This is a genomic window from Rhodopirellula sp. SH410, assembly GCF_055811895.1.
Window position 1 is genome coordinate 1 of the sequence record NZ_CM147949.1, and the last position, 57,671, is coordinate 57,671.

Here is a 57,671-nt window from a genome sequence, read left to right on the forward strand (position 1 = left end):
GTGGTGACACCTTCTCCGCCCGCTGTTTCCTCATTCCCATTGGAGCGTCCCACGCTGCGCCGGCGGCGGCGTGAAGCCCCAGTGGTGCGGCCGGTCACGCCGCTATTTTACTACGGCCGTGAGAATCGACTGGCAGGATACGTCTGCGACCAGTCGGTGTCCCCACTGTTGGAAATCGCTCGACCGCTGCTTTTGGTCGGCCCGCCGGGGGTGGGGAAAACAGCGTTAGCGTTGCACCTGGCTCAGCGGATTGGCATCGATTCGATTTGGGATCAGATGGCCGATCCCGATCCTCATGCCGACGTTCCCGTTTCCAGCCGCGCTGCGGCCATGGCGGGCGTCACCAGCAAGGTTCTGTCTTCGCGGGTGCTCTATCAGCCAGCCGTTGACTTTGCCCGTGAATTTGCTTCGTCCATTGATTCCAAAGACATGCCACGGATGCGCAAGAAGCTGGATGAAGCCTGTGTGTGGGTGATCGATGACCTGCATCTGATCGCGGACAAGGCGCCTGCTCAAGAGGAACTCGCGGCCCGGCTGGAGGCCCGTGACGCTGCTGGGCGGATCACGATCGTGACCTGTCGCCGTCTGCCTTCGGAAATTCGTGGGCTGCGTCCACCCCTGGTCAGCCGCACGTTGCCGGGGCTGACGGTGGAATTACGTCCGCCTGCAGGGGACGCCCGCAAGGCGATTTTGCGGGAACTGATGCTTGCCCACATGCCCGATGCCGAGCCGGACACGTGGGCACTGCTTGACGGCGGATTGCCGAGCGATGTGAGCGTGCGAGAACTCGAATCGGGAGTGAAACAGGTGGCGATGTGGTGCCGCATGCACACCTCGCCGGTTTGTGCTGAGGCGATTGAGTCAGCGGGCGGACGGGCCAGCGGGCAAGAATCCATTTCGATCAAGTCGATCACGTCGGCCGTGGCGCGGCAATTGGGTGTTAAGTCATCGGAGATGCGCAGTGGATCGCGTCGGCAGAACATCGTTCGCGCCAGATCCTTGGCGATGTGGTTGTCACGCCAATTGACCGACTCGAGCCTCTCCCACATTGGTGATGCATTCGGCGGTCGAGATCATTCGACGGTCTTGCATGCCATTCGTAAAATGGAGTCGTCGTTTGATGACGATGCTGATCTTCGCCGCGCCGCTGACCGCATCGTCGAGCGATTCGCGTAAGAATTGTTTCCGGCCGCCGGCTGCGAACCTAAAACGGTGCGTCCTTCTTTTCGATCGGCTGCAAAGATTGATTGAGTCGGTCGTACTTGCGACGTGCCATCTCCTGGTACCACGCTTCATCGGATGCGTCGGCACCCCCACGTGCCTGTGTTTCGTCTTGGCGGGCAGCCGTCTTCCGGGTGAGTGCCGAGAGAGATTGGGAGAGCAAGGTGAACTGATCGAGAATTTCACTCAGGTTCATGCCCGAACGGTCACTCGATCCCCTGATGAGCTTTTCGACGAGTTCCATCGACAGGACGCCTGCGGAGCGATAGTGGATTTGGGTGACGACGGGTTCGGCAGGATACATTCCCATCAGAATCATTTTATCAAAACGAATGTCTGCGGATATCGTGGGCAGCGGCGAGTTGAGCTCCGACGCCTGCAGATCGAGTCGATTCAAGGTGCGACGATCATCGCTGGTGATGAACACTTCCATTGGAATGTCCGGAACGCTGGATCGCCCACGTTGATCGATCGCTGTGTCGGTGGCCTGTTCGGGCAGATGGAAAAGCAACAATTCGGTGGCTTGCCGGTCGCTCGATCCCACCCCGGAGACGAGCTGATCGCTTTTCTCGAACGTGAACGCCATCACGAGAGTGCGACCAGGCTCTGATGGGGTGGTTGAGTCATCGGCGGCTAAATTCTTTGCCGGCGCCGAGGTCTTGCCCCCCGGCGAACTGAAGACGCCCAGGGATCGAAAACGTGCGACGGCGGATTCGATCATGGGTTCGGGCTGAATCGCCGTTCCCGGTCGCTCCAGCTCAAAGAAAGCGGCCTGGCAATCGGTACCAAAGTAATACTGCCCGGATGCGTCGCAATAAACGACGGGCTGGATCGATAGGCGATGGATCGCAAAGTAGTTATCAACCTGACCGCGGGTGACCGCAGGTAGTTTGCTGCGTCCGGCTCCCGCCATCTCCAATCCAACGGTAATCGATGGCACGCGGCCGATGGTCGAGGCCTGGCCCTGGGCAGGGCTCGTCAGGTTGGGCAGCACGGCGGCACCGGACGTCAACATCCGGCACGAGGCCGCTTTGGAGAGCGCGTATAACCGGTTGATTTGTGAATCCAGAAGCGGCAGCGTTTGAATTTGGGTGATTTCATCGCGTCCGGGCGTCGCTGCAATTTTGCCGACTCGCAGCGAGACCTCGACCGGACGGTCGGCGTCGAGGTCTCGCTCGGCTTGGTGGGAATCCGTCGCCGCGGAATCCGTCGCCGCGGATTCGCTGGCGAGCTCTCCGAGTTGCAGGGCAGTCCGTTGGGGCGACTCCCGCGGGGCGTCAGCGATGGTCGCCGAACCCGTTGGCTGAAACACCGACTCGTTAGCCAGTATGGCGATGAGTGCGCCCGTGATGACGACACATCCGATCTTCAAGAAAAGTTGGTTGATCATCGCAGCGGTTAATCGATAAGGAATTGAGGAAGAGTATTGCTGGCTCGGGACAATGGTCCCAAGCTACGAATCCTGCAAATCGCAGTTGCCCCTTCGGTTTCAGCCATCAAGCGACGACTGAAGAGCCGATTCATCAATCGGCATATCGATGCGGCAACCGTGACCATCAAATTTGACATTCGATCATACGTTGGCATTGGCTGCTCGACCATGATCGAATTTCCCCTACTGGTTTTATCCGATACAAAAAAACACCGTGGCGAGAACGCCACGGTGTTTCGAAAGTATCGGCTGTCAGGCCTGTTCGACTTAGTTGTCGACCGCTGTGAAGAGGAGCGCGTCGCCGCCGAAGTAGTTCAGGAACCCGTTGAAGAACGCTGCTCCTGGTTTCTGGTGCAGCATCACAACGTCGTCAGGCATGATGCGAATGCGTTGCTTGTTATCATTGATTGCGCGATCAAGATCGACCCGTATGTTGATCTGGCGTCCGTCGGGAAGCGTTCGCAGGATCATCACCTGAGTGGCTTCGCGAATGTATCCAGGCCGCCCACCGATCAGTGCCTTGCCGCCCAGTCCCAGGGGACCACCGGGCGATCCGGTCGCCAACGCGATGGCTTCGAGGACATCGACATCTTTGTCACGCGGCAACGGAATTCTTGCTCCTGGCAACAGGCCACCGGTGATGAAGTATTCGTCGCGACGAGGGATATAGATGGTGTCCCCTTCGTTCAGAATCACATCTTCGGGTTGGTAGGGAATGCCGTCGCAGGGGCAACCCACCAAGGGGATACGGATCACGCCTGGATTGCAGTCGCCGCCTTCACCGCCGCTGACAATACCCTGCAGCGATGCGCCGCTGAGGAACTGTGTGTTGATTCCCGCGCCGCTCCGGATGACGTACAGTTCCCTCGCTGCATCGGTACCGGGCAATCCACCGGTGGCCCCGAGAGCGTGCAACACGTCGTTTTCATAAATTGGCAGGTCGATGACTTCGCCACTGCCGCGGTGCACCTGGTCGACGACGCCTGGTGGCGTCAGGGCGACAGCCTGTGCAGGTGTATCTTGTCGGAGCACAACAATGCGGCGGACGCGTGGGATCAACAGATCCACCGTGACCCGTTCTTTGCCCTCCTGCAGCACGTTTTCGTCCAAGTACGCCTGTTTGATCTTGGCAACCGCTTGCGGCATGGTCAGGCCAGTAATATCGATGTCGCCGATCAGCGGCATGTCGATCGTCCCATTGCCCTCCACGCGAGCGGGCAGGCCCGTCAGAGGACCGACCACCGTACCACGAGGTGGATAGTAACGCTGGTTGATGGACTGTGTACGTTGTTGAACCGGGGTTTCTTCCTCATTCGCCGGGAACACCCCATACACGTACACCGACAGTGTGTCGCCAGCACCGATGATGTGTTGCTGCGGCTTGGTCTGCCCCAGTGAAGAAAAGGGCACCGGCGCCAACGCTTCTCGGGAGCATCCGAATAGATTCGGATCGAGCCGGTTGGCTGGAATCGAATTGCGGGCGGATGAGACTGAGTGAATGTGACAACCGGTGCTGGACAGCGTCGTGATCGTGACCAACGCCGTGGCAGCGATCGACGCTGTGATGTTCTGGAGTAGATTCGTGCGAATCATTGCTGAATCCCTTCGCAATACAGAATTGAATAAATGGGATGTGAGATGAATGGGGACTCGCGAATCATTCGACGAGTTTGATGACAGGTTTGGCTTCGGTATCACTCATCTGAAAGTGCTGATACGGAGCTTCTTCAATCACGATGGGTTCAGCGCCGTCGCTGGTGGAACGCTTCGATTGAGCGTCTTGAATCGGTTCGATCATGCGGATGAATCCAACTGGCTGGGCCTCGGTGGGGCGAGCCGTGGGCCGATTCCACTGTGTCGTGGCCCGATACCCTGGAATCGAGACCAGCGGCGTTTCTTCCGCTGCGGCCGCCGGTTGGGCGGCGACCTCACCAGGAGCAGACTGGGCGGATGCCAACCCGATCTGAGCAGACTGGGTGGGTGCCGGTGGAATCATCGGGAGCGTCGGGAGATCCGTGAACGTTTCAACTGCCGGTGCCGGCAACGGAATCGATTGCGTGGTAGTCTCGAACGGGGCATTCTCGACGTCATCATTGATCTCGGGAATCGTCAGCTCGATAGGAGTGTCCTGTTCCCACTGCGTATCCGAGTTCGAGCTCGAGTTCGAGCTCTCCACTTCGATGTACTCGGGCGGGGCAGCCATCGTCGCCGGTAGAGCGGGTGCGGCCTCGATCATTTCGGTCGAGGCGGTCATGCCCACGAAAGCCTCGCGGCAAGGAGCACATTGGCCGTCGCTGCAGGGTTTGTCACAGCGTGGGAACGGGCACTCATCCGTTTCGTAAATTCTCAAGTAGTGAGTGTCGGGAAACTGCGATGCCCGCGCCGCACCCGCCTGCCAGCCGCTGTAATAGTCATGACGTTTTTGGTCACGATATTTGAGAATTTCCTTCGGCTCGTAGTATCGTGCCGGAGCGACCGAAGGTGGGCAATCGCTCCCCCCCGTTGCGACTTCGTAGAAGCCGTCGATCCAGCCCTTTTTGTAGTCACGCGGATATTCTGAACATTGTGGCTTGCCGCAATGTGCGTACTCCTTGAAAGCACGCACCCTCTGCGATTTTTCGTAGTAGCAGTCGGTGAATGACGCGCAGCCCCCCAGCGTCATCAACGCTAGCAAGCCCAACGACACTCGGTGGATTTCGATCTTCATATCCGCAACTCGTCAGAGCATGAGTGAAATGGGTATTCACCTACTGTTTTCGGTTGCTCCGGTAATGCGAGTGTTGCTATTCGTAGGAATTAGGACATGTTCGAGCCGTTACGAGCAGGTCAGGCTGCCTATCTTCTCTATTTTTAACTTGCTGTGGGCAGGGCGGGTTCTTGCGATCATCCGCAGGTCGCAATGCGAGCGAGTTGCCTTAGAATCTCTGCAAGCGGAATAATCGGAGGTCTTTTGTTGCCAAGTCGTCATCAACGATACGATTTGCCTTGGACCGCTAGGCCGGTGATTATGATGAACGGTCTCATCTCTCCTCGCCCGTCCATCTTCCGCAAGAGTTAATTTCATGCTGATGAGCAACCTTGGTCGGGCTCACGCTCGACGCTCACACCGGGAGTTCGCTGCGTGAGCGGGAAATTAGCCCCAGACGATCGATCTCGTCGTCGCGAAACGATGCTCCTGACGGGAGCCACCGGGATGGTGGGTTCGTACGTGATGGCTCAGTGGCTGCGCGGTGGGCGACCGCTCGCTGTTATTGCTCGGGGCAAGGGGGCGCAGAGCGCGGCCGAACGCGTTGAGCATCTCCTCAGCCGGTTCGAGGCGGCCTGGGACCTGACGCTGCCTCGCCCGCGGGTGTTTCAAGGCGATTTGAACCAGCCCGGCCTGGGGCTGTTGTCGGTTAATGCCCAGTGGATTGCTGCAAACTGTGACCAGATTTTGCATAGCGCCGCCAGTTTGAGCTTTGCACCGGCAAGTGAATCGGCCGATAACGAGCCGTATCGGACCAATGTCGACGGCACCGGCCATGTTTTAGAGTTCTGCCGTCGGTCCAATCTCTCGACGTTTCACCATATTTCGACCGCATACGTGTGTGGCCAGCGGAGCGACACGGTGTTGGAAGCCGAGGGTGACGTCGGACAAACGTTTGCCAATGACTACGAACGCAGCAAGAGCATGGCCGAAGCCATGCTCGCTGGGGCATTGCACTCGGGCATGCTCGGCTCGCTGACGATCTATCGCCCTTCAATCGTGATTGACCGTACCGGTCTATCGCCGATTTCGGGTGACCGCACGATCTACGGTGCCTTCTCGATGTACCAAATGTTGGCGTCGCGGTTCGGCCTGCCTGATCATGGTGAGTGGTTTCGCAATCTCGGTTTCGACGGTGATGAGCAAAAAAATATTGTCGATGTCGATTGGATCGCCAACGCGATCCTGACGATCGTTGCCGACTCGCGGCATCACAACCAAACCTATCACCTGACGTCTTGTTCGGGCACGACCGTTCGCGACTTGGACGCCGCGTTTCATAGCGCGACCCGGGCTTGGCTGAGTCGCCCCACCCGCGTGAAACGCACCCAGCCGACTCGTCCTGCCAATCTGAGCGTTGACGATCGGGCCGAACTCGATCGGATGGCAGCGCCATTCGTAAACACCTTCCTCCCGTATTTTCGCGATGACCCTCAGTTCGACCGAGAACAGATTGATCGCGTGATTGCGGAAACAGACCTGCCGCCGACACCGGAGATTCGTACCGCTGAGCTGCTGGAAATGGTGCAGCATTGGTCTGCCTTCACGCCGAAAACAACCACGCCAGGAGAGCCTGTCGCTCCCACGAGTCGTTCGGACGCGAGCCCCGGTTTTGAGGTTGTTAAGGAACGAGCGGAAAAAAAGTGGCCGAGCGCTCCGCGTTCGGATTGTTCGACCGCGGAGCGTTCGACCACAATTTCAGACAGTGAGGTTCCGCTCGTTTCTAAAGCCGGGCGAACGCCTGCTGGCGAATCTCCCGCGAGCGATCCCAACGAGATCGTGATCTGCGGTTATGAAGTTCGATTGCCTGGCGGCGTGGACAACGCCCACGATTTCGCGGATCTGTTATGGGCGGGCCGTTCGGGAATCGCGTCCATGCCCGAGGATCGGTTGGATCGCTCGTTGTATTTCGATACTGAGCGGAATGTGCCCGGCAAAACCTACACGCAGCTCGGTGGTTGCGTCTCACCCACTCCGCTGAACACTGCGCGGGAGCAACGAATCAACTCGCTCGGCGATTTCGATCTGACGCATCGACAATTCGCCCAGGTCGCAATGGCCGCGTTTGAATCGACGTTTGGTGCCGAACGAATTGACAACGTGGAAGGATTGAATCCGCGACGGGCGGGGGTTCTCGTCGGGCATAGTGGAGGAACCCAGGCCGGTGGTCCACTCGCGATGAGCACTCTGGCGTCGGCGGCGTCCGAGTTGATCGAGCAAACGAATTTGCTGCATGAAGTGGATGATGCGAACGTCGATCGGCTAAAGGCGGAGCTGACCACCGCGATTCGTCAGGGCCGACCGAGTTGGCAAGGCGATGGTTCGCCCAGTTTCAACGCGTACAGCGCCGCGTCCCTGACGGCGGACCTGATCGGATTTCATGGCCGCCGGGAGGTTATCGATGCCGCCTGTTCTTCGTCGCTCCTGGCGCTGCAGCATGCGGTCTCGGCCATGGCGGCTGATCATTTGGACGTTGCCGTGGTGGGCGGTGCCACTTTCAATAATGTTGATAATCTCGCCCTGTTCTCGCAGTCGGGTGCCTGCAGTGATGACGGGTGCTACCCGTTTGATCGTCGCGCCAGCGGTCTGATCAGCAGTGAGGGATACGTTGCCGTCGTGCTGGTGCGGCGCTGCGTGGCCGAACGATTGGGGCTGCCGATCCATGCCGCCGTCGTCGGGGTCGGGGTCGCATCGGACGGCAAAGGCAAAGGCTTGTGGGCACCGCGCAGCGAAGGCCAACAACTCGCCATCGGTCGTGTCTCCAACGACCCGGCATCCCGTCTGGACGTCGATTACTTGGAGTGTCACGCGACCAGCACCCAGGTGGGTGACGCCACCGAACTGGAAACACTGACGGCCGTCTTGCGAGGCGAATCCGGTACGCAGTCTGATCGCTCGCCACTTGGCAAGCCGCAACTCCCCATCGGTAGCGTCAAGAGTAACCTCGGACACCTGCTCGAAGCGGCCGGTTTGGTCGGGATGGTGAAGTGCTTGATTGCCATGCGACGAGGTGAGCTGCCACCGTCTATCCATTTCGAACAGCCCAACGAGTTCTACGATTGGACCGATTCGCCTGTCCGCGTCGTCAATGCGATCGAGCCCTGGCCTGAACGTCCTCCTGCTCACCGGAACTCTGCTGAGGGGAAAACGTCCGGCGACCGAGTGGCCGGGGTCAACGCCTTCGGCATCGGCGGCTTGAATGCGCATCTCGTGATCAAGCAGTCAGACCGATCCGGCCAACTTGCAGGCCCCGACAGCACACCCAAACAGGCCCCCGAACCCATCGCGATTGTCGGCCGCGGGCTCGTCCTGCCGGGCGCCAGTAATCTCGCTGAGTTTGCGGATTTTCTGCAATCCAGTAAGACTTGCATTTCCGATCCGCCGCCCGGAAGGTGGCCGCAACGGTCCCGCAATCGTGGCTGGATCGGTGTCGAACACGCGGCGTCCGGTGGCGCGGACTTCGACGGGCGCATTCCGCACTGCCGGGGTGGCTACATTCACGATTTCGAGTTTGACGCGCAAGGGTACCGGATCCCACCGAAAACGGTCCGGTACGCCAATCCCGCTCAATTGATGTTGATTCAAGCGGCCGCTCAAGCAATCGATGAATTTGATGGCGGAAAGTGGTCGATCGACCGCACCCGCGTCGGGGTCGTCGTGGGGACGATCTTTGGCGGTGAGTTCAGTAACGCGCTGCAGATCGGCTTGCGGCTGCCGGAAATCCGCCAGCATCTCCTGCGAATCGCTCGTCGCGAAGGCATTTCGTCCCAGGCATCTGAAACGATCGTCGAGCAATTTTGCGCGGCCGTGATGCAACGTTATCCTGCATTGTTGGACGAAACGGGAGGCTTCACCGCCAGCACGCTGGCCTCGCGGCTCTCACGCACGTTCGATCTGATGGGTGGTGCCTGTGCGGTCGACGCCGATGAGGCATCCGGCGGGCTGGCCATTTTGACCGCCATGGAGCAACTTCGCAGCGGGCAAGTCGACACCGTTCTGTGCGGCATGACCCATCGTTCGATGGATTTGGTGGCCTTCGAACAGTTGTATCGAAGAAACCAATTGGTCCACTCCGGTCGCGCCGCAGACGTGCCCAACGACGGGTCTCGGATCTTCCCAGGCGAAGGGGTTGCCATCATGATGTTGCAGCGTCTCGCTGACGCCGTTTCGCAAAACAAGCCGATTTTTGGCGTCCTTGAGCACGCTGCGGAGAGCTGGACCGACGACGTTGCCCAGGCCCGCGCCGACGACGCACGTCAGTCAGCGAGTCATCCTGGCACGTCAGCACCACGATTAATTTCAAAGCTGGGACATCTCGGCGGTGGACAGGGAATCGTCCGCACTCTGGCCGCGACGATCGCATTTGAACAGTCCACGTCCGCACCGCCGGCCCAACGGATTTGCGAAACGGCACAGGACGGATACCAAATTCAATACCAAATTGCCAAACAGCCCACATCGACTCCCATGATCCGAGCGTCTGCCGCACTGACGTCACGCCCCCACGCGATCGCCGCGAGCGCGTCGGGAGTTTCATCGCGCACCGCCCACGCCGCGCCAGCCCAGGTGAGGACGGGTGTGACGGCGCCGGATGACGCAGTCCTGCAAATTCGCTTGCGAACGAGCGACGCGGCCAGTCTCGAGCGGGACCTGAGGTTGCTCGTCGAGAATGCCGTTTCGAATGATCCGTCCCCCGCCGCACTCGAGTCGGCAGTCGATTCGTTCCGTGATCCGGACGCGGCGATGGGCGTCAACATTGCCGGCAACGTTATCGAAGTCGCGATCATCGGCCAAGACATTCACGAGGTTGCCGCGGCCGCGAAAGCGATTCTCGATGGACCGCTGAAAGAGCGCCGGACGACGGCGCTGCCCAAACAACTCGCATGGATTCGTTGCCGAGAATCATCCGGTAATCGTGTCGGTTGGTTGTTTCCCGGGCAGGGCTCGCAGTATCCCGCCATCCCACGCTTGTTCTCATCGGACGACTCCGGTGCATCGGCGGCTGAGACCGCATGGTCATTCCTGCAAGACGTGGATGATCGACTGCAGCGACGGGGGCTGGAAACCATCGGCGATCGCTTGGCCGATCCCAAACGACAGCTTGGACGCGACGTATGGTGGACCCAGCTATGGGTATTGGCCGTCGGTTCTGCGATGACGAATTCACTCTTTCAACGCGGCCATCGTCCCGATTTCGTGCTCGGTCACAGTTTCGGTGAGTGCACCGCCGGTTGGGCTGCCGGCGTGATGGACATGGACCAGGCGATTGAGTTCGCCAAGTGCCGCAGCGACGCCGTGATCATGACCCGCCAAGTTGGAGGTGAACTGCTGTCGGTGCGAGGGGAACCCTCGGCAGTGCAAGCGGTGATTGATCGCCATCAATTGGCCGCCGTGATCTCGCATCACAATTCGCCCGTGAGCACCGTGATCGCGGGCTCCAAAAAGGATATCGCCACCGCCAAAACGCATCTTACCGACGCCGGGATGGCAGCGATCGTGATCAACGTCCCCGCCGCGTTCCACACGCCCGCGATGAAGCCGGCGCAAGATCTACTGCGCGCCCGCTTCGGGGGACAATACTTGTTACCTCCCCGCGTGGGTTTCCTCTCGGCGGTCTCCAATCGGTATCTCGCCGAGCCGACCGAGATCATGGACAACCTGATCGACCAACTCACCGAGCCGGTGTGTTTCAACGGCGCCCTGCAACGGATCGTCGCCGAAGGTTGCGGACTATTGATTGAAGTTGGCCCCGATAACGTGTTGACGCGACTGGCGCGAGCGACCGTCGATGGTCGGGCGATCTGCTTGAGCGCCGATGATCGCCGCCGTGCGTATCCGTTGCAACAGTTGCTCATCGAGATGGCCTGCGAAGCATTTCATGGAACCGGTGCTGACGAGTCACCCATACACGCCATGTCCGCGCGGTCGATCGATTCACCGTCGCGGGTGAAGCAGTACCTCCAATCATCGCCGAGCGATGTCGATGAGCAATCGACGATGTCCTTCGAGAAACGATTCGAAGTGGTCGATGTGACCCGCAATCGCCGCCGCCCCTCAGCACCTGAGCCGACGTTGCTAGCGGCGGGTGACACCCACAGCGTCCCCACGTCGCCACCCGCCGGAGCGGTGCCCCGGCAAACTGCTCCTGCGCCGCAGACCGCGAATTCCGCCCAGACCGATGCTGTGCCTGCAGCTGACCGACAAGGTGCGCGAGCGTTCTTATTTGATTTGGCCGTCGATCTGACGGGGTACGATCCGGAGATCATCGACTTCGCAGCCGACCTGGAAGCCGAGCTCGGTGTGGACAGCATCAAGAAAGCGCAATTGATCGGCGAGATCGTGCAGTGGGCCGATACCCCAATCGATGTCCAATCGATGCAGCTCGCCCAGTTCGAAACGCTCAATGACATTCTTGGGATCTTGGACAACGCTCCCGCGAATATCTCGCAACCTGAGCCGACAGCGCTGGCCGCGGGCCCACCACCGACCACCCTCTCAAATTCCACACCCGCAAAAGCGCCCACGCCAGAGCAAACCGACACCGTTTCGACTGCGAATGTCGGCCACCCCCGCAATGATTCGGACGAGTTGCTACGCCGCTTGATGATCGATTTGGTCGTCGACCAAACGGGCTACGATGAGTCGATCATTGACATGGACGCGGACATGGAGGGTGAACTCGGCATCGACAGCATCAAAAAAGCTCAATTGCTTGGCGAGTTAGCACAGCAATACCAGCTCACGTCGCTGCGAGATTCCGGTTTGACTTTGGCCGATTTTGCAACCCTCGAATCCATCCGGGCGTTCGTGTGGGAACAGATCTCCCCGGCGTTAAACAATCCCGAAATAGTGGGCTCTGCCGCATCCTCTCCAGAAAAAAAAAACGAAACGGGGCCTGCGATAGAAGAGCTTTCTGAGAAAAGCTCGGGGCCCATCCGGTCCCTCAACGGGGCAGACATATTTTTAGATGCGGCGTCTATCCCCGCGACGGGAACGCACCGGTTCGTCTTAGGCATGCGATCGGACCCACGGCTGGCGAATATGCCGACGGGGCCAACTTGGAATGGCCCTGCACTGGTGCTGGGCAATAATCCTATGTCCGGCGCGATCATCCGTCGCTGGCGAGCCGATCCGCAGTCTGCTCAGTACCCGATTGAGTTGCTTGACTCATCGATCTCACGCGACGAATTGGACGCGCGGCTGGACGAACTGTGGGCCGATGGCGTCTCGCCGCACTTGTTCATCACGACACCGCACGACGACGACGCGGTGTGGCCGACTACCGATGCGGTGGCGTGGCAGTCTCGGCGTGAGGCCGCGCTGAGCAATCCGTTCCGCCTCTGCCAACGTTGGATGCAAGGTTTGATTGATGCCGGCCGCATGTCAAGCAGTACCCTCACCACGCTCGTGCGATCGGGAGGCGACTTCCATTTCGATGGTCGCGGGCTCGTCTCGTCCGAATCCGGTGGTTTGTCGGGCTTGACCAAAGCGATGTTGATCGAGGCCTGGATGCGCGGCTACCGCAACACTCCCATGCTGATCATCGACGCTCTCCCCGCTGCCACCGCAGCCGATGTCGCCGACGGGATCTGGCGTGAACTCGCCGTGCCGTCCTACGACGAAGAAGTCGCCGTCTCCGGCGAGCAACGCTTCGCGACCGCCGCCCGCTACAGTCCCCTCTCAGTTCCCTCCCACTCCCTTTCTTCCTCTCCGATCACGCCCGGCGGCAATTGGATCGTCGCCGGTGGTGGACGCGGCATCACTGCGATGACCGCGATGGAGTTGGCATCGCGTCATGACTTAAAACTGCATTTGTTGGGTACCGCGCCGGTACCCCAAATTGATGAGTCCACCCGTCGGCAGGCCGCCGACGATCGGCTCGCACTACGGCGTCAAGTCATGAACCAAACCCAAACCCAGGGCGGCAATCCCGTTACGACGTGGCAGAAACTAGAGAAAGCGATCGAGATCGATCAAACCTTGCAAGCCTGCCGGGAGCGGTCCATCGACGCGGTTTACCACAGCGTGGACGTCTCGGATGTCGATGCTGTGAACCAACTGTTGGAACAAATTCGACACACCAAGGGACCGATCCGTGGTGTGATCCAAGGTGCCGGTGCCGGCCAAGACGCCCGCTTTGATCGCAAACGCCCCGACAAGGTCGAGAAGTGTTTCCGTGCTAAAATCGATGGTTGTATCGCCTTGGCCAACGCCACCCGCCATGATCCGCTGGAGTGGTTCATCGGTTTCGGCAGCATCAGCGGTCGCTTTGGCGCGAACGGGCACACCGATTATTCCGCTGCCAACGACATGCTCGCCAAATTGATCGGCAACCTGCAACATCAGCGTCCCAAGACTCGCTGTGTCACGTTTCACTGGCACGCCTGGGGCGATATCGGCATGGCGACGAAACCCGAAGCGAAGCTGGCGCTCGACATGATCGGCATGGAGTTCATGCCCGCCCGCGAAGGTTTGCAACACTTCATCAACGAAATTGAGTTTGGCGGCGATGCGACGGAAGTTTTGATTACCGATCGGCGCTACATACGGAAATTCTTCCCGGCTGGCGAATGTGGCGTAGGCCTCCTGCCTGTGAGTACTGGAAACCCGAAGGATGCTGAAAACACAGGCACGATGCCCATGCCACTACCGATGCTCGACCCCGAGTCCCATCTCGCATCGCCACTCGAGCGGTCGTCACAGGTCTCCTATCCCGTAACGCTCGACCCTGTCCACGACCGATTCCTCAGTGAACATTTGGTAAACGGTCGGCCGACGCTGCCGTTCGTGATGGCGATTGAAATGCTTGCCGAGGCAGGTCACGCAGCAACCGGCGACCCCGTGATCGCATTGCACGATGTCCAAGCCCACAGCCCACTGAAATGTCTAACGTCGGATCCCTTCCACGTGGAGATCGTGTCATGGAGGGACCATTCTGATGCACCGGAGGAGTCTGCTCCAACACAGCACCGTTGGTCGTTGGTCAGCGATCTGCGACGTCGCGACGGGCGTCTCGTCGAAGCGGCGCGGCCGCACTTCAGTGCCACGATCGAGACGGCTGGGATTGTCGACCGACGGTTCCGCCCGTTGAAACACCAGGCGGAAGGCGATCTCAGGGGGACGCGGTCGGCTGGCTACGATGCCAACCTGGACGTCCCGATGGAACCCGTTAACTACCAACCGATCGATGCTCCGGTCTATCACGGACCGCAACTCCAGTGTCTGCAGCAGATCGGTTTCAGTTCGAGTGGAAGGACTGCCGAAGGGTTGATTGTCGCTCCCAGTGCCGCGCACCTGGCGGGTGAGAATCGACCGCTGCGAGGTTGGGCGATCTCGCCTGCATCCATGGATGCAGTGCTCTATGCCGCGGGGACGTTGGCGTACCGCATTGCAGGACGATCGAGCCTGCCGATCTCGTTTGACAAAATCGAAATGGGCCGCTTGCCCATCCCCGGCGAACCGCTACGAGTGGTTGTGACCTACGAGCGTGAAGAAGAGACGGGTGCGATCCTGGGTGCGAGCCTGACTGGATTGAATGGAGATAGCATTTTGGAACTGGTCGGCTACAGAATTGGGTGGTTGGGATAGCATGATGAATCAAGATTTGATGGGCAAACGCGCCCTCGTTACGGGAGCGAGCCGTGGCATTGGACGAGAGATCGCTTTGGAATTGGCCGCCCGAGGGGCCAGTGTCGCGGTGAATTTCCTCAATTCGCAGGAACAAGCTGTTGGCGTCGCGCGCCAGATCGCTGACACGATCGCGCCCGACGCGGATGTGATGTTGGTGAAAGCGGATGTCTCTCGGCGCGGGGATATCCAATCGATGGTCGAGGAAATTCAATCGCGTTTCGGCGGACTCGACATCATTGTCAGCAACGCGGCGGCGGGCGGGTTTCGAGCCCTCTCAGAATTGACACCCGTCAATTTCGAAGCCGTCCTGCGAACCAACGCAGCACCCGTTATCTGGTTAACCCAGGCGGCGGCTAAGCTGCTCGCCGGCGGCTCGGGTAACGGTAAAGTCGTCGCAGTCAGCAGCCATGGGTCACGCTGGTCCGTTCCGCACTACGGCGCCATCGGGGCGTCCAAAGCCGCACTGGAAAGTTTGATCCGCCACCTCGCTCTCGAACTCGGCGACCAAGGTATCAATTTCAACTGTGTGCTCCCGGGAATCATCGCCACCGACGCCATCGCCAGCATGCCGGACGCCGAGAGTTTAGTGAAAGCCGCCCACCAACGGATGATGCTCGGCGAGCGAGAACTGACCCAACAAGACGTCGCCAAGGTCGTCGCGTTCTTATGCAGCCCCGACAGTGATCTGATCCAAGCCCAAACGATCGTTGTCGATGGCGGCGTCAGTGTTCGTGTGTGAAGAAATTGAGAATGCCAGCTGTTTTGAAACCACTCAGTATGTGGCATTTTCCATTTTTCCGTACTTCTGACGGTATCCCGTATCTCGCGGGGCAGTCGACTCTCTCTGTTTTTGACAGTCCTTTCTAAACGATTCTCATCCAATGGCACTGTCTCCCCCTCTCCTTCCCACCACCGTGATGGAGCGCTATCTCGCTCGCCCGGGGCATCGCAGTGGGATGGTGTTCAGTATCACGCTGGTGCTCGAGGGTGCGATGGAGGTGGAGACGCTTCGGCGGGCCTGGTTTGAAACGGTGCATCAGCATCCTCGCATGTACGCGAGGCTCGTCGGGTGCGGCCGACACCAGGAGTGGGAAATGCAACCGCACGCCATGGATGCCTCGTTCGTTTATCGCGGGCTGGCCGCCGATGCCTCACCTGATGTTGATGACGCGGAATCGGTGTGCCCGCGATTGGGCGTCGGCATGAAATGTGTGATCCAGTCATCGGACCAACATCGATGGTCGATCCGTTTGTTGTTCCATCATGCGTGCTGTGACGGTGTGGGCGCGATCCGTATGATCGGACAATTTGCCAAAACCTACACCACTGCCAACCCGCCGCTCCACCCGTCGGAAGTTGTTGACCCCACGCCAACTCACGCGAAGAGCCCGCCGGAAACGCAATCGACGGTGGCCCCGTCGGCTCAATTGCCCGACTTCCAAAACCTATGGACGACCATCCGCGGCACCAATGTTCGGTTATCCCAGCAGGACGTTATCGGCAACGCCGCTGACTCTCCAGATACCGACGCGACGATCGCCTCGTTCCAAAACTCGTTCCGGCTGATGTTCTCTCGTGTTCAAAGTGATGAAATCCGCGACGCCCTGCGGTCTCGAAAAATCACGCTGAACGACTGGGCCGTTGCCGTCACGCTACATACTTTGGCGAACGTCACCCGCTCGGCCGCTTCGCGACGCAACCACGTGATGATCATGAATCCGGTCGAAATGCGGACGTGGGCACAGCGTTACGACACCAGCAATCACATTGGTATCGCCTTCGTACGCCGCAGGCATGGTCAACTGGACGATATTCAACAAACGTTGGATTCGGTTAGCGAGCAGATGCGGAGTGTTCGCCAACATGGAACGGCCAACGAGCTGGCCGGTGGTATCGCATTCGCCGAACGCGTCCCTGGATGCCTCGGACTATTCGAACGTTGGGGCACGTTCACGCCCACGGCGTCCCTGACTAGCGTCGCCGGGCTAAGATTGGGAAAACGGTTTGGGGTTCATCGCCAAAACGACAGCATCTGGATCGCTGACGCCGAGCTGACGGACGTCTTTTTCGAGGCACCTATCCAGAGCGGGGGTCAAGTGTCCACCACGATTTGGGAATTCGAGGGTCAAATCGCCGTCTCGCATCGGACACGCCCTGGCCTCCTGAATGCCGACCAGAACCGCCACCTGCTCACTCTGTGGGCGAGCATCGCACTCGAAGCGTGCGGCTAGCTGGGCTGCGCCACCTCTGCAACGGAGAAACCGCCGAGTCACCCCCTTCTTTGCCGACCCTTCCCCCTTCGCAGCGCGTGAAGAAAACCGACGTAGCTACGCTCGCCAGAGCGTGGGGGCCCATCGTCTGGCGACGGTATCTACGCTCGCCCATCGGCTAATTCCATACAAAAACTTCTGCACAGGTGCGTATTGCGATTTTCCACCGTCTGGCGACGGTATCTACCAAGAACTTGTTCAAGGCGCTGCCCGGTGGGGACGCCGTCATCGTCTCATCCCCGCCTTCATCCAAAATTCGCCAATAATTAAAATGCACTCTTTTCGGAATGCATTTTCGCGTGGAATTCGTGAAAACTCACGTCATTTTCAACTGCTGTTCGGTTCATCGAGCCGATAGCGAGTTCAAGACGCTATCCGCGCCCATTGCCGAGCGATGGTGTGTTCTGCAAAGGCATCTCCTCGTTGCGGTCAGCATGTCCACCACGTGGGTGCCCCGCGGATTTTGTTGGCCTATACTTTGACACCGCGATTTCGGCTCGATGATCGCCTGCGTATGACGGTAAACCGGTTTGTCTGCACGGATCGTGCCGATTGGCCTGGTGACTGCTAGCAAATCGGGTCAGGCAGCATTTTTTGCCTTGACGATCCCCGGAAAGCGGAGGATTATTGAATATCTCATCGGGCCCGCAAAAGGCCCTAATCCACTACATCTTATCTAATTGAACTAGGCGTGGTCGCTTTTCCACGTGGGGATGAACTGAATGATCATGGCGGAACCCAACGAACCTAAGAATCGCGTTCAATCCCTGGCGCGACCGAAGCCGGACGACGACCAATCGGACTCGTTGGATGTTCTGCAAATCCTCCATCGCCAACGCTGGATTATCATCTTCCTGAGCATTTGCGGGCTCACTGCTGGTGTGGCGTACGCGAAATATGCCCCGGTGTGGTATCAATCCAGTGCGACTGTGTTGATCAACCAAAAGAGCGCGGGCCTTGATAAGGACGGGACCGGCCAGGAAATGGTCGAAGAAGATATTCTCGCCAACCATATTCAATTGATCAAAAGTCGGATGATCATCAGCGAGGCACTCGCGCAGAATGATTTGGCGAGATTGCCCTCAATTGTCAAACACCTCAACGCTGAGCGACCGGGGTTCGATGCCACCGACTATGTCGCCCAGCATCTTTCCATCTCCAAGGGCGGGGAAGGGTCTGCCAAGGCCGCCCGCAGCCTGCGAGTGACGCTGACGCACACCGACGCCGACGACACGGAACTGATCTTGACGGCTGTGATGAAACGCTATGAGCAATTCATTATTGCGCAGGTGGAACAGTTGATGGGCCGCGCCAATGAGATGGTCAACGAAGCCAAGCAGGACATTGAGGCTGAGTTGATCGCTGCCGAGCAAGAGCACATGAAGTCGCGGCAGGACGCACCGCTGTTCTTTCAGGGCGAGGGCAGTAGCAACGTCTATCAAGACCGCTATCGCCGCCTCCAAGAAGAACTACTTGATCTCGATATCAAAGAATCAACCGTGCGAACGCGACTGCAACGCGTCGATGCCACGTTGAAGGAAATGGACGGATCGGATGACCCGACCGACCACCTCGACAAGCTGGCATTGATCGATAGCGAGAGTCTCGAGCGACTCGGTGTCTTTGCCGGCTTGCAAATGAACGCGTCCGATTCCGCTGAATTCAAAGCAGCGATGCCCGCGAAGGCGGAAGAAGCACGCACTGAAATGACGTACCTGCTCGAACTCAGCAGTGAGAAAAAACGACTGTCGCGACTCTTCGGGGAAGAACACCCCAAGGTGCAGGAAATCCAAGGCCAAATCGAACTCGTTAACGAGTTTTTGAAGGAAAAGCAGAGTATTGCGAATCCAAAAATCGCGTTCAGTGAAAGCTCGTTGAGTCCCGAAGGGCTACTCAAGGCCTATGTGGGGTTCCTCAATCACGACCTCGCCACGCTGACCGAGCGTCGCAAGGAGTTGACGTACCTTGCCGCCGATGCTGAACGCAAAGCCAAGGAGCTGATCGAGTTTGAACTCACCGACATGGTGCTCCGGAAAAAGATTACTCGCCAAGAAGCGTTGTTTGATAGCATCGTCCAACAACTCCGCGATCTCGATACAGCGAGCGGACTCAGCGGCTATTTGTATGAATTCCTCGAGGTTCCCCGTCGCGGTGAAAAATCGTGGCCAAAACTGTCGCTCTGTGGCCTGGGTGGCCTGATGTTGGGAATGTTCTCGGGATTGTTCTTGGCGGTTGCCAATGATCTTCGTGACGGTCGTTTCCGTTCCGCTGCGGAACTGGACGAAGCCGTCGGTCTGACGAGCCTTGGCCGTGTCGGCAAATTGAACTCGATGAAGAAAGGGGTGGCTGGCTTGATCGCTACCGGCGAGTCACCGGACGCCGAGGCCTTCCGTTTGGGACGCACGATGTTGCTGCCCGAAATCCGCAGCGGAGCGCTGCGGACGATCGGGTTTACCAGCCCCATGCAGGGTGATGGCAAATCCACCGTCGTCTCCAACTTCGCTCTCTCGTTCTCCCAGATCGGTTTGAAGGTGCTCGTTATTGACGCTGACCTGCGTCGCCCCAGCATCCACCGCTTCTTTAACCTGAGCAAAGAAAACGGGTTGTGTGATCTGCTCGAAGGGCGCATCAGCTTTGAACAGGCTGTCAAAGAGACCAAGGCTGACAATGTGTTCGTGATGCCAGCCGGTTCAGTGAGCGCGTCGCCCGCTGAATTCTTGCAGTCCGAAGAACTCGATGAGGTGCTCGCTACCGCACGATCTCACTTTGATTTCGTGCTCGTGGATCTGCCACCCGTGTTGGCCGTCTCTGACCCTGTCGTCGTGCTGCCGCGGCTCGACGGTGCGATCCTCGTCGTCCGGGTCTCGAAGGTCCGTCGTGACGAAGTCGTTAACACACTTCGGCGTGTCGAAAACGCGGGCGGCAATTTCGTCGGCTGCATGCTCAATACCTACGGGGCGAGCAAGACATTCGATGCCGATGGTGGCTACTACGGCTACTACCGTAGCGATTACACCCGGCCAATGTCCAAGTCCGCGACGGCGGCTGCGGCGGCCGAGAGGTCCAATCGCGTCGCTACCGCACAGGTCAACGGCAAGGCGCACACCAACGGACATGCCCATGCCAACGGAACGTCGCAAGCCAACGGCAAAGCCAAAACCAACGGCAAAGCCAAGTCGAAATAGTAGCTTGGGACCATCGTCCCGAGCGAGTAAGTTGGCGACGGTTTTCCAAAATGAAGCCTCGCCGGGACCATGGTCCCATCCTGAGTCGCTAAGTCTCTTGGTTCCCAGCGAGCTGAAGTCGTATCGTGCTTGTTCCCCTCAGTGGTAGAGCCACGACATGCAAACACCCCGGGCTCCAGTCCGGGGCGATAAGCAACTACCCACATGCGCCTAAGTTCAGGGATAGAACCCAGAGCTTAGCCGATGGACGCTCGCCCCGGTTACCGCGTGAAACGCGGAGCATTTCGAGAACCGGGGCGAACGTCCATCGGTTAAGCTCCATACAAAAACTTCTGCACAGGTGCTTACACTTAAGGAACGAGCGGAAAAAAGTGGCCGAACGCTCCGCGGTCGGAATGGTCGACCGCGGAGCGTTCGACCACGATACCAGACAGTAATTTTTCGCTCGTTCCTAAGTAAACCGATGATCCGTAGGATTGCCACTCGTCTTAACCGGCGTCACTCGCAGTTATTGAAATTCTCTGGGGATCGGACGCCCTGAGGCCGATACGGAAATTGGAAGCCTATGCCACGTAATCCGCCGGGGCTTGTAGGTGGTTGGACTGGCGTTGCTGCTCGGTGCCATATGGCACTCGACTCACCCTTGAGGCAATAGCAGCCAAGAAGATCGATAAGCCAAGGCCCTGCCTACCTTGCCTTATCGTTAAGGTTTTCCTGGCCGTTGAACTTGCTTTTCATCCCGTCTGAACTAGACTTCGTTATGTGCCAGGGAAAGCACCTTTAGTCGTGATCGGTGGAAGATTTCGGTCCGCACGCAAGCGGGGCCGGTCGCAATAGTTCCACGGAGGGGCGTGAAGTTTTTCGTAACAGGTTCCTAAAGGTAATTTTTTTCACAAAAGGTGGTTTAAGCGCGTGCGAACACGCTTGACTGTGCGTCCATCGGAGAGGGTGACGTAAGTTTTTGACAAAATGTCGTTTAGGAACGAGTGGAAAGTAAGTGGCCGAACGCTCCGCGGTCGGAATGCTCGACCGCAGAGCGTCCGGCCACAATATCAGACAGTAATTTTCCGCTCGTTTCTTAACCGCATAGGCATCGCCCCGCGCGTTCCCCGAATACACGCGGCCCGATGGGCAGGCGGTTAAACGAAGAAGCTTCGTCGCCGGTGATACTTCATAGCGAACCTGATCGGTTCCATCCCCTACTCACTCTATCAAGTCTGAACCCTTGGCAACTCTCAATGACACTGGCAATGACCGGCGCCTCGTGGGCGGGGCGGCTGCTGAATCACGATACCGTCGAGTGGTGGCTTTCGTGGCACCAATCCTACAGCAGTCGGCAGTGCGTCTGCCGATCCTGATCGCTCTCCATGTCGGCATGTTCTCGGCTATCTACGCGTTTGCGTTCTTTGCCCGATTCAACTTTCAGGCTTCGGTGAATAATACGAACCTGTTCTGGACAACACTCGGCCCTGTGGTGACTGTCAAGTTGGCGGTATTCTATTTCGGATCTCATTTTCATGGTTGGTGGCGATACGTCACGTTCTCTGACCTGCGATCGCTATTGAAGGTCACTTTGATCTCGATGCTCGCGGTCGCATTTCTCGATTATTTTGTGCTGTCCTTCAATGGCGCAATCCCGCGGCTGACGATCCTTCTTGACGCATTGTTGACTGTTCTTGTCGTCGGAGGTCTCCGGTGTACCTGGCGGCTCGTCGACGAGATATTGGGCAATACATTGTCGAGTCGTCGAAAGCGTCCCGCGGTGTTGATTGGTACCGACCATCACGCGGGTTTGCTGGCTTCGCAAATCAATTCCAATCATTCGATGCCATGCCGCGTGAACGCCCTGCTGGCGATTTCGCCTGTATTTCGTCATAGAGCGATTCTCGGTGGCGTGCCCGTCCTTGGGCACATGGGTGAGGTCGTTAAGGTCGCTGAGAAAATCGGTGCATCGGATGTTTTAGTGAGAACAGGGGCGCTCGATGGAACGTCGCTGCGGCGTTTAACGAATCAGTGCATTGAAGCGGGGTTGAGCGTCCGTGTGCTGCCACGGTTCGAGGACGCCATGGCCGGAACGAAAGAAATTCCGCTACGCCCCCTTAACATAGAAGACCTGCTGCGGCGTGATCCCGTCAAGCTCGATACCGACGAAGTGGCATCGTTATTACAAGGCCGACGGGTGCTTGTCACGGGTGCCGGTGGGAGCATCGGTAGCGAAATTTGCCGGCAGGCGATTCAGTTCCGTCCCACCGAGCTGGTGCTACTCGGTCGCGGAGAAAACCGAATCCATGCCATTCACGGTGAACTCAAGCCGCTCGCTGATGAACTCGGTGTGATCCTTCACATCGAGATCGGGGACATTACGGACGAACCTCGTATGCGTCGCCTGTACCGCTCTCGTTCACCCGAGATCGTGTTCCACGCTGCCGCTCACAAGCACGTGCCGCTGATGGAGCTGAATCCCGGTGAAGCGGTCAAGAACAACATCCTCGGAACCAAAACCATCGCGTCGCTCGCCGATGAGTTTGGCGTCGATCACTTCGTCATGGTCAGCACCGACAAGGCCGTGAATCCGACCAGCATCATGGGCTGTTCGAAACACTTGGCCGAGCGGATTGTGTACGAGTTTGCCCAAACCAGCCGCACGAAGTTTGCTGTCGTCCGGTTTGGGAATGTGTTGGGCAGTGCCGGTAGCGTGATCCCGATCTTCCAGAAACAAATCCGCAACGGTGGCCCCATCACGATCACCGACCCACAGATGACGCGTTACTTCATGTCGATCCCTGAAGCCTCGCAGTTGGTGATTCAGGCGGCATCGATGTGCAGGGGTGGTGAGATCTTTGTGCTCGACATGGGCGATCCGATCAAGATTGTGCAGCTTGCCGAGGACCTCGTCGCCCTCAGCGGGCTGCCCAAAGGCAGTATCGAATTCGCATTCACCGGTATTCGACCTGGAGAGAAACTCTACGAAGAACTCTACTTCGATGATGAGGCCACCGTCTCAACCACGCACGCCAAAGTTCACGCTGCCTACGCCAGTGAATTCCGTGGCTCGGACGTCAGGGGCAAGCTCGACAAGCTCATCGCAATTGCCGACGGCGACCCCGATGTCGTTCGCGCTGCTATCATCCGCTTGATTCCGTCGTACCAGCAAACAGAGGATTCCGTCCTCACGCCGGTCTCTGTTTCCGACGACCAACGCGTCGCTCAGGTTGGCTAACGTGGAATAGGCTCTCAGCCTGTTTTCTTCCTCGCCGAGCGAATGGGCAGCAGAACGGCACAAACCGGCTGTCTCATTGCTAGGATCGAGCGGTTGTCTCGTGTCATCGTACGCCCTGAGGAACAACGCTCTCAAGCATGTTTCGAATGGAGGATGGAGCCATTGTTCCCTCCAAGTGGTCATTGTGTCAGTTGGTCGATGAATTGCTCGCTCGGGTCGATGGTCCCAAGCTACGAAACGTCGTCAATCGCCGCAAGAAATGCGTTACATTCCTGCCCGAATTGGCAGCCTGATGATATCCAGGGCACCTTCTGTTAAGTTTTTGCTCCCTCCATTTTTCGGCCTCTTCATCTCGTCGGGGCTAACTCAGGTCGCTGAACACGCTAGCAAGGGATCACGTTGGGTTACTTGCCGTTGCATCGGGTCATTAAAACAACAGGACGTTACCAGACTCGCCAGTCGCACAATCGTTCTATCTCCCCTATCTCGCCGCTTTCGAAACAAAAGCTGTACTTTCACACCAGCTTCGCCCCTGGATAACCGACATAGCAAGTAGACTTTTGCTCATCGGCACCGCTTGCCCAAGGCTTGTTCCCGGCTCTTCGATATTTTGCTTCAGCGCGATATTGATATTGTCGAGGCAGAGCGTGAAGTAGTCCATGTCGGTGAAACACAAATGCTTTGTATCGCGTCGTCGAAGTGGAATCGCAGTTACCCAATAGTAGGTACGGAGAAAGGTTTCTCTGTCACCCAAGGGCACGAAGTGCGCGCCGTCGGAGGCCAAGACTTGCTCATTTCCTCCGAGCGTCCGTGTCGCCGAGCTTTCTACAACGCCGATCCCTGATAGGTGCGTCATCTTGCTGTCGGAGACCTACCTTAAGATAACGAGCCTGTGTGGTCTCATCCGGCTCGATCCATTCGACACGTCGACCGACGAGGGCCGATCAAAAGAACGTTTGCGGCGAATGGCACTGACTGCCGCGACAGCGGCAATAATGAAGGTCATGGCGATGGCGCTGCCGCTGATCACAATCAGCCTCGCGTTGCCATACATGGGCAAGGAAGTCTTCGGACTCTGGATGACGGTCGTCGGCTTCTTTCAGTTGTTTGTCTTCGCAGACTTTGGACTTGGCAATGGCCTATTGACGACACTCAGCCAAGCCTACGGGAGAGGGGATCTTGTCACAAGCAGAAAGTTGACATCTTCCGCCTTTTGTATGTTGATCTGTGTGGCGATCGCAATCATGTGTCTGTTTTGTTTACTGTACCCATTTGTGCCCTGGGCGAGGGTACTCAACGCCCGGAGCGATATTACTATACGGTTCAGTTCGGTCATGATTGCCGCCGTATTTGTCCCACGTATCCTGCAGCTTCCCTTTGCGCTGGTAGAGAAGAGTCAATTGGCGGTACAAGAGGGGTATCGCACGAACCTCTGGCAATGCTGTGCGTACCTGCTTAGTGCGATTTGCGTTGTCATAATCGCTCATTGGGAGATCGGTATCGTGCCTCTCGTATTGGTTGTCGGAGCGATTCCGGCTGCTTTCTTTTTTCTAAACTGGTGTCACTTCTTTCTGATCGACAAACCGGAACTGCGGCCCACGCGGGCGGCGGCAAGTCTTCAGGAAGTCAGCCACTTGTCGCGTTTGGGTTGTAGGTATTTTATTCTTTCTATCCTCACGACCTTTGGGCTGGCTTTCGACACTATCATTGTCGCACAAACGTGCGGCTTGAATGCCGTGGCTGATTTCTCTGTTGTCGCTCGCGTCGCGACGCTCCTTACAGTCGCCTTGGGCATGGTTTGCATGCCGATGTGGTCGGCCAATGGCGAGGCGTTCGCGCGGGGCGACTATGCATGGATCGAGCGTACGACGGGCCGCGTTGTGAGGATCACGTCTGGGCTAGCGATCATTGGAGGCATCTGCCTAGTCACGGTGGGGCCCTTAATCTTTCACGTGTGGCTCGGCCCGTCATTCAGTGCCTCTCGGTGGTTGCTCGCTGGAATGGCTTGCCAGAATCTCGTGCTCGCGGTGGCCGCGCCCTATTTCATGGTACTGAATGCCGCAGCGAGAGTTGATGTCCAAATACGCCTGTTCCTGATCTTCACGCCAATCGCTCTGGCGTTAAAGTTCGTCATGGCGACGTTGTACGGGAGTGTCGGCGTGCCGTGGGCGATGGTGATATGTTATGGGATCATGATTCTGCCCTGGATCCAGCGATCTTCGGCACATAGTTTGAGACGCAATCCTACGGATAAAGCATGCGTATAGCAGTATCATGCAAATATTTAAACTGAGACCGGAAATTTTAAAAGCAGGGAGAACGGTAAATGATTTTTCGTCAGTTTACAGGTATCGCTAAGTTTGTATTTCACCAAGCATATGCAAAACTTCTTCCGATTAGGTATGCGAGGTCACTCGGCGTAACCCTTGGTGATAACGTTGTATTCTACGGCATGAAACCGGGGATGTTCAGTACGGAACCATGGCTGATAACAATCGGGAGCAATGTGTACATCACGGCTCGTTGTCAATTTATCACCCACGACGGCGGAACGTTAATTCTAAGGTCGGAAGTGCCTGACTTGGAGTTGACTGCACCGATTACAGTCGGAGATGACGTATATATTGGTATAAACACGACTATTCTTCCCGGAGTGAGTATTGGCAATCGGGTCATCATTGGGACTGGGGCGATCGTCACGCGAGATATTCCAGACAACTCGGTTGCTGTGGGGGTTCCGGCCCGCGTGATTAAAACTGTCGACGAATATCTCGCATCCGCAAAAAAACGTTCACTGCATCTCGGTCATTTGTCGGGAAACACAAAAGTAAGAGCTCTGAAAAAGCACTTTGGAGTTGACTGAGATTGTCCTGCTGCCGTCTTGGTGGATGGTGCTGCGAGGAAAAGTTGCGTTGCGGGTTTGCGGATTATAGTGACGATGCTGTAGAGTGAGTGGTGTTTTTTAAAGCGTGTCCTGCTCGAGGTTCGGGCGGCACTGTCGTTGTGTGAAACAAATCGACACTTTTTGAGGTTTATTAATGACTATTGTCGCGTTGGCACTTCTGATTGTCGCATGTGTCGTCGCCTGCCGATATCCTCCTGTTGGCTTAGCGATTTACATGACATGTGCGACGGGCGGTGACTCGCTGGGTATGACCGGATTCTTTGAGTCAATAGGTGTGGTGTATTTTACGTATTTCGGAAGGCTGATATTGTTCTCTGCGGTTGGCTCAGCACTCGCGTCGCTGTGGCGATATTCTAGTGATTCCAAAGAGTCTCGCCGTTTGTTTCGCTACGCTCTTGTCTCGCTCGGTATTTCGCTGTTCATGGGTGTGACTTGGTTCGTGCGTGGCGGAGGTGCCTCGCGAGCTGTGATCGAAGTAACTGCTCACGGGGTGCCGTGTGCGGTCATTGCGCTGGCGTATGCTCGCGATAAACTGGCCAGAAGGGTATTCGTTTCAATGGTATTTGGTCAGCTGCTTCTCGCGGCCTGTATTGTTCTGTTGCCAGGATCGTTTGGTCGGTTTTCTACAGACTCCTTTATGACTGCGAGAGGTGAAGAAAGTCAGGATACCGAGCGATTCTCGGGTGGATTTTCGCGAGACTCGCAGGAGCGTCAACGCGCCCAGTTCTATTCGGCAACTAGCTACGGGCTCTACTCGGCTATTGGGTGTGCTGTAGGTTTCAGTCTCTTCTTTTCAGGGAGTGTGTGGCCACCGATTGTCGGCGGGACGCTGTTCGTGTTGGGGGGAGGAGGTGTTATTGCTAGTTTGTCGCGTTCTGGTTCTGTCGGTTTCGTGGGCGGTGTAGCAGTGTTAGCTTTTCCGCAGGGGGTCGCGGTGTTTCGTGCAAATCCGCTGCGAGTCAGTCTCGTGGTTATGGTTGTAGTTAGTCTGGCAATTGCTGCATTGGCCACTTCATCTGGGCGAGACGCGATACAGAGTAACTTTTCCATCATGGAATGGCAGCGTGCAGTAGATGATCGTAAGGAATTGGCGGATGATGGTCTTGAAAATACAGTCAAGCATTCATTCTTGGGAGCGCCGGTAATTACGTTCGATACAGATCGTGGTTATAAGCCGCCGCATCAACTATCGTTGAATTTCGCCGAGCGAAGTGGGGTTATTCCTGGTTTGTTTGGTTTGTTTGTTATGCTATATTGCGTTTGGGAATCGTTTCGTCGAGTTCTTTGGTTGCTAAGTAGTAAGTTGCATTGCAAACGCCATATGGGGGATGTGAGTCTTTCGGTTTTGTTTATGGCGGTTTTATTTGTTACTTCTGTGTTTAATAATTACGGTTCTCCAAACCTTTTCTGGCTTGCGTGGGGATATTGTGTGTGCGTGTCTCCCTCTTCGGCGGCGAAGCGAGTTGTGTTGTGATCCTGTCTCCAGGTTTTTTACTTTTATGCTAGAGAGGGTCGTGGTTTTGAAGTCAGTGTTCTTTGTGTTGGGAGGGTTGTTATGGCAAAGATTCTCTACGTAGGGATGTTTCGTTTTCCTGACGGAGATGCTGCTGCGGCGCGCGTGCTCGGGGTTGGTAAGTCGCTTCGGGACGCCGGTCACGACGTGTTCTTTGCAGGTGGAGAAGAGAAGGAGAGAGACGAAGATTCTATTGGTGGGAATGCTTATGTGTATCAGGGTTTTTCGTATCGTTCGATGCAGGAAACTGTGAGTAATGATCGTTCTCTTTTTGGCCGCATGCAGCACTTTGTCGGGCAGGGTAGTCGGACCTTGGAGTGGATTGAACGGAGTCAAGAGTTCTTGCCAGATATGGTGATCTCGTATCACGGATCAGCCAGTTTCTTGGTTAGGCTCCGGTCTTACTGTAGGGATAAGGGAATTGCCTTGGCTGTTGATAACACGGAATGGCAAAACGCGTTTCAGCTTCCCGGTGGAGTGTTCGGGCCGCCGTATTGGTCGCAGGAGCGTAGGCAGAGGCAGGTGATTCCTCGAATTGGCAACGTCATTGCGATCAGTAGCTATTTGAGTGACTATTTTCGCAAGCGGAACTGCCTTGTTGTTCGTGTGCCCCCGCTCGTTGATCTTGAGGATGCGAAATGGCGGCGATGTGATACGGCGGATGATTGGATGCTTCCTGATAGGTTGCGTCTCGTGTATGCGGGGGCCCCGGGAAGAAAGGATAACGTAGCGTCGGTTCTCGACGGCATCGCTCTTGCGAGGCAGAATGGCTTTGATGTGACGATTGACCTTTTGGGACCTAGCGAATGTGAGTTGAGAGACTCGCTCGGCAAGGATGCACGGGTTCTTCATTGCCTAGGAACGTCAGTGCGGTGTCTTGGAAAGTTGCCTCAAGAGCAGATTCCGGCGGAGTTGGCCAGGAGAGATGCATCTATCCTTGTTCGACCTGATATGAGATATGCACATGCTGGATTTCCGACTAAGTTCGTGGAGAGTCTGTCCAGTGGCTTACCGGTGTTTACAAACCGGACAAGCGATATTAATGAATATGTTCAGAATGGTAAAGAAGCAGTGTTGTTGGAGGACGCGACCGCGGTAAGCGTCGTCGAAGCGATTCGAAAATGGTTCGGTTGGTCCGTTGAGCAACGCAGGGCGATGCGGGGCAACGCGCGTTGGGCATCGAAAGAACTGTTTGACTACCGTTCGCATGTTGGTAATCTCAATTCGTTTGTTGTCAGCTGCCTCGAGCAAGTGGGGGATGAGTAAGATATGAAAGTGCTGTACTACTACCTTTATGGCCGGGGCGGCGGATTTTCCAATTTGAAGCATCTCTTTGAGACTGTTGTTGAAGCGTATCCCGATGATGAGTTCTACGTGGTCTGTGGCGACGGATTTGTGACGGACGAATTGGAGACTCATTCCAACGTCCGTATTTTTCGGCAATCGACTTTTTTTGGAAAGGAGATCAAGCGAATTCAGCTAAACACTTTCGGGTTACGTGGTATCGTGCGATCGCTTCAGCCTGATGTTATTTGGTCGGTCAATATGGGGCCCTATTGCGACCTCGGGATCCCGCACGTTATGAGTATGAATAATCCCTATCAAGTAGCCTGTTTAAGAGACTTAAGAGAAGCCCATCCGTACGGGAGCTTTCACTTGAGAATGATTCACGCCTTTTTCCGGCAATCGCTTAAGCATACGTCCACTGTGATCGTTCAAACGGAAATTATTAAGAAATGCCTGCGGGATAACATGGGATTTCAAGGTAAGGTTGCCGTAGTACCCAAGGCAGTTGAGTCAGATGACAACTTCAGTTTTAAGCCATTGTTAAGTAGCCAGCAGGAACTTATTGAGGGTGGAATGGGGCGAGATGCCGATACATTCCTTTATGTCTCGGCTTACTATCCGCACAAAAACTTCGAGGTCATTTTCAAGGCAGTGGATATTCTTAGAGCTAGGGGGACACCTGCCCGTATTGCGGTGACCCTTGATCGTGAGACGATCGTCATGATTGGTGGCGATCGGGCGGGGCAGCTTGTGGACGACGGTCACATCCTACCTTTCGGCTGGGTCAATAAGGCCCAAATGAAGCCGCTGTATGATGCGTGCGATGCGTGTGTTATGCCGAGTCGAGTGGAATCGCAAAGTTCTGCTCATCTTGAGGCGATGAAGTGGCAGAAGCCGCAGGTGACGATCGATCTTCCTTACGCACGCGAGCAGTGCCGTGACGCTGCGGTCTATGCGGGTGGCGATTCTCCGGAGCAATGGGCTGACTGCATGCTTGAGGTTATGCAAAACTCGGAATTGCGAGCGAGATTGACGCAGGCGGGGCTCAAGCAGATGGAACAATACCCCAAGAGTTGGAAAGAGATGGCCCATGCCGTGCACGGTATCTTGGAAAAAGAGGTTCGTTTGTGCAAGTAAGTTCTAATTGTTTTAGCGTAGCTTTAGGAGAAGTCTGGTGAGGCACATACTTATTACCGGTGCAGGGGGATTCCTTGGCCGCAATTTGGTAGCGCACCTGTCGCAGCGAGATGACGTGAGTCTTCAGTTGTACGGTACTCAGAACACTAAGGTTCAGCTTCGAAACTGGGTGGCCGATGCCGATGTCATCTTTCACCTTGCGGGCGTCAATCGACCCGAGCAGGTCGAGGACTTCGAGACCGGCAATGCGGGCTTTACCGAAACGCTTGTTGAGGCGATCGCCGCCAGTGGTAAGAAGCCACATGTGATCATGAGTTCCTCTATTCAGGCGGCGCTTGACAACCCGTATGGCGAAAGCAAGCGGCATGGGGAAGAGATTCTGCAGCGGTTCTCCGAGCAAACGGGCTCTCCGGTTTCTATTTTTCGGTTGAAGAACCTGTTCGGGAAATGGTGCCGACCTAACTACAATTCCGTGACGGCAACATTCTGCCATAACTTTGCCAACGGCTTGCCGATCGAGATTAGCAATCCTGATCATCAGCTTGATTTAGCCTACGTGGACGATGTTGTGGCGGCCTTCATTGATGAGATGTTGACCAGGCCGGATCGGACCCGCGGTATGGTTGATCCCGATCCGATCCCATCGCATCGAATTTCGTTAGGTGACTTGGCGGCTCAGATTCAGTTCTTCCGGGACATGCAAGTCACGCAGCAGTTGCCTGACTTTTCGGTCGCGTTTAACAAACAACTCTATGCGACCTATTTGTCGTATCTCCCGAAGGAACGCTGGGAGTATGGCCCACAGAAGATTCATTCCGATGATCGTGGCAATTTGGCGGAGCTCATCAAGTCGCCTCAGTTCGGACAAATCTTCATCTCCCGAACAAAGCCTGGCATCACACGGGGCATGCACTATCACCACACCAAAACCGAAAAGTTCATGGTGGTCGCGGGGGAAGGTCTCATTCGTTTTCGACATGTCAACGAAACGGAGGTCATCGAGATTCGAGTGCGCGGCGAGGACTATCGAATTGTCGATATCCCTCCCGGCTATACGCACTCCATTACCAACGTCGGCGACACTGAGATGATCACGGTGTTCTGGGTCTGCGAAACCCTCGATCTCGATCGTCCGGATACGTATTACGTGCCGGTTGATGTGGTGTGAAGAGCTGCTAGCTTCTAGCTTTCCTCCAGCCCGGAGGGCGACAGGTACTTGCCGGTGGCGTCAGCCACCGGAGCACCATCCTCCAAAAAATGCCCAGCCCGGAGGGCGACACAATTTCGAATCAGCTTTTTGCTGTGTCGCCCTCTGGGCTCGCAGTGCTTTCGCTGCTCCAACCGGTGGCTGACGCCACCGGCAAGTATCTGTCGCCCTCTGGGCTAAAAGCTTGAAGCTTGAAGATTTTATACATACTCATTCGCTCTCTATAAGATTCACTCATGAAGGTAATGACGCTTGTTGGTACGCGGCCCGAGATCATTCGGCTCTCGCGTGTGATGGCCGCTTTGGACCGCTATGTCGATCACGAGATTGCCCATACCGGCCAGAACTATGACTACGAGTTGAATCAGGTGTTCTTCGACGACCTGGAGATCCGCAAGCCAGACCATTTTTTGGAGGCGGCTGGCAAGAATGCTGCTGAAACCATTGGGCTGATCATTGGCAAGACGGATGCCTTGCTCGCTGAGCGAAAGCCAGACGCGCTGCTGATTCTGGGCGATACGAATTCCTGCTTGGCTGCGATCTCAGCCAAGCGTCGCAAGATTCCCGTATTCCACATGGAGGCTGGAAACCGTTGTTTCGATCAACGCGTGCCGGAAGAAATCAACCGCAAGATTGTTGATCATATTGCCGACATCAACATGCCGTACAGTACGATTTCACGCGATTACCTATTGAACGAGGGGCTGCCGCCCGACCGGGTTATCAAGACTGGCAGCCCGATGTTCGAGGTGCTGCATCACTACCTGGCGAAGATTCAGAGTAGCAAGATACTGAGCAAGTTGGAACTTGAGCCACGCGGGTATTTCATCGTCAGCGCGCATCGTGAAGAGAATATTGACGATCCCGATCAATTCGCAAAGTTGTGCCAAGTCCTGAACAACTTGGCCGAAACCTACGACCTGCCCGTGATCGTTTCCACCCATCCCCGCACCCGCAAGAAGTTAGAGGCAGAAGGAATTCAATCTGATCAGCGGGTTCGGTTCCTGAAGCCATTCGGGTTCTCCGACTACAATTGGCTCCAAGTCAACGCGAGGGTGGCGATCAGTGACAGCGGGACGATCAACGAAGAATCGTCGATTATGAATTTCCCGGCGTTGAATATTCGCAACGCCCATGAGCGGCCCGAAGGTATGGAAGAAGCGTCGGTCATGATGACCGGACTCGAATGGGAGAGGATCCGTGAAGCCATTGGCGTGCTCGAGCATCAAGCCAGGGGCGAGGAGCGAAGCCTGCGGATCGTGCAGGATTACAGCAAGCCGAATGTCTCGGAGAAGGTGGTTCGAATTATTCTGAGCTATACGGACTATGTTAACCGTGTTGTTTGGAAAAAGTCGTAGGGTGGATGCAAGCGTGTGTACCGCCTGGAGGGCGGCACACGAGCTACTGGTGGCGTCAGCCACCTCACTCACACATTCTCAGCCCAGAGGGCGGCACATGGACTGCCGGAGGGCGTGAGCCACCGGTTTCAGGTTGGCTCACAAACAGCTAGCCCGGAGGGCGACACAACCCTCAGCCAACAATGAGAGTGTCGCCCTCTGGGCTGGCAGAGTATTGACCAGCCAAACCGGTGGCTCACGCCACCGGCAATGGTTGTGTCGCCCTCTGGGCTAGTTGGAACCAAGACCATTCATCCTCCCAGCCCGGAGGGCGATACAAGGTATATTCATTTGATAGACTAACCTCATGTCCTCACATCAACATCTTCTCTATCACCTTGTGTTTAGCACTAAAGAACGGCGACCGTTACTGCGAGATGACGAATTTCGCGACGATACTTGGAGTTACATGGCTGGCGTGTGCAAGAACCTTGGCGGTCATGCCGTCAGAATTGGCGGCTATTTCGACCATTCTCATGTCCTGGTGAGAATTCCCGCAAAAGTGGCGGTCGCTGACTTCGTTCGGATGCTAAAGTCTAACACAAGCAAGCATATTAACGAGACACGAGACGCCGTTTTGAAATTCCACTGGCAGGATGGCTACGGTGCGTTCACGGTCAGTCGCTCGCAGGAGGCAGTAGTGGTGAGCTATATCGATGGCCAGTTGCAACACCACGCCAAACGAGACTTTAAAACCGAATTTCTGTCGATGCTAAAAAATCATGAACTTGAATTCGACGAGCGATATCTGTGGGAGTAAAATTAGTAGGGATGCCCCCATCTCGGAGGGCGGCACAATTCATCACACGCGGTCAGTGTGTCGCCCTCCGGGCTTATCGGGTTTGTGGGCAGCCAAACCGGTGGCTCACGCCACCGGCAATGATTGTGTCGCCCGCTGGGCTAATCGGGAACAAGTCGCCCTCTGGGCTAATCGGAGGCGAGTCGCCCTCTGGGCTAATTGCGATCGAGAACACACACCCTCCCCAGCCCGGAGGGCGGCACATGAACTGCCGGCGGCGTCAGCCGCCGGATGCAAAGCCACTCGGCCATCCAGCCCGGAGGGCGGCACAATCCACCACACGCGGTCAGTGTGTCGCCCTCCGGGCTAATCGGGTTTGTGGGCAGCCAAACCGGTGGCTCACGCCACCGGCAATGATTGTGTCGCCCGCTGGGCTAATCGGGGGGCGAGTCGCCCTCTGGGCTAATTGCGATCGAGAACACGCACCCTCCCCAGCCCGGAGGGCGGAACATGAACTGCCGGCGGCGTCAGCCGCCGGATATAAAACCACTCGGCCATCCAGCCGACAATTGAAATAATACGCTTCAATAACATCACACAACCAGGAGATAATCAATGAAAGAACTCTCAAAAAAACGCGTCCTGATTACTGGCGGCACCGGCTCGTTCGGCAAAGCGACTGTTGATCGACTCTTGGATACAGACTGCGAGGAAATTCGCATCTTCAGCCGCGACGAATTGAAACAGGAGGAGATGCGGATTAAGTATTCGAATCCTCGCCTGAAATTCTTCATTGGTGACGTGCGTGACAAGACAAGTGTGAATCAAGCGATGAACGGTGTGGATCTGGTGTTCCATGCCGCTGCACTGAAGCAGGTTCCTTCGTGTGAGTTCTTCCCGATGCAGGCGGTGCAGACGAATATTCTGGGCAGCCATAATGTGGTCACGTCCGCGATCGAGCATAACATCGATCGAATCATCTGCCTGAGCACCGATAAGGCGGCCTATCCCGTCAACGCGATGGGGATCTCCAAAGCGATGATGGAGAAAGTAGCCCTTGCCACCACGTTCCATCTGGAGGATTCGGCCACGGTCGTATCGCTCGTGCGGTATGGGAACGTGATGTGCTCACGGGGGTCCGTTATTCCTCTGTTCATCAAGCAGCTCAAGTCGGGCAATCCCCTGACGGTAACCGTCCCATACATGACACGGTTTTTACTTGCCTTGAGCGAGGCGGTCGAGTTGGTTCTCTTTGCGTTTGAGAACGCGGAACAAGGAGACCTGTTCATTAAGAAGGCACCCGCGTGCACGATTGAGGACTTGGCGACGGCAGTGAAGAATCTGTTTGGTGTTGAGGTTCCGATCCAGGCGATCGGCATCCGTCACGGCGAGAAAATTTATGAGACACTGGCGACCCGTGAAGAGCTAGCCCGGGCAGAAGACATGGGCGACTACTACCGCATCAAAGCGGACGGCCGCGATCTGAACTACCAGAAGTACAAGCAGTATTTCACTGAAGGCGACATGCGTGAGGCAGAGATCGACGATTACACGTCACACAACACACGCCAGTTGACTGTGAAGGAGACGGAAGACGTGATTGCTGCTCTTCCTGAGGTCCAGGAAGAACTTCGACTGTGGGAGATGGAGCGGCCGATGACTGAGGAATCGAAGGTTGTTAGATAGGAAGGTAGTTCTGGTGGTAGGGGGGGGGCTTTCGCACGGTGCCAAAGCGATCGCTGCAATCCGGACCAATGCCTCCAGGACTCTGCAGGAGGCAGGCATGGGGGCACATTCATAAATCCATCTGAGTTTTGTGGTTGCAAACGGCTCTCAACGTGTAGCATAGTTGGCTTCGGGAACTGCCTGCCGTGTATCGCTTGTTGGTGATCGGTAGAATTCGATGGACATGTATGTATAGGCAATCTGGTACGTCAAAGTAATGTTATCAAACAGCAGTAGTTCGTCAGACCGACAGAAGACAGAGGTGACGCAACGCCGTGTTCTTCTGATCAGCCAGTACTTTCCGCCTGAGCCGACCGGAATCGTTCAGGAACTGGCGGAGTCCTTAGGTGATCACGGATTGGACGTGACTGTCTTGACAGGCTTCCCCAATTACCCACATGGGTGTTTGTACGACGGCTACCAGATGAAGCTGTGGAGTACGGAACGTATTGGGAGCGTCAATGTGATTCGTCTTCCGCTGTACTGCGCACATGGAAGGAATGGCATTGCTCGCGCGGTTAACCTTTTGAGTTTTGCGTTGTCAGTCGCCGTGATCGGTCCATGGGTGTCCCCTAAAGTTGATGCGATTCATGTGTATCAGTTAGTAACGGTCGGTAGCGCAGCTCGTTGGCTAAGTTTCCTGCGCCGAATTCCCATGACGATCGAGGTTCAAGATCTATGGCCTGACACGCTATCCGCCACTGGGATGGTCGACGCGGGGTTAGCGTTGCGATTGGTAGGATGGATTTCTAATCGAGTCTACAGTGGCGCGAGTTATGTACGTGTGATATCAAACGGATTTCGCTCAGCGTTGATGAAAAGAGGTGTCATTAGAAAAAAAATCGACGTCATTCCCAACTGGGTTGACACAGATCTCTATTGCCCTGCGCCTGTTGATAACGAACTTGCCAAGTCCGTTTCCATGGATGGGAAATTCAATATCGTTTTTGCCGGAGCAATTGGTCTCGCGCAAAATCTTACAACGGTTATCGAAGCGGCGGTAATGCTCTCAGCGGAGAGAGGGATACAGTTCGTGTTTATCGGAGACGGCAGTGAACTAGGTAATCTCAAGACACAAGTTGCGGCACAAGGGATTACGAATGTCATTTTCATAGATCGGCAGCCTGGATCAGAAATGAGTCGTTACTACGCGATATCAGATGTCTTGCTGGTACATCTTCGGAGTACACCCTTGTTTAAAATGACGATTCCTCACAAGGTTTATTCGTATCTGGCATGCGGTAAGCCTGTGCTCGCGGCGATTGAGGGTGAAGCAGCAAATGTCGTGGCGGAGGCTGGAGCGGGTTTGGTCTGTCCGTCGGATAACCCGAGTGCAATGGTAGAGGAAATCCGCAAGCTATATGTGATGACGCCGGATGAGCGACAAGTATTCGGACTTGCAGGGCGTCAAGCCGCGTTGACAAAGTATTCCCGGGTGATGCTCACGGGCCGCGTTGCGGACATGATACGATCCGCAATTGCTGAAAATCGAGTCTCTCGTCACGACCGATTTGATCGCATAAAACGGGCAGCCGATTTTGCAGTTGCGTGTGTTCTATTGGCCATCCTAAGTCCATTGTTAGGTTTGCTCGCGTTACTTGTTCGGGCATTCCTGGGTAGCCCAGTGTTGTTTAGTCAGTTGCGTCCGGGACGCCATGGCAAGCCCTTTTTGATGCGAAAGTTCCGTACGATGAGCGATGAGCTGGATCAGGACGGGAGTTTGAGGTCTGATTCTGATCGTCTGGGGAAATTTGGGGCACTGCTGCGTTCAACGAGTCTTGACGAACTGCCTGAGCTTTGGAACGTATTGCGAGGCGACATGAGTCTGGTGGGCCCTCGCCCTTTGCTGATGCAGTACATGCCGCTGTATTCCGAATATCAGATGCAGCGGCACGAAGTAAGGCCGGGTATCACCGGATGGGCGCAGGTCAATGGGCGAAATGCGATCAGTTGGGAAGAGAAGTTTGAGCTCGATGTTTGGTACGTGGAGAATCGCACTTTTGTACTGGATTTGAAAATTCTATGGATGACGGTTTGGCAGGTGTTCCGCCGCGACGGTGTGAGCGCCGATGAGCACGTGACAATGCCGGTATTCACGGGCAGTTCGTCGTCGATGGAGAAGACTATATGAACAGCTGTCAGCAATATGTCGTCATTGGAGCGGGAGGGCATGCCAGGGTAATTATTGCGGCAATCGAATCGCTTGGTCGGCAAGTTGGCGCTGTCCTTGATGACAATGTCGAGAAACACGGCACGCAGCTCGCCGGTGTCCCTGTGGTGGCTCCCGGCGATGTTCTAATCACAGCGACGTCATATCCCACGGTGGTTGGAATAGGGGATAACCGGATTCGCCAACAAATTGTGCGGCGATTTGAATTTGATTGGGCCACGATCATTCACCCCACAGCGATCGTCGACGCCTCGGTCACGATCGGGCGCGGCAGTGTGGTGATGGCGGGAGCCATCGTCCAAGCCGGGACACGCATTGGTGAGCACTGCATTATCAATACGGGGGCCACGGTTGATCATGATTGCCGCATTGATGATTTCTGTCATGTGGCACCCGGTGTCAATCTCGCCGGTCACTGTGAGTTGGATGCTGGTGTTTTCATAGGGATTGGTGCCTGCATGGTGCCGTCGGTGCGGGTCGGAGCGTGGACGACCGTTGGTGCGGGGACAGTGGTGGTGAGCGACCTGCCCGCCGGCGTGATCGCGGTCGGGGTGCCGGCACGATCTCGACGCGGTAGCACATAATTGCGTGCTGCAGTGAATTTCAGCAAATTTCGATTAGACTCACGTTTTAATATCTTAGTATTCGCCATTCTATTCTTGTCTGATTCGGTATGACCGCCTCTACACCACGTCTGTATCTTTCGGCACCTCACATGGGACCGCGCGAGCGGGAATTGCTGCTCGAGGCGTTCGATTCCAACTGGATCGCGCCGCTGGGCCCACATGTCGATGGGTTTGAGCAAGAATTTGCCTCCCTCGCAGGACGCAAGCACGCTGTCGCCGTTTCAAGTGGTACGGCGGCGTTGCATCTCTGTCTCCGGTTGCTAGATGTTCAGCCAGGCCAGGAAGTGTTTACCTCCTCGTTGACATTTGTAGCCACGGCCAACTCGATTCGATATGTCGGTGCCAAACCGGTCTTTGTCGATAGCGATCGGGAAACGTGGAACATGGATCCAGGACTACTCGCCGACGAACTTGAACGTTGTGCGAAGAAGAGTAAATTGCCCGCAGCCGTGATGGTGGTCGATGTCAATGGACAGTGCGCAAACTACCGTCAGATCTCCGGGATTTGCGAAGCCTACGGCGTCCCTGTGATTGAAGATGCAGCGGAGTCACTCGGAGCTAGCCTCGATGGGAAACCGGCGGGAAGCTTTGGTGCAGCCGGTTGTTTCTCGTTCAATGGAAACAAGATTATCACCACATCGGGAGGCGGGATGCTGGTCACTGACGACGAGGCCTGGGCGAAACAAGCACGCTATCTTTCAACCCAAGCACGTGACCCTGCTGCCCACTACCAGCATTCGGTTCTTGGATACAACTACCGGATGAGTAATCTATTAGCCGCTGTCGGTCGCGGTCAATTGCAGGTTTTGCCTGATCGTGTCGAGCGACGTCGTGAAATTTACGCGACTTACCAGCAGGAGCTGGGGTCGCTACCTGGAATCGAGTTCATGCCCGAACCCAAAGGTTTCTTTTCCACGCGTTGGCTGACGGCACTGACGATCGATGCGCAGCAGTTTGGAGCTACTAACGAAGAAGTGCGATTGAGTCTTGAGGAGCAAAACATTGAGGCTCGACCCGTGTGGAAGCCAATGCACCTACAGCCTGCTTTCGCAGATTGTCGGTCGATTGCCAATGGCGTCTCAGAATCGCTATTTGACAATGGGGTTTGCTTGCCGAGTGGGTCTTCCATGAGCGATGGTGATCAACGGCGGGTGATCGAATGCATCCGCGCGCGATGCGTCCAACCATTGGTGAGGTGAAGTGGGCCGGTTCCCACCCGCCACGCCCTGTGTCCTGGGCAAGAAGTCTCGTTCCAGCGAATGTGGCCGGTAGGAACCGGCCCTACTTTCACTACCCACGTTAAACCCGGATGGACCATTATTTATCTGTCGAACTTCGATTGGATTAGCTGACCGCGAACGGCCAAGTGACCAATCAATTTGTCGCCGTCCAGCTACGCTTTAAGGGTCTTGGCCGCACGAATGTCTGCAGGCAGTCCCGCGGTGGCGTTGCGGGTATCGACAATGAACTGCGACCACTGCGCGAGTTGGTTCATGTCGAGGCAGTCATGCCATGTCGAAATCAACACCAAGTCGAACTCTTCAATCGTGGCTTGATCCCATGGGACGCTCTTGGTGCCTGCCCAATGACTGTGCTCGCGTGAGGGTAGGATGACGGGAACGTAGGGGTCATGGTAGCTGACCTCAGCGCCCATCTCTGTCAGTCGATTCAGCAATTCATACGAGGGTGATTCACGGGCGTCGTCGACGTTGGGTTTGTAGGCGAGGCCGATCAGTAGAATCTTGCTCCCGTTGACTGCTTTTTTGACCGTGTTGAGCGCTTCGCTGCAGCGGCGAACGATGTGCGTGGGCATGGCGCGGTTGATCTCGCCCGCCAATTCAATGAAGCGTGTGTGCAAGCCGTATTCGCGAGCCTTCCAGGTCAGGTAAAACGGGTCGATCGGAATACAGTGTCCTCCCAATCCTGGGCCCGGGTAGAACGCTTTGAAACCAAAGGGCTTGGTACTGGCCGCGGCAATCACTTCCCAGATGTCGATGCCCATGGCATCGGCGACCACTTTCAATTCATTGACCAGCCCAATATTAACGGCGCGGTAGATGTTCTCGAGCAACTTTGTCAATTCCGCGACCGCGGTGCTGCTCACTGGGACGACTTGATCGAACACGGCTCCGTAGAGTGCTTCACCTGCTTGCAAGCAATTCGGTGTATGGCCGCCGACGACTTTGGGAATGTTGGTGGCGGCGAACTCGGGGTTACCGGGGTCTTCTCGTTCAGGTGAGTAGACGACGTGGATGTCCTTGCCAACTTCGAATCCTGCGGCGGCGACGCGGCTGACGAGTTCTTCCTCCGTCGTGCCTGGATAGGTCGTGCTCTCCAAGCTGATGATGTGGCCTGCTCGTAGGTGTGGCACAATCGCTTCGATGGTACTCACCACGTAGGAGAGGTCGGGTTCGAAGTGTTCGTCCAGCGGAGTCGGGACGCACAGGATCACAGCATCCGCTTCTCGGATTTGTGAGAAATCAGTGGTCGCAGCAAGCGTTCCGGCTTGCACCTGCTTTGCGATGGCTTCGCTGCCAATATGCTTGATGTAGCTTTTGCCACCATTGATTGATTTTGTCTTGGAATCATCAATATCAAACCCGATCGTTTTGAATCCGTCACCAGAAAACGCCAAGGCCAGCGGCAGGCCGACATAGCCCAGGCCCACCACTCCGATGACCGCTTTTTTGGTCTGGATTTTGTTGATTGTCGATGAGTCGGAAGCGGTTTCTGCCATCATTGCGGATATCTGTTGTGTCGGAAGGAAAGGATTGATAGGGCACCCTGTCGGTCGGGCTGGTCCACGCAGGTCATTCTAAATGAGGTTGCCCCGATAGAATTGAAAAAGAGCGCGTATGTAATCGGGGAGATTGCCACTGCGTATCGACTATATTGATTGCAAGGGTTTAGGACACCAGGAACAATAAGTGACGGGTTTACCGTAGTGGATCTTGTTAAAGATCCTGTTCTGGATGGATCTTTAACAAGATCCACTACGCCAGTTATTGATCCCATGTTCCTTAGCAGACCGGCGAGCGATCAAAATAAGGAACGGATACGAGGGTGCTCCATCCTGAATACCGTTACACGCAATCATGGAGCAACGATGCGATGCGATGAGCGGCTTTTCCGTCCCAGAGTTCGGGGCAGCTGCCCATCGGGTAGTTTCCAGAAAAGACCAGCTCAAGATTCTCGCGTAGCAAATCAGAAGAATTTCCGATCAGAGTTCCGGTGCCTTCCGAGCAGGTAATCGGCCGCTCGGTATTCTCACGCATCGTCAAACAGGGGATTTCCAAAGCCGTTGACTCTTCCTGCAGACCCCCTGAATCGGTGATGATTAGCTTCGATTGCGAGGTCAAGCAGAGGAAGTCCAGGTATCCGAGTGGGTCAAGGAGCTTGAACGATGCGATGTCCTGAACTTTCTCCAGGAGCCCAAAGTCTTCCATTCTCGCTCGCGTACGCGGGTGAACTGGGAACACGATTGGAACCTGAGCGGATGCCTCTACCAAGACATCCAATAATGCTGCCAGCGTATCGCGATCGTCGACGTTGGAAGGCCGGTGAAGTGTGACAACTGCGTAGTCGTGAGGAGTGAGTTGTAGTCGCAGCAGCGTATCCTGTGATTTGGCACGCTCCACTTGGCTTCGCAGCGTATCGATCATCACATTTCCCACGAGGTGCACTCGCTCTTTTGGGTGGCCCTCCCGCAATAAATTTTCCACGCCCGCCGGTTCCGAGCAAAGCAGGAGATCCGCGACGGAGTCGGTGACCATGCGATTGATCTCTTCGGGCATCCTGCGATCAAAACTCCGCAGGCCAGCTTCCACATGGGCAACCGGCACGTTCATTTTGGCCGCCGCGATCGTCGCCGCCATGGTGGAATTGACATCGCCCACAACGACGAAACGATCAAATGGCTGCTCCTCTATTCGAGCCTGCACGATCAGGTTTTCAATTGCGACCATCACATCAGCAGTCTGCTGAGCATGGGAACCCGACCCGACGCCGAGCGATACATCGGGAGCGCGAATCCCTAGGTCTTCAAAAAATACCGCTGACAGGTTGCGATCGTAGTGCTGGCCGGTATGAATCAAGGTCGTGACCGCGTCGCCGCGTGTATCGAGTTCACGCAGGATCGGCGCAACCTTCATGAAATTCGGCCTCGCGCCGGCGATGATTGCAAATCGTTTTTTTAAGGCGGAACTCATGTCGTCCAATCGAGAGGTGGAGATGGTCGGTGTGATCGGTCGCTAGCAGCACCGCGTTCTGCCGTGCCATCAACTCTGCCGTCAATTCTTGGCTGGTTAGCAACGCGGGATCAATAACTGGCGTAGTGGATCTTGTTAAAGAACCATCCATAACAGGATCTTTACCAAGATCCACTACGGTAAACCCGTCAATTCTGGGCTGGTTATTGCGAGCGGATCGACAATATACCGGCATTGGGTCGCTGTGTCTCTCCGAGCCATGGTGACCGCCTTTCCGAACGGAGCCGTATGACTTCAGCCTGTGACAGGATCGATTTTTGCACTCTCGAGCGAAGCGAGGAAGGGCGTTTCTGTTACAATCAAAGATTCGTCCGCCGCGATTCGCTGTTTTTTCTAAACATTCCCACCGACTTGAATCGTCATGAGCACGATGGATCCAAGCAGCGGAATGGTCAGCTTGTTCGGTATTCTTGGGGAGTGGCGTGTGGAACAGTCACATCCTTTGTCCAATCGGCTTTCAGCAGGTACCCATGAACTTTCATCGCTATTTCACTGGATTTGTTCGTTTCATCGTGATTGCGTTACTCGTCGCATGGGGTGGTTGTTCGAGAAAGCCGGATTCCGTCACGCCTCCTAGCGATTCTTCCGGTGCTGCATCCGACGTTGCGGCGAGCGGCGTGGACGCCGAGGCGGCGGATGGAGCGTTTGAGGCGGAAATTTATGAAGCGAGTGCGGACGATTTGCTGGGTGCACGATTGCCGATCGAGCAAACCACTGAGGGTTGGATCCGGTTGTTCGATGGCCACACCCTGTTCGGCTGGATGATTGCCGGCAAAGCCAACTGGCGGGTCGAAGACGGCGCCCTGACAGCCGATCGCGGCGAGCAATGTCTCCTGAGCACTTCGACTCAATGGTCTGATTTCGAACTCGAGCTTGAGTTCCAAAGTGAAGCCGAGACCAACTCCGGCGTCTTCCTACGCAGCGTGCTGGACCCCACCGACCCTAAAACGGACTGCTTTGAGATCAACATCGCACCGGCCGACAATCCATTCCCGACCGGCAGTGTCGTCGATCGAATGAAGTGTGATGGCTATGAGGGTGCGGCTGAACAGTGGCATACGATGAACCTCGTCTGCGACGGAGCCTCACTGACGATTAAGATTGACGAGACGCTGATGTGCGAGAGTGAGGACGCTGGCTCACCGCGAACCGGCCATATCGGACTGCAGTTTCGCAGTGGAGCGGTTCGTTTCCGCAATATTCGCCTGCGTCCCCTGGGGCTCGAGAATTTGCTCGATGCAGAGCTCTCGAAATGGAAGCGATACGACGACATGCCTGGCGAGATCAGCGTCAACGACGATCAAGAATTGATTATCGACGGCGGGAAACAACAGCTCGAATCCCAGGACAGCTACGGCGATTTCACACTTCTAGCGGACTACAAGATGGACGACCCCGAGTCCAATTCGGGGCTGTTCTTCCGTGCGATTCCCGGCGACGTGATGATGGGATACGAGTGTCAGGTCAACAACGCAATCGTCGATGACGATCCGTTCCAGCCCGCCGATTGTGGGCCGGGCGGCATCTTTCGTCGCCAGGACGCGAGGATTGTTGCGGGCGAGCCCGGTCGTTGGAATTCAATCTTGCTCAAAGCGGACGGGCCGCATTTTGCAACCTGGGTCAACGGCGTCCAGGTCACTGATGTGGTCGACGACCGCGCTGCCGATGAAAACCCCCGTCGTGGTACTCGCGTCGAACCGGGAACCCTCATCGTTCAAGGGCATGATGAAACCACCCATGTGGCCTATCGCCAAATCGCGGTCAAACCGGCACCATGAGTGGGGATGGGGCCATCGTCCTGTCCGAGCAGGCCAGTCGTGTCGCTGTGCACTCATCGGAAATCCGCACACCAACGTGTTGTGGAGGGTGAGAAATATCGGTTCCTCGATAGGTATTCATCGCCGATTTGATACGGCAATGAACACATGCCCCCGGATTTGTTCGATACGAATCCGGGCATGGAAGTAGTCGCTCGGGACAAGGGGTCCCCAGCTACCCGACGCCGGCCCCACGCTACCAACGGATATTGCTCATGGCCTCCCCGCGAATTGGCGGCGTGATTCACGCCTATCAGAAATACGACCCCGTCGCGTTTCCACCGCCGAGCCAACCGCCACCGGATTTGGTGACGCCCGCATTTGAGCAGGCGCTGATGTACGGAAACTTCCGGCAGCTCAGCGATGACGAACTGGCCAACGCCGTCCGGCTCGACCCCTCCCAGATCGCGGGACTGGGGCCGAGTATCGACTTCCTGCGTGCGCTGTTGGAAGAACGCAAGCGGAAGATCCTCGAAACCTACGAAGCCCGGCGGGTCCAGAAAAAAGCGCGTAAGGCGTTCCTGCAAGCTGCCGAGCGAGTGCGTCCGCCGGCGAGAATGGAGAAATTATTTCGTATCGCCCTCAATCAAGAACAGCCTTTCTTGATCGAAAGACTGTGGTATGAGGCCGGCGACGACAACAGCGACCTCGCCCGCAACCTGCTCGCTACCGGGGCGGCGATGGCCGACAAACACAACATCGAAGAGCTCGCGAGCAAGTATGAGTTCACGGGCAAAGAGTCGATGACGGTGCCCAAAGCACTCGAAATCAAGGAGGAGCTAGAGAAGATTGATGAGCTGCTCGCCCAGCTGGATGAGGCCGAAAAAACGGCACAGATCGGCATCATCGATATGGAAATGCTATCCGAATTCGCTCAGCCCGGAGACATGGAACAGCTCGAAGAGATGCGTCACCAAGTCGAGAAGTTGTTGCGAGAGCAAGCCGAGCAACAGGGGCTCGAACGAAACGCCGACGGCAGCGGATTCCGGTTGACACCGCAGGCTTACAAGATTTTTCAAGGCCGATTGCTTAAACGCATTTTCAGCGAACTCGCACCATCACGCAGTGGGCGTCACGAGGGCGATGTCGTTGGCGAAGGAGCCGTCGAACTGCAGCAGACCAAAGCGTACGAATTTGGCGATAGCGTCGCCAACTTGGATTTACCGCAAACGGTAATCAACGCCTTGATCCGACAACAGGATCAGCGACCGCTGCGGCTGCACAGCGACGATATTGTCGTCCACAAAACACGCAATCACCCCAAGTGTGCGACCGCCGTGATCATGGACATGAGCGGATCGATGCGTCATGACGGCCAGTACATCAACGTCAAACGCATGGCATTGGCACTGCAAGGATTGATCAATAGCGAGTACCCAGGTGATTTCCTGCGGTTCATCGAGATGTATACGTTTGCCAAACTGCGCTCACCCGGTGAGATCATCGAGTGCATGCCCAAGCAAGTCACGATCCATGACCCTTGGGTGCGATTGAAATGCGATATGAGTAATCCTGATATTAGCGAACATCAGATTCATCCGCACTTCACCAATATCCAGCACGCGTTGCAGATCGCCCGGCAAAATCTCGTCAACTGCGACACGCCCAATCGTCAAATCGTCTTGATCACCGATGGCTTGCCGACCGCTCACTTCGAGGGCGAAACCCTGTACATGCTCTACCCGCCCGACCCAAGCACGGAGGCGGCCACCATGCGGGAGGCGGCATTGTGTCAAAAGGAAGGCATCACGATCAATATTTTCTTGGTGCCGAGCTGGTCCCAGAGCGAGGAGGACATTCGATTTGCCTACCGCATGGCACAGTCCACTCGCGGGCGTGTGTTTTTCACCAGCGGCCAGGATCTCGATCGCTTCGTGCTGTGGGATTATGTCCAAAATCGCCGCGATATTATTACGTAAGCCAATGTCGCCCGACTATCGGGACTTCTCAGAGTGGGCTTCGCGGTCCATCATGTTGGGATACCGGCGTACCGATCGATTCCCCACAGAAGAAAATGGCTCTCATGACCACTTCCATCGAACTCAATACCATTCCTGAGGCCGTCGACGCGATCGCCCGCGGCGAGGTGATCATCGTGATCGACGCGGAAGACCGGGAAAATGAGGGTGATTTCATCTGTGCAGCCGAAAAGGCCAGCGTCGAGACAATTAATTTTATTCTTGGGGGGCGCGGTCAGTTGTGTGCCCCGCTGCTGCCCGATCTCTGCAAACGGCTGGAGCTGAATCCCGTCGTGGCACAGAACAATGCCCCTCTGCAGACTGCGTTTTTGACGCCGATTGACATTGCGACGGCGCGGACGGGCATCACGGCGGCCGAACGCAGCGCGACCATCCGTCGGCTGGCCGACTCCGACGTCAAGGTTGACGACTTCGTTCGCCCAGGGCACGTCTTCCCCTTGTTGGCGATGGAAGGCGGTGTGCTTCGTCGCGCTGGGCACACCGAGGCGGCGGTGGATTTGGCACGGATGGCGGGCCTGCAACCGGTGGGGGTGCTGTGCGAGATCCTCAACGAATCGGGCGATCGGGCGTCGCGAGCCGACTTGGCCAAACTCGCTGCTGAACATCATCTGAAAATTATCAGCATTGAGCATCTGATCGCGCACCGACGCGTCAGTGAGAAACTGATCACTCGCGCGGCGACATCCACCCTGCCAACCCACTACGGTGAATTTAGCATCATCGTTTACGAGGTGGAGTACGAGGCGCAAGAGCCGATCGCTCTGGTCTTCGGGGACTTGAGTGCCCCCGGCCCACCACCCTTGGTGCGGATGCATAGCAGTTGTTTCACCGGTGACGTTGTCGCATCACTACGCTGCGATTGCGGAGATCAGCTGCACATGGCCTTGGAGATGATCAGCAAGGAGGGCCGCGGCGTGCTCGTGTATCTGCCGCAAGAGGGACGCGGCATCGGGCTGGCGCAAAAGATTCGTGCCTACGCACTTCAAGACAATGGCTTGGATACCGTGGAAGCCAACCACGCACTCGGGTTCAAAGCGGACATGCGAGATTATGGCATCGGGCTGCAAATTCTCAAGGATCTGGGGCTTTCTGAGGTCCGATTGTTGACCAACAACCCCAAGAAAACCAAAGCTTTCAATCTTCGTGGATTCGATTTGAAGGTGGTCGACCAAGTCCCGATCGTGTCGACGGTGAACAAGCATAATCAGCGCTACCTCGAAACCAAACGCGACAAAATGGGGCATCAATTGCCGCCCATGTCGTGAGTAATCGGTTCACCGTTTCGCTGCACCGCTTTGTCGAAGGTGGATGTTCTAGCGACGGTCGCCGTGATCATCTGGATTGGTTCTTCTCCGCCAATGACAGCGTGAACGGACCGCTGGTGACCTGGTCGACGTCAATCGGCGGGCCGTCGGCGGGCGGGGGGCAATCGCGACGGTTGCTCGATCATCGCGTCCGCTATCTCGACTACGATGGCGACATCTCCGGTGGCCGTGGTTGTGTGCAGCGTCTGGTAACCGGTGCCTGTCAACTCATGGAGCATGACGCCGCGAGCATCGAGTTTGCCGTGAAATCGGTTGCCGTGGCGGATTCAGCGATGGGGGACATTGCCGTTGCAAAGCTCGCCACGGATTTGTGTGAGCAGCTGCTCGCAAGCATCGGCGATCGAGTTCGCTTGTCCACGTAGTGGGATCCACACTCAGGCGACCATCGCGACTCGGTCGATTCATTCGCGGCCGCTAACGATGTGGGCTTGGGGGCCGCCTGTGGATGGCATTTCCGCTCCAGGCGAAGCCGAAAGCGTGCGCTCCCCATCACTCCTCTCCGGTCAGAAACGCGACCAGATCGCGAAACTCTTCTAGCGACATCGCTTGCTCAAGCCCGGCCGGCATGATCGATTGTTCGACGGGTTCCTGATGCTCGATGTCCTCGAGTCGAACGTCGAAGGTGTTGCCGTCAGCACCTTGGTAGCGCATCGCAGTGCCACTCCCTGGGGAGTGCAATTTCAAGCCGGTCAGGACCTTGCCATCGACGGTGAGAATTCTCCAGGGAACATACAGGGGGCCGATCTCTCGGCTCGGTGTCAAAATCGACTCGATCACGCGGCGACTGGTCATTTGACCGGCGAGTGTGGACAGATCAGGGCCCGTGCGTGCGCCCCGTCCGCTGTGGGCGTGGCAGTGAATGCATGTCTTGCGCATGAAGACTCTCCTGCCGGCATCGGGGTCACCCCCGTGCCCCACCAGTTCTTCCCACTGTTTGAAATCCTCTTTGCCAGGAATCTTTTCAGGTTGATTCCGTGGCTCGCTCGGCCGGTTTAAAATCCGGCTGGCTTCGGTGCGTAGCGTGTCGGATTGGCGGGGCAAGGATAGTTTATTGATGATCGCAGCATGTGATCCCGCATTGCGAGCGAGTCCAGCCAGAGCATCCGCGCGGGTTTGGTCGTCGAGAGTGTCGGTGGCGGCCAGGTCGGCCAGTGCATTGCCTGCTTCGGTGGTTTGCCGTGCGGTTAGCAAGCGTACGACTTCCAATGCGAACTCTCGCGAGTTCAGTTCCATCGTCCACTGAGCGAGCTGCGTGGCGGTCGGCTTGGTCGCCAGTTCGGAGATCGCGTGGACTGCAAATGCGCGCGTCATGGGGGAGCGGTCTGGGGCCGCAATGATTTCGATCAGCCTTTGTTCCGTGGCCGGGTCACGGATCGATCTCGCAGCAGATCCCGTTTCGAGGTAGGCGATCGCGGCGATTGCGGCAGTGAACACTTGGGGCGAGAGTTCGGTGCGTGAGAGCAGCGATTCGATCGCGGGTAGGTGCTGTTGAGCGCCTGCCTCGGCTGCGTAACGAATCGCGGCGATCACGACCTCGTCGCTTGCTTGTCTGAGTCCCCACGCCATCCAATCGTTGAGTTCTTGATCAGCGACCGTGTCGCCGGATGAGGCCAACGATACCCATCGCCACGCCGCGAGCACACCCACCGCTTGCGTTGGTGAGAGGTTGACCTGATGGTTGATTTGGTTGAGCTGGTTCGATTGGATCAGCCCGGCGATCGCGGCTTGCCGCGTGAATGCATCCTCGCTGCCGAGTGCCTCGATCCGCTCATCGATTTCCATGGATTCTTCGCTGCGGAGTCGTGCGGCAGTCTCTTCGTCGCTGCTGAGCGCAGGAAACGAATCTGCGTTGGTTGCCCCTGCCGTGGCCGCTTGACCATCATCGTGTGAAAGTCGCCATAGACGCCCCTTGCCATGGACAGGGTAGCTACGGTCGACCCAGTCGGTCACGTAGAGACTGCCATCGGGGGCAACCACCATGCCCACCGGGCGAAAGTTCGCGTTCCCCTGAACGATGACTTCGGTGCGTCCCGTCAGCGTGGCGCCAAGTGGGTGCATTTCATAACGCTCGATTCGATTGTCGCCCCAGCTCGTCACCCACAGGTACTTGCCATGGACTAAAACGTCACAGGCCGCCTCGCCGACAGCCGCCGCCATGGGAAGCGTTCCCGGAAGCTCGCCGTTCCAAGCCTGCAGCGGATGGGTGCCGGCTCGACCCAAACGAAATTGGAATCCGAAATCGGCGGTGGGAACGACGTGCAGCAAGCGGTTCGGTGGCATCGAGTCAGGGTCGTTGTCGACAACCCACAGCCGGCCGGCAGGGTCATAGCACGAACCGAAAGGATTCCAGAAGCCAGTTGCCAGTCGTTGCACGTGAGAACCGTCGAGCCGGCATCGGAACAGGTCCCCGCCCTCGCCGCCGCCCACTTGTTTTGAACCGTCTGAGCCAACGAGTTCATAGGGCTCGCCAAAGTTTTCGCCCCGCCCAATCGTCAGCCAGCCATCGGGGCCGACGGCAAGACTCGACAATCCGTTATGCGGATAGTTTGCCTTCGTATTGAGGCGTAGTAGTGTTTCGACCTGATCGGCGAGACCGTCTCCATCACTGTCTCGCACACGCCGCAATTCGTCTCGCGTTAGCAGTCCGATCCAGCCTTCGCCGAGATCAGCGATCGCCATCGTGGCCCGTCCACCTGCATAGAACAGTTGTTGGTGACTGAGGGTCGGCGAATCGTCGGAGACATCGAAGCGATACACCCGATCCGTTTTCGGGCCCGGATACCCTGCAGGTGGAAAGTGCGTGTGGCACTCGATGACCAACAACCGGCCCGACGCGTCGAGGCAACAATCGGTCGGCGTGACCAGTGCCGGCTCAGCAGCAACGAGTTCGATCTTCCAGCCCGTCGATAGCACGTCGGGTTCAGGAATTGCCGCATGATCGGTGCCGCGATGGGGTGTCTCTTCGGCGTGTGACAAGGCCGAGCCGTGCCAGCTCGCTAGCAGAAAGAGTAGAATGATTCTGGAATGCATGATGGCCTCCGCAGCCGACTGATTGCATCGAAAAACGTCCGGAGTTCACAACGTGAGGGTGCCACCGATGATAGACGATCGACTCAAAGTCATGGAAAAGCAGAGAAATATGTGTGATTCGCAATGTGCGGCGATTCGAGGCGGGGGCAAAATGCCGTGGACGTCTTCGTTGAGCTGCATGCTGCTATTGAGTCTGAGCTGTTCGCTTTTAATGTGCACGTTCGCTCGAGCCACCACACCGGACGTGACGGCGTCGCGATTGGCAGCAGCGGGCGATAACCGGAGTGAGATCGACAAGGCGCTCGCCGACGTCCCCGCGGATCAGCGTGGCGGCATGGAGTTCTTGATTGAACACATGCCTGAACGCGACCTGCGAACTCTCTCGGCAGCATTTTTGCTCGAGAATGTGGATCTCGCCTACCAGTCACGCGCATCCGACGGGTGGGCAAAGTCGGTGCCGCTGCCGATCTTCTACAACGATGTGTTGCCGTATGCGAGCATTAACGAGCGACGGGACAATTGGCGTGCCGACTTTCGCAAGCGTTTTTTGCCGCTCGTTGAGAAGGCGACAACGCCGAGCGAGGTCGCCGCAATCCTGAATCAAAATATCTTTGGGATCCTGAACGTGCGGTATTCCACAAAGCGTCGCAAAGCCGACCAAAGTCCCTACGAGTCGATCGCGGGCACGACGGCATCATGTACCGGTCTGTCCGTTCTGTTGATCGACGCCTGTCGCGCCGTTGGCGTGCCCGCGCGTTTCGTCGGCACGCCGTTGTGGAGTGACGGCAGCGGCAATCACTCCTGGGTCGAGATATGGGATGGTGGCTGGCATTTTACCGGCGCGGCTGAACCGACGGGCGACCGTCTCAATGATGGCTGGTTCATCGGTCGCGCCGCCGCAGCGAGCATGGACAACCCGGCCTCGGCAATCTATGCAACTAGCTTTCGGAATACGCCGCTCTCGTTTCCGTGTGTATGGGATCCGACCATCAAGTCGATTCCGGCGGTGGACGTGACGCAGCGGTACGTGAGTCTCCGTCGACACACGGTCAGTGCGAAAGCCTCCCACCACGCAGTCGAGCAAACACGGGATTGGCTGAGTGCGAATTCGGATCTCGCGTTGCTAACCAAGCAGGATTTCGCCAAGGTCCCACTGACGAAGTCCGATGCGATCGCCGCTCGCAAAATTCTTGCTGAGAAACAGCTTGCTCAGCTCCGCACTGAACGAGGGCAGGAATTGGAGTCAGGCGTGATTCGCCTCGAGGCACTCGAGATGCCATTTTCATTCAAGCGGTTTGGCAACAAACCCGCCGACGGATGGAGTCTCTACATTTCGCTGCACGGTGGTGGCGGCGCGCCCGCGGCGGTGAACGACAGCCAATGGCAGAATCAAAAGAATCTGTATTCGCTCAAGCAGGGCATTTATGTTGCCCCTCGTGCGCCGACCAATACCTGGAACCTATGGCATCAGGGGCATATCGACGACATGTTTCGCCGGTTGATCGAGGACATGGTTGCGATCGAGGGAGTGAATTGGAATCGCGTTTACGTGATGGGGTACTCGGCCGGTGGTGACGGGGTGTATCAACTCGCCCCACGCATGTCCGACACGTGGGCCGCTGCGGCCATGATGGCGGGGCACCCCAATGAAACGTCTGCACTGGGGCTGCGCAATGTTCCTTTTGCGCTGCAGGTCGGCGGCAAGGACGCAGCATACGATCGCAACAAAATCGCCAGAGAGTGGGAGGTGAAGCTTGATGAACTCCATGCCAGCGATGCCGGCGGGTATCAGCACTTTGTCAAAATCTATCCCGACAAAGGGCACTGGATGGATCGTGAGGATGCCGTCGCAATCGATTGGATGGCCGAACATGTGCGCAATCCCACGCCCGATCGAATCGTGTGGGTGCAAGACGACGTAACCCATCGCGAATCGTATTGGTTGGCTGTCGACGAAGCGAATTGCAAGCCACGCAGCGAGATCATCGCCGACGTGGATGGGCAAACCATTTCGCTGATCGCAACAGGTGTTGAACGTGTCAGTGTGCGGCTCGACGATCGGTTTATCGATCTGGATCAACCGATCAAGATCGTCAGCGGGGGGCAAACTTTGCACGAATCGCTAGTCGAACGCACCGTCGGAGATGTCGCCAGCACCTTGATCGAGCGTGGTGACCCCAATCTCTCCTTCCCAGCGATCGTGACGGTTGATTTGCCCCCATCGATCCCCCCCGCGGCGGTGAGTAACCGTAAAACTCTTCGCGGCACCGTCGGCGAGGTTGCCGAGTGAACCTTCGCGAACATTGGCAACTCGATCCGAACTTGGATTTTCTCAACCACGGCTCATTTGGGGCGACGCCCCGCGTGGTGATGGCGGCCCAGCGCACGTTCCAAGACGAGTTGGAGTGGGATCCGATTGAATTCTTGGCTCCTGAGCGAAGTTTGAATCCAAAGCTGGATCACGTTCGTCGGATCGTGTCGGAGTTGGTGGGGGCGGACCCTAGCGATGTGGCCTTCGTTCGCAATGCGACCGAAGGGGTCAACGCCGTATTGCGATCCCTGCCCCTGCAAGCGGGCGACGAAATTCTTGTGACCAATCATGGCTACAACGCCTGCATCAATGCAGCGGAATATGTGGCGCAGCGGAGTGGGGCGGTAGTGCGGGTCGCCGAGGTTCCCTTTCCCCTGTCCAGTCCTGATGCGGTGATGGATGCGATCGAGCATCAGATCGGTGATCGGACACGGTTGATTTTGATCGATCATGTGACCAGCCCAACGGGGATCGTGTTCCCGATCGCGGCGATCGTCGAGCTGGCTCACCGGAGGGGCGTTCGCGTGCTCGTCGATGGTGCCCATGGACCGGGCATGCTGCCGCTGAACCTCAACGCACTCAACGCCGACTACTACACCGCCAACCATCACAAGTGGTTGTGTGGCCCGAAGGTTTCAGGGCTTCTGTGGGTTGCACCGCAGTGGCAGGATGAGGTCCGCCCCACCGTGATCAGTCATGCCGCCAATCGTCCGCAATCGGATCGCTCTCGTTTCCTTGCCGAGTTCGACTGGACCGGTACCTACGATCCATCGCCGCTGCTCGCAATGCCGAGTGCGATTGAGTTTCTCGGCTCGTTGTTTTCGGGCGGCATCAGGGGGTTGATGCATGCCAACCATGCCAAGGCAATTGCGGCGCGAGACGTGTTAGTCGAAACGCTCGAGATCGACGCACCTGTTCCTGTTGCGATGATGGGCAGTCTCGTCACGGTACCCTTGCCGGATACCGATGGACGTTCGCACGCTCAGTGGGCGTCCCTGCAAGGTCGGCTGCATGAACGGCACCGCTTTGAATTGCCGGTCTTTCCTGGACTCGTCTCCGGTTCGTGGTTGCTACGAATTTCGCTGCAGGCATACAACGAGATCGAGCAGGTCACCCGACTGGCTGAAGTGCTGAACGCAGAACTTCATTCGTAGTGTCTGTGGTGGACGGGCGACTGGAGTCAATCGTCATTCGCGTCGAACCAGTGATTGGAGTGATGTAACGGCTTGCCGAAGCGAAGCTCGACCATCAATCAATAACTGGCGTAGTGGATCTTGTTAAGACGCGCCCGACAAAAGTCTCATGCTACCGGCTTCTTTCGTGGGCGAGATGCGTTACCTTTTGCTGTCTGGATTTAGCTTTTTTCTTCGAGTGGTCGGTTAGTCAGTGAAAACCATCGAACTACCTACGCAGCAAAGACTTTTCGACCCGTTCGAGGGCGTCATCGGCCCCATGGGGCGAAAGATGATTGACAACGGATGGCAGGGCCTCCTTCGCGACGTGCTCTTGGAGCAGATGCCCATCGGCCTCGTCGGTGAGCATCTCAGTGACGATCAAGGACGACCAACCTTTGAGTTGCACGCGATCATCGCGCTCCTTTGGATCCGTGACTTTCAAGGTTGGACTGTCCCCCAGGCCCACGAAGCACTGCTGTTCCGAACCGACATCCAGTACGCACTGAACTTGGAGCCAAGCACCGAAGTCACTCAGCGAACCATTGAACGCTACATCGCTCGAATGCAAAGCAACGAGAAGATCAGTGAGGAGATCTTCGCAGGCGTTACCGACACCCTGCTGCAAAGCATGGAAGTCAAAGTCAAAAAGCAGCGTCTCGATTCCACCCATGTGCTTAGAATACCAGGAACAATAAGTGACGGGTTTACCGTAGTGGATCTTGTTAAAGATCCTGTTCTGGATGGATCTTTAACAAGATCCACTACGCCAGTTATTGATCACGCGTTGCTCAGCGAGATGGCCAACTGCGCCGGTGAACTGGAGTCTTGCCCGGCTGGTCACGCTCCCGAGTCGACCAACTACAACGCCAAAGGCGACTACACTTTCGCACAGATGGATCCCGAGAAGTGCCAGCACTGCCCGCTGCTTGCACACTGCCGCGTTCAACGCAATCGGGACACCGAGCAGCCGACCGGCCGCATTCAATTTACCGGCAGTGCGGTTCGAGCCGACGCGCGTCGTCGCCACGAGCAGAGCGACGAGTTCCGCGATCGCTACCGTTGGCGGTCGGGTATCGAAGGGACCAACGGTTGCCTCAAGCGAATGATGGGCTTGGGTCGGCTCCGCGTTCGCGGCCACAATGCGGTGAAGCTTTCGATCCTACTGAAGCTGGCCGGTTGGAATCTGCTTCGAGCGGTGGCAATGCGCCGCCAGCGAAAGAATTCGCTCCAATTGGCCATTAACTAGGAAAAACAGGGGCAATAGGCGACTAGGACGACGGTTCATGTAGAGCCTGCGACTCCTCGACAGTCAAACCAGGGCCTCCAGAGACCCCCGGCTAAAAACTTTTGCACCACCCAAAAAAGTCGCCCGCAGCAAAGCCACCTAATGTCGGTTGCGTCTGTTAAAGATCCATCCAGAACAGGATCTTTAACAAGATCCACTACGGTAAACCCGTCACTTATTGTTCCTGGTATCCTTAGCTCAGCGAGGTTCGCATCCGGCTGGCGAGACCCCAAAACTGTTCGATCGCGGGGAGCGGTTTGAAGTGATATTTTCCAGGTCCGAGTGCGATGGGTTGCTCGGTATGTTCGGACACAACCTTTTCGACCGTCTCTTGGGACAGATCGTTTTTCGCGACTTCGATCGCGAGCAGTTCGTCATCGCGATCCGCGTCAAAGTCGCCGTAGTTGTGAGCGGGTAGGAAGATCGTACCGTTGTAAAAATCAACGGCAAAGGCGATCACGCCTGGGACGACAAATAGCATCAAACCGATGCCGTCGATGGCCGCGATCTTCCAGTCAATGGGACCTGTTCGTGGCTGGCCGACGCGTTCGGGATGGAGAATCGAACCGCAGCCTGCGATGGTAGTCGTCGATACCGAAAGCGAAATTTCGATCAGAAATCGACGACGATCTTGAATGCGTGGCACCTTGAACGGTACTCCAGAGCTGGCGAGGCGTAGCTGTCCAAACGGCGTGCAGCAATTCGCGACACGGACAGATCTCACCCTCAGTTACTGGATCGGTGAAACGCAGGTCCAGACCAATAAAACGCGTTGCTTCCAGCGTCACGACCGTCGCCAAGTGTGTGGAGTCCACATTGGTGCCGACGTCGCTACCGTCCTCGGATGTAGACGGGGACGTAGTAGGTGGTGGTGGCGGGATAGCGGCTGGTCGTCATCAAGTTGGAGGGCCACGACGGGCGCAGGGAGGGCAGGAGTCCCCACCGCTCGGCTTCCAAACGGGCATCGCGAGCACGCATTTCGGCGAGTGCCCGCGCCTGGCGAATCTGCATCGCTTTGGATTGCCGGCGTTCGGCTTGAGATCCGGATTGATTGGTCAGTCGCAGGTCGGACGGACTCTCAAGGTCGCTGTTGACCGGCCGTTGGGATCGTGAGGTTTCACGAGTTTCGGCGCGGGTGGGGGCGGGTAGCGATTCAAAGTCTAGCGGGGAGGGAGTCGGGGCTTCGACAGCGTCCGGCAAAACGTTTTGTTCAGCGGTGCCAACCTGATCAAAAAAAGCAAAGCTTTCATCGTCAGTTTGGGCAAACAGTTCGTCATAGTCTTGAGCGCCCGCAATGGACCCGGTTGTCAAGACAAAAATAGCGGTGAGCAGTCGCGGAAAATGTCGCTGTGAAAGAAATCGTCGATTCATAATCCCTGGCCCGAAAGAATGCGTGGCGTATGATCGAGCTATCGTCGACACCCTCACCCGTAGTCGAGACACACTGCATGTTTTCATGGTCGTGGCGCGGCCTCGATGTCGATTGTGCCCACCACGCCGATTTTACCGCCTCGCGTGCGACAAGATGCCCAGTGCCAACCTCCCAAAAAAAAACGGTGAGAGAGGGTGCAAAATTTGATGATTTTGTTAATCTTACACTCAAGTGCAGACGTTGCTTCGTGGGTGTTAGCCTCTGTCGCGGCACGTTTGCAAAGAAACCTTCCAAACCGCCCTCCGATCCATTACGCACGAAACCCATGACACACAAAATCATCTCCAGCATCTTCGCACTCGCCCTTTTGACCACAACGCTGGGTTGTCCTCCGCCAGCACCACGTAGTGACGAAGAAGTCGACATCAGCACCGAGGAAGTTGTTGAAGTCGACCCCGCCGTCGGCGACAACATGACCGGTGTTACCGAAGTTCCTTCGGACAACATGACCGCTGGCAGCGAAACTCCCTAGTTTCAGTCGGTGCGTTTATCATGCGTCGGCATCGAGCAGCTTGCCCAATTGGCTACCGCTTTGGTCGCGACGGACGCTCATTTTAAAAGTGCCCCCACGAGTCCACTTCGACCGCTGTGTTTCGGTCTGGTAGGGACCTTGGGGGCCGGGAAAACTCGGCTCAGCCA

38 protein-coding genes and 1 pseudogene (1 of these 39 running past the window's edge) are annotated in these 57,671 nt (G+C 56.5%); 28 read left to right on the forward strand and 11 right to left on the reverse strand.

Going from position 1 to position 57,671, the window contains the following annotated elements; translation table 11 throughout:
- Positions 1–1,176 (forward strand): helix-turn-helix domain-containing protein, encoded by a 1,176-nt coding sequence (locus SH410x_RS00005; protein WP_473673508.1) that lies wholly within the window; start codon positions 1–3, stop codon positions 1,174–1,176.
- A 28-nt stretch (positions 1,177–1,204) separates the two neighbouring features.
- On the opposite strand, the gene SH410x_RS00010 is transcribed toward SH410x_RS00005, so the two are convergent.
- The 3 genes from SH410x_RS00010 to SH410x_RS00020 form a co-directional block, all read right to left on the reverse strand.
- Positions 1,205–2,611, reverse strand: coding sequence for a hypothetical protein (locus SH410x_RS00010; RefSeq protein ID WP_473673510.1), 1,407 nt, complete (start codon positions 2,609–2,611; stop codon positions 1,205–1,207).
- Positions 2,612–2,920: 309 nt separating this feature from the next.
- A complete protein-coding gene (locus SH410x_RS00015) occupies positions 2,921–4,246 on the reverse strand; it encodes a polysaccharide biosynthesis/export family protein (RefSeq protein ID WP_473673512.1) in 1,326 nt (441 codons plus the stop codon).
- Between the two features lie 64 nt (positions 4,247–4,310).
- Positions 4,311–5,360 (reverse strand): hypothetical protein, encoded by a 1,050-nt coding sequence (locus SH410x_RS00020; protein WP_473673514.1) that lies wholly within the window; start codon positions 5,358–5,360, stop codon positions 4,311–4,313.
- Between the two features lie 414 nt (positions 5,361–5,774).
- Between SH410x_RS00020 and SH410x_RS00025 the strand changes: the two genes are divergently transcribed.
- The 6 genes from SH410x_RS00025 (at position 5,775) to SH410x_RS00050 (ending at position 23,997) form a co-directional block, all read left to right on the forward strand.
- Complete coding sequence (locus SH410x_RS00025; RefSeq protein ID WP_473673515.1) at positions 5,775–14,987, forward strand: SDR family NAD(P)-dependent oxidoreductase; 9,213 nt, start codon at positions 5,775–5,777, stop codon at positions 14,985–14,987.
- 4 nt (positions 14,988–14,991) lie between these two features.
- Complete coding sequence (locus SH410x_RS00030) at positions 14,992–15,768, forward strand: SDR family oxidoreductase (protein ID WP_473673517.1); 777 nt, start codon at positions 14,992–14,994, stop codon at positions 15,766–15,768.
- A 142-nt stretch (positions 15,769–15,910) separates the two neighbouring features.
- On the forward strand, positions 15,911–17,260 hold the full coding sequence (locus tag SH410x_RS00035; RefSeq protein WP_473673519.1) for a WS/DGAT/MGAT family O-acyltransferase: 1,350 nt from the start codon (positions 15,911–15,913) through the stop codon (positions 17,258–17,260).
- Between the two features lie 767 nt (positions 17,261–18,027).
- A complete protein-coding gene (locus SH410x_RS00040) occupies positions 18,028–20,484 on the forward strand; it encodes a polysaccharide biosynthesis tyrosine autokinase (RefSeq protein ID WP_473673521.1) in 2,457 nt (818 codons plus the stop codon).
- 1,225 nt (positions 20,485–21,709) lie between these two features.
- Entirely contained in the window at positions 21,710–23,704 is a 1,995-nt protein-coding gene (locus SH410x_RS00045; protein ID WP_473673522.1) for a polysaccharide biosynthesis protein, read from the forward strand.
- Positions 23,705–23,841: 137 nt separating this feature from the next.
- Positions 23,842–23,997 carry a hypothetical protein gene (locus tag SH410x_RS00050; RefSeq protein WP_473673524.1) on the forward strand — a complete coding sequence of 52 codons (156 nt, stop codon included), beginning with the start codon at positions 23,842–23,844 and terminating at the stop codon, positions 23,995–23,997.
- 188 nt (positions 23,998–24,185) lie between these two features.
- On the opposite strand, the gene SH410x_RS00055 is transcribed toward SH410x_RS00050, so the two are convergent.
- The gene (locus SH410x_RS00055) at positions 24,186–24,560 is read right to left on the reverse strand and encodes a hypothetical protein (RefSeq protein ID WP_473673526.1); all 375 of its coding nucleotides are present in this window, start codon (positions 24,558–24,560) and stop codon (positions 24,186–24,188) included.
- A gap of 1 nt (position 24,561) precedes the next feature.
- Between SH410x_RS00055 and SH410x_RS00060 the strand changes: the two genes are divergently transcribed.
- The 8 genes and pseudogenes from SH410x_RS00060 (at position 24,562) to tnpA (ending at position 33,910) form a co-directional block, all read left to right on the forward strand.
- Entirely contained in the window at positions 24,562–25,971 is a 1,410-nt protein-coding gene (locus SH410x_RS00060; protein ID WP_473673527.1) for a lipopolysaccharide biosynthesis protein, read from the forward strand.
- Between the two features lie 341 nt (positions 25,972–26,312).
- A pseudogene (locus SH410x_RS00065) lies at positions 26,313–26,459 on the forward strand (DapH/DapD/GlmU-related protein); the annotation flags it as partial.
- A gap of 283 nt (positions 26,460–26,742) precedes the next feature.
- The gene (locus SH410x_RS00070; protein ID WP_473673529.1) at positions 26,743–28,083 is read left to right on the forward strand and encodes a hypothetical protein; all 1,341 of its coding nucleotides are present in this window, start codon (positions 26,743–26,745) and stop codon (positions 28,081–28,083) included.
- Positions 28,084–28,164: 81 nt separating this feature from the next.
- The gene (locus tag SH410x_RS00075; RefSeq protein WP_473673531.1) at positions 28,165–29,388 is read left to right on the forward strand and encodes a glycosyltransferase; all 1,224 of its coding nucleotides are present in this window, start codon (positions 28,165–28,167) and stop codon (positions 29,386–29,388) included.
- 3 nt (positions 29,389–29,391) lie between these two features.
- Entirely contained in the window at positions 29,392–30,546 is a 1,155-nt protein-coding gene (locus SH410x_RS00080) for a glycosyltransferase (protein ID WP_473673533.1), read from the forward strand.
- A gap of 37 nt (positions 30,547–30,583) precedes the next feature.
- Positions 30,584–31,714, forward strand: a complete 1,131-nt coding sequence (locus SH410x_RS00085; protein WP_473673535.1) for a polysaccharide biosynthesis C-terminal domain-containing protein — start codon at positions 30,584–30,586, stop codon at positions 31,712–31,714.
- Between the two features lie 275 nt (positions 31,715–31,989).
- Positions 31,990–33,111: a non-hydrolyzing UDP-N-acetylglucosamine 2-epimerase gene (gene wecB / locus SH410x_RS00090; protein WP_473673536.1), complete on the forward strand. Its 1,122-nt coding sequence runs from the start codon at positions 31,990–31,992 to the stop codon at positions 33,109–33,111.
- 346 nt (positions 33,112–33,457) lie between these two features.
- Complete coding sequence (tnpA, locus tag SH410x_RS00095) at positions 33,458–33,910, forward strand: IS200/IS605 family transposase (RefSeq protein WP_473673538.1); 453 nt, start codon at positions 33,458–33,460, stop codon at positions 33,908–33,910.
- A gap of 441 nt (positions 33,911–34,351) precedes the next feature.
- Here the strand turns inward: tnpA and SH410x_RS00100 are convergent, their stop codons facing one another.
- Positions 34,352–34,483 carry a hypothetical protein gene (locus tag SH410x_RS00100; RefSeq protein ID WP_473673540.1) on the reverse strand — a complete coding sequence of 44 codons (132 nt, stop codon included), beginning with the start codon at positions 34,481–34,483 and terminating at the stop codon, positions 34,352–34,354.
- A gap of 21 nt (positions 34,484–34,504) precedes the next feature.
- Between SH410x_RS00100 and SH410x_RS00105 the strand changes: the two genes are divergently transcribed.
- From SH410x_RS00105 to SH410x_RS00120, 4 genes are all read left to right on the forward strand, one after another.
- The gene (locus tag SH410x_RS00105; RefSeq protein ID WP_473673541.1) at positions 34,505–35,575 is read left to right on the forward strand and encodes an SDR family NAD(P)-dependent oxidoreductase; all 1,071 of its coding nucleotides are present in this window, start codon (positions 34,505–34,507) and stop codon (positions 35,573–35,575) included.
- A 256-nt stretch (positions 35,576–35,831) separates the two neighbouring features.
- The gene (locus tag SH410x_RS00110) at positions 35,832–37,745 is read left to right on the forward strand and encodes a sugar transferase (RefSeq protein WP_473673543.1); all 1,914 of its coding nucleotides are present in this window, start codon (positions 35,832–35,834) and stop codon (positions 37,743–37,745) included.
- On the forward strand, positions 37,742–38,368 hold the full coding sequence (locus tag SH410x_RS00115) for an acetyltransferase (RefSeq protein ID WP_473673544.1): 627 nt from the start codon (positions 37,742–37,744) through the stop codon (positions 38,366–38,368). Before SH410x_RS00110 ends, SH410x_RS00115 begins: the two co-directional genes overlap by 4 nt.
- Positions 38,369–38,457: 89 nt before the next feature.
- Complete coding sequence (locus SH410x_RS00120; RefSeq protein ID WP_473673545.1) at positions 38,458–39,609, forward strand: DegT/DnrJ/EryC1/StrS family aminotransferase; 1,152 nt, start codon at positions 38,458–38,460, stop codon at positions 39,607–39,609.
- Between the two features lie 194 nt (positions 39,610–39,803).
- On the opposite strand, the gene SH410x_RS00125 is transcribed toward SH410x_RS00120, so the two are convergent.
- From SH410x_RS00125 to SH410x_RS00135, 3 genes are all read right to left on the reverse strand, one after another.
- Positions 39,804–41,147 carry a nucleotide sugar dehydrogenase gene (locus SH410x_RS00125; protein ID WP_473673546.1) on the reverse strand — a complete coding sequence of 448 codons (1,344 nt, stop codon included), beginning with the start codon at positions 41,145–41,147 and terminating at the stop codon, positions 39,804–39,806.
- 346 nt (positions 41,148–41,493) lie between these two features.
- Positions 41,494–42,561, reverse strand: coding sequence for a non-hydrolyzing UDP-N-acetylglucosamine 2-epimerase (gene wecB, locus SH410x_RS00130; RefSeq protein ID WP_473673547.1), 1,068 nt, complete (start codon positions 42,559–42,561; stop codon positions 41,494–41,496).
- On the reverse strand, positions 42,536–42,793 hold the full coding sequence (locus SH410x_RS00135; RefSeq protein ID WP_473673548.1) for a hypothetical protein: 258 nt from the start codon (positions 42,791–42,793) through the stop codon (positions 42,536–42,538). Before SH410x_RS00135 ends, wecB (SH410x_RS00130) begins: the two co-directional genes overlap by 26 nt.
- A 355-nt stretch (positions 42,794–43,148) precedes the next feature.
- Here SH410x_RS00135 and SH410x_RS00140 point away from each other — a divergent pair, with 355 nt between their 5' ends.
- The 4 genes from SH410x_RS00140 to SH410x_RS00155 all read left to right on the forward strand — a co-directional run bounded on the left by SH410x_RS00140 (position 43,149) and on the right by SH410x_RS00155 (position 48,161).
- Positions 43,149–44,456, forward strand: a complete 1,308-nt coding sequence (locus SH410x_RS00140; protein WP_473673549.1) for a 3-keto-disaccharide hydrolase — start codon at positions 43,149–43,151, stop codon at positions 44,454–44,456.
- Between the two features lie 254 nt (positions 44,457–44,710).
- A complete protein-coding gene (locus SH410x_RS00145) occupies positions 44,711–46,414 on the forward strand; it encodes a vWA domain-containing protein (protein WP_473673550.1) in 1,704 nt (567 codons plus the stop codon).
- A gap of 104 nt (positions 46,415–46,518) precedes the next feature.
- Positions 46,519–47,739 (forward strand): GTP cyclohydrolase II, encoded by a 1,221-nt coding sequence (ribA, locus tag SH410x_RS00150; protein ID WP_473673551.1) that lies wholly within the window; start codon positions 46,519–46,521, stop codon positions 47,737–47,739.
- On the forward strand, positions 47,736–48,161 hold the full coding sequence (locus SH410x_RS00155) for a hypothetical protein (protein WP_473673552.1): 426 nt from the start codon (positions 47,736–47,738) through the stop codon (positions 48,159–48,161). Before ribA ends, SH410x_RS00155 begins: the two co-directional genes overlap by 4 nt.
- 127 nt (positions 48,162–48,288) lie before the next feature.
- Here the strand turns inward: SH410x_RS00155 and SH410x_RS00160 are convergent, their stop codons facing one another.
- A complete protein-coding gene (locus SH410x_RS00160; protein ID WP_473673553.1) occupies positions 48,289–50,829 on the reverse strand; it encodes a PVC-type heme-binding CxxCH protein in 2,541 nt (846 codons plus the stop codon).
- A 67-nt stretch (positions 50,830–50,896) separates the two neighbouring features.
- Between SH410x_RS00160 and SH410x_RS00165 the strand changes: the two genes are divergently transcribed.
- From SH410x_RS00165 to SH410x_RS00175, 3 genes are all read left to right on the forward strand, one after another.
- Positions 50,897–53,119, forward strand: coding sequence for a transglutaminase domain-containing protein (locus SH410x_RS00165; RefSeq protein WP_473673555.1), 2,223 nt, complete (start codon positions 50,897–50,899; stop codon positions 53,117–53,119).
- Complete coding sequence (locus tag SH410x_RS00170) at positions 53,116–54,294, forward strand: aminotransferase class V-fold PLP-dependent enzyme (RefSeq protein ID WP_473673556.1); 1,179 nt, start codon at positions 53,116–53,118, stop codon at positions 54,292–54,294. The genes SH410x_RS00165 and SH410x_RS00170 overlap by 4 nt, the downstream gene beginning before the upstream one ends.
- Before the next feature lie 232 nt (positions 54,295–54,526).
- Positions 54,527–55,561 carry a transposase gene (locus SH410x_RS00175; RefSeq protein ID WP_473673558.1) on the forward strand — a complete coding sequence of 345 codons (1,035 nt, stop codon included), beginning with the start codon at positions 54,527–54,529 and terminating at the stop codon, positions 55,559–55,561.
- A gap of 232 nt (positions 55,562–55,793) precedes the next feature.
- On the opposite strand, the gene SH410x_RS00180 is transcribed toward SH410x_RS00175, so the two are convergent.
- Positions 55,794–56,246, reverse strand: coding sequence for a hypothetical protein (locus SH410x_RS00180; RefSeq protein WP_473673560.1), 453 nt, complete (start codon positions 56,244–56,246; stop codon positions 55,794–55,796).
- Positions 56,247–56,431: 185 nt separating this feature from the next.
- Entirely contained in the window at positions 56,432–56,971 is a 540-nt protein-coding gene (locus SH410x_RS00185; protein ID WP_473673562.1) for a malate synthase, read from the reverse strand.
- Positions 56,972–57,297: 326 nt separating this feature from the next.
- On the opposite strand from SH410x_RS00185, the gene SH410x_RS00190 reads away from it, so the two are divergent.
- Positions 57,298–57,504, forward strand: a complete 207-nt coding sequence (locus SH410x_RS00190; RefSeq protein WP_473673564.1) for a hypothetical protein — start codon at positions 57,298–57,300, stop codon at positions 57,502–57,504.
- A 9-nt stretch (positions 57,505–57,513) separates the two neighbouring features.
- On the forward strand, positions 57,514–57,671 hold the 5' end (the start) of the coding sequence (gene tsaE / locus SH410x_RS00195) for a tRNA (adenosine(37)-N6)-threonylcarbamoyltransferase complex ATPase subunit type 1 TsaE (RefSeq protein ID WP_473673566.1). Its footprint extends 445 nt past the window's final position; 158 of the gene's 603 nt are visible here — the first part of the coding sequence; the start codon lies at positions 57,514–57,516; its stop codon lies beyond the right edge, outside the window.

Bases quoted from the DNA above. Each gene is read 5' to 3' on its own strand.
- SH410x_RS00165 (WP_473673555.1), top strand. From the start codon at position 50,897: ATGATAGACGATCGACTCAAAGTCATGGAAAAGCAGAGAAATATGTGT.
- tnpA (WP_473673538.1), top strand. From the start codon at position 33,458: ATGTCCTCACATCAACATCTTCTCTATCACCTTGTGTTTAGCACTAAA.
- SH410x_RS00070 (WP_473673529.1), top strand. From the start codon at position 26,743: ATGACTATTGTCGCGTTGGCACTTCTGATTGTCGCATGTGTCGTCGCC.
- SH410x_RS00010 (WP_473673510.1), bottom strand. From the start codon at position 2,611: ATGATCAACCAACTTTTCTTGAAGATCGGATGTGTCGTCATCACGGGC.
- wecB (WP_473673547.1), bottom strand. From the start codon at position 42,561: ATGAAGGTTGCGCCGATCCTGCGTGAACTCGATACACGCGGCGACGCG.
- SH410x_RS00075 (WP_473673531.1), top strand. From the start codon at position 28,165: ATGGCAAAGATTCTCTACGTAGGGATGTTTCGTTTTCCTGACGGAGAT.
- SH410x_RS00050 (WP_473673524.1), top strand. From the start codon at position 23,842: ATGTTTCGAATGGAGGATGGAGCCATTGTTCCCTCCAAGTGGTCATTG.
- SH410x_RS00120 (WP_473673545.1), top strand. From the start codon at position 38,458: ATGACCGCCTCTACACCACGTCTGTATCTTTCGGCACCTCACATGGGA.
- SH410x_RS00145 (WP_473673550.1), top strand. From the start codon at position 44,711: ATGGCCTCCCCGCGAATTGGCGGCGTGATTCACGCCTATCAGAAATAC.
- SH410x_RS00100 (WP_473673540.1), bottom strand. From the start codon at position 34,483: ATGTTATTGAAGCGTATTATTTCAATTGTCGGCTGGATGGCCGAGTGG.
- SH410x_RS00030 (WP_473673517.1), top strand. From the start codon at position 14,992: ATGAATCAAGATTTGATGGGCAAACGCGCCCTCGTTACGGGAGCGAGC.
- ribA (WP_473673551.1), top strand. From the start codon at position 46,519: ATGACCACTTCCATCGAACTCAATACCATTCCTGAGGCCGTCGACGCG.
- SH410x_RS00105 (WP_473673541.1), top strand. From the start codon at position 34,505: ATGAAAGAACTCTCAAAAAAACGCGTCCTGATTACTGGCGGCACCGGC.
- SH410x_RS00160 (WP_473673553.1), bottom strand. From the start codon at position 50,829: ATGCATTCCAGAATCATTCTACTCTTTCTGCTAGCGAGCTGGCACGGC.
- SH410x_RS00185 (WP_473673562.1), bottom strand. From the start codon at position 56,971: ATGAATCGACGATTTCTTTCACAGCGACATTTTCCGCGACTGCTCACC.
- SH410x_RS00020 (WP_473673514.1), bottom strand. From the start codon at position 5,360: ATGAAGATCGAAATCCACCGAGTGTCGTTGGGCTTGCTAGCGTTGATG.
- SH410x_RS00140 (WP_473673549.1), top strand. From the start codon at position 43,149: ATGAACTTTCATCGCTATTTCACTGGATTTGTTCGTTTCATCGTGATT.
- SH410x_RS00190 (WP_473673564.1), top strand. From the start codon at position 57,298: ATGACACACAAAATCATCTCCAGCATCTTCGCACTCGCCCTTTTGACC.
- SH410x_RS00035 (WP_473673519.1), top strand. From the start codon at position 15,911: ATGGCACTGTCTCCCCCTCTCCTTCCCACCACCGTGATGGAGCGCTAT.
- SH410x_RS00015 (WP_473673512.1), bottom strand. From the start codon at position 4,246: ATGATTCGCACGAATCTACTCCAGAACATCACAGCGTCGATCGCTGCC.
- SH410x_RS00055 (WP_473673526.1), bottom strand. From the start codon at position 24,560: ATGACGCACCTATCAGGGATCGGCGTTGTAGAAAGCTCGGCGACACGG.
- SH410x_RS00080 (WP_473673533.1), top strand. From the start codon at position 29,392: ATGAAAGTGCTGTACTACTACCTTTATGGCCGGGGCGGCGGATTTTCC.
- SH410x_RS00040 (WP_473673521.1), top strand. From the start codon at position 18,028: ATGGCGGAACCCAACGAACCTAAGAATCGCGTTCAATCCCTGGCGCGA.
- SH410x_RS00110 (WP_473673543.1), top strand. From the start codon at position 35,832: ATGTTATCAAACAGCAGTAGTTCGTCAGACCGACAGAAGACAGAGGTG.
- SH410x_RS00115 (WP_473673544.1), top strand. From the start codon at position 37,742: ATGAACAGCTGTCAGCAATATGTCGTCATTGGAGCGGGAGGGCATGCC.
- wecB (WP_473673536.1), top strand. From the start codon at position 31,990: ATGAAGGTAATGACGCTTGTTGGTACGCGGCCCGAGATCATTCGGCTC.
- SH410x_RS00125 (WP_473673546.1), bottom strand. From the start codon at position 41,147: ATGGCAGAAACCGCTTCCGACTCATCGACAATCAACAAAATCCAGACC.